This is a genomic window from Kiritimatiellia bacterium (assembly GCA_018001225.1).
In the GTDB taxonomy this organism is placed as follows: Bacteria; Verrucomicrobiota; Kiritimatiellia; order CAIQIC01; family JAGNIJ01; genus JAGNIJ01.
In genome coordinates this window covers 1-45026 of record JAGNIJ010000039.1, presented here as the reverse complement: position 1 = coordinate 45026, position 45026 = coordinate 1, and the positions used below count along the sequence as shown (strand labels likewise).

Below are 45026 nucleotides of genomic sequence, written 5' to 3'. Positions count from 1 at the left end.
GCGGGTCGCGGGAAGATCGTCGCCGTGTCGCGTCACCAGTCGCGGGAATGCCTCGCCGCGTCTCCGCGTCGAGTTCCCCGGCCCGTGGGGGATTTGGGCCGAAATGCCACGGACAAAAAAATGGTCGGGGCGACTGGATTTGAACCAGCGACTTCTTGGTCCCGAACCAAGCGCTCTAGCCAGACTGAGCCACGCCCCGACCGACGGCGCGCATCCTACGCCGATCCGGGGAAAGCACAAGAGGAAAAAACAAATTTACATTTCCTGGTCCAGCGTCAGGGCGTTGCGGACCATCTGGTTTTCCTCTTTCTGCTCGGTCCGCAGCAGGCTGCCGAACAGATCCCGGACCTCCTGGGAGACGGACTGCGCGGCCATCTCGGTGTACAGTTCCACCAAGCACCGGTCGAGTTTCAGCGCGAGCTGGACCACCTCCTCCACCGTGGCCGAGGGATCAATGGCCAGATGCTCGAAGCACGCGCAACTGGCCTTGTCGGACGGGTACTTGAACCAGGTGTCCAGGATACGCTGCGCGGCCTCCCGCTCGTAGCGGCGCAGGCACTCGGCCATGTTGGTCTCGTGCCGGCTCATGTAGGTGAGCAGCAGCTTGAGCTTCTCGCGCCCCGCCCGCTCGCCCATCCGCTCGTAGAAGCGGCTTAGCTCCGCGTGGAACTCGCGGGCCCGTTCGAGGATGTCACGCGTTCGTTGAGCCGGCATGGTCACTGCTCCTTTCTTCCCGCTTCAACAACCCCGCGAGGGCGCTGACGGCCAGGACCATCAGGGCCACGCCCGCGATCACGGCCCCCACCCAGCCCATCAGCGAGAGGACCGTCATGATCACCCCGGCGATGAGCACGCCGAGCAGGATCGAGAGCAGGGCGTGATGAAACTGCATGCCCATGAGAAAGGCCGCCATGGCGCCGGTCCAGGCCCCGGTGGCCGGCAGCGGAATGGCCACGAAGATGGTCAGGCCCAGGGTTTCATACTTCTCGATGCTGGCGCTCTTGCGGCGGGTGCGGGCAAAGAGCCATTCGAAAAAGGCGCGGCCCAGGCGGAACTTCATGCAGACGCGCGAGAGCGGCCCGAGCAGCAGCAGGATGAACGGCACCGGGATCATGTTGCCGACCACGGCCAGGAAGAAGACCCAGGCCCAGTGCATTTCGAGGAGATTGATGCCCACCGGCACGGCGCCGCGCAATTCCACGATCGGCAGGGTGGAGATGGCCAGCACGACCAGCTCCCGGGGCCATCCCTTTCGCTCCAGGTACTGGGCAATCCGGTCCCCGGTGTGCAGCGTCTCCCCCCCCGGCTCGCCGGACGTCGGAGGGTGCTGGACCAGGTCGGCGCGCACCACGGGCCAAGCCAGGAGCATCGCCCCCAGCGCGAGAATCGTCATCCATGCCGCTTTTTTCGTCATGCCTTGCCCTTTCTCAAGCGTCTCAACATCCGGAAGAACCGGATCGTGTCGGACAGCGGATTCACCTTGCTGCGCTCGTTCCCGTAGACCGTGGAGATGGGAACCGAGCCGATGCGCGCGCCTCGCCGCGCGATGAGGAGCAGGATCTCGGACTCCGCCGCGAATCGTTCCGAGCCGGCCTCCAGGGGCGGGATGGCGTCCAACCGGTACAGCCGGAAGCCGCACTGGGTATCGGGCACGCGCTGCCCCATCTGGCGGCTCAACCACCAGCTCATGAACCGGTTGGTCCAGCGGCGGATCAGCGGCATGGTCTTCGTGTCGGCCATGCGGGTGCCCACCAGGACGGGAATCCCGGTGGCGACGTACTCGTCCACGAACCGGCGGATTTCTTCCGGCCGGTGCTGCCCGTCGGCGTCGAGCGTCACCGCCGCCTCGTATTCGCGGCTTCGGGCGTACTCGAAACCCCGGTTCAGGGCCAGGCCCTTGCCCTGGTTCCGGTCCTGCCGGAGAACCACGGCGCCGGCCGCGCCGGCGAGTTCCGCCGTGCGGTCGTCCGAGCCGTCGTCCACGACGACGGCGTCCCAGCCCTCCGCCTTCACGCCGCGGACGACGGCCCCGATGTGCGCCTCCTCGCGGAAGGCCGGCATGATCACGGCTACTTTCGGCTGACGATGCGCCTCTGCGCTCACGGGGCGTTCTCCCAGAACGGCTCGAACATGAACCACTGGTACGGCCGCTCGGCGATCTCTTTTTCGAGGACGGCCCGGATGCGCGCCGCGACCGCCTCCATGGAAGGCTCGGCGGCGGGCAGGATCGGCGGATAGAAACGGAGGCGGAAGGTGTCGTCCACCTCGCGGATAAGGAAGCCGACGAGCACGGGGGCGCCGGTCTTCCAGGACAGCCAGGCCGGCCCCACGGGCATGCGGGCGGGCCGGCCGAAGAACTCGGCCTTGTCGCTGGTGCCGGTGAAATCCCGGTCCGCCAGCAGGGCGAGGAACTCCTTTTTCTTGAGGCAGCGGATCAGGTTGAACGCGGAGCTGCCCATGGGGATCACCTTGATGCCGCGGCGTTCGCGCTGGCCCTGGAAAAGCCGGTTGAGCTTCTCGAGGCGCTGCGGGAGGACGACGGCGCTCACGGGGCAGCCCAGCCCCGCGATCACCGCGCCGCCCAGCTCCCAGTTGCCGAAATGGGCGGTCACGAGCACGACCCCCCGCCCGGCGGCCGCGGCCTGGTCCAGGTAATCCTGGTGCTCGATGCTGACGCGCCGCCGGATGTCTTCCGGGCTCAACCGCGCGAAGCGGAAGAAGTCGACGAGGTACTTGCCGAAATACTGGAACGTCTTGCGGGCCAGGCCGTCCAGCGCCTGCGCGGCGGGCTGCACGCCGCGCGCGCGGAAGATCTGGGACAGGTTCTCCCTGACGGCCGCCCGGCCTTTCGCGTCGCGGCGGTAGAACAGGTCGGCGAAGCGCAGGCCGGCCCAGTACGCCAGTTTTTCCGGCAGGGCCCGGCTCAAGAACGCCGCGACGCGGTAGGGCCAATACCCGGTCATGCCGCGCCCCCCCCGCCCGCCGCGGCGATGTCCTTCAGGACCAGGCGCGCGACATCCAGCGCCGCGCCGGGCCGGCCCAGGTCCAGGGCGCGTTCGCGCATCATGTCGAGCAGTTCCCGGTTGGAGAGCAGCGAGGTCACCACGCTGGCGACGTCGCGGTCCTCGGGAAGGTGCACGGCCGCCCCGTGCCGGACCAGCACCTCCGTGTTTCCCTTTTCCTGCCCCGGCAACGGGCGCACGAGGACCATCGGCAGGCCGACGGCCATCGCCTCGGCGCTGGTCAGGCCGCCCGGTTTGCTGATGAGCAGGCTCGCGCGGTGCATGAGGGCCACCACATCCTTCACGTAGCCGCGGATGCGGATGGGATGCCGGAACTTGTTGCGGTTGCGGATCAGCCGCGCGCGCAGCCGGCGGTTGGCCCCGGTCACCACGTCGATGGTGAAGTCCTCCGTGCTGCGGTCCAGGTAGCGGATGGTCCTATACCGCGCGCCGAGCCCGCGGCTCCCGCCCATCACCAGCACGCGGCGCCCGTCCTCGCGCGAGACCCGCGTCTTGCGTTCGGTGACGAAGCCCGTGTGGATCGGGATGCCCAGCGGGAACAGTTTCTGCCGGTTCACTCCGTACAGCGCCAGGCGGCCCCCGGCGGCCTCGCCGGGCACCACGTACCGGACAGGCGGCCAGCGGACGACCCAGAACCGGTGCGGCACGTAGTCGGTCACGACGCCCCAGAGCGGCAGGTCCGGCCGGTGGCGCTGGGCATAGGCGCCCAGGACGCCCAGCGGATGCGCCTGCGTGCAGACGGCGACGTCCGGCCGGAACCGGGTCATCAGGTCGCACAGCGGCTTGCTGTTGCCGCGCTGGACCAGCGTGCGGATCCGGCGCGTGAGATACTCCAGCCACATGCGGTCGTAGAGGGCCTCCCACACTTCCGGCGTGCGGCGGATGGTCACCATGTACATTTTCTGGACGATCGCGCTCCAGCGGGGATGCGTGTATTCGAGCAGGTCCACGCACATCGTTTCGATGGCCGGGTCGAGCTTGTGCAGGGCCGTCTCGACATTCCGCGCCGCGGAATGATGGCCGCTGTTCCGCACCAGGTAGCAGATCAGGACGCGGGACATGCGGCCTCCTCCCGCGCCAGCGCGGCCAGCCCCTCCGCGGCCCGGTAGGACGACCGCACGAGCGGGCCGGAGTCCACCTGCGCGAAACCCATCGCCCGCGCCGCCGCCGCGTACCGGTCGAACTCCTCCGGCGTGACGAAGCGCGCCACCGGCGCGTGCCGCGCCGTCGGGGCCAGGTACTGCCCGAGCGTGAGCCAGCGGCAGCCCGCACCGCGCAGTTCGCGCAGGCTCTCCATGACCTCGGCCCCGGCCTCGCCCAGGCCCAGCATGAGCCCGGACTTCACCGCGACCGCGGGCGACCAGGCGGCGGCCCGCCGCAGCACCTCCAGCGAGCGGTCGCAGGAGGCCGAGGACCGGATCCCCGGGGTCAGGCGGCGTACGGTTTCGAGGTTGTGGGCGAACACGTCCGGCTGCGCCTCGAGCACCGCGGCCAGCGCGGCCTCCGAACCCTTGAAATCCGGGGTCAGCACTTCGACGGTCATGCCGGGGTCGGCGGAACGGATCGCGCGGATCGTGGCGGCGAAGATTCCCGCCCCGCCGTCGGGTAGATCGTCCCGGGTCACGCTGGTCACGACCACGTGCTTCAACCCCATGGCCGCGGCCGCGCGCGCGACGCGCTCCGGCTCGTCCGCGGCGGGCGGCGCGGGCCGGCCGGGCGTCACGGCGCAGAACGCGCAGCCGCGGGTGCACGTGTCGCCCAGGATCATGAAGGTGGCGGTCCCGTGGTTCCAGCACTCCGCCCGGTTCGGGCACCGCGCGCTGACGCAGACCGTGCGGAGCCCCTCCCGCGCCAGCAGGCGCTGGACGCGCGTATAGTCCGTATCCGTCCGCAAATCGGACCGGATCCATGCCGGGAGCCTTGGCATGGTCGGACTTTAAAGAAGCACCGGATCGAGTTCAACCCCGTTATGATCGGGCTCCGCGCCGCGCGCGGCTGGCGCGGTCGAGCCACTCGCGCTCGCGCGGGGTGAGGCTGTGCAGGCCCTGGCCGGCGATCTTGTCCAGGATGCGGTCCAATTCGCGCGGGTCCGGACCGTCGGCCGGCGGGGGCCGGAACCGCCGCGCCAGGCTCCGCCAGCCCGGGCTCATGCCCCGCGAGCCCCGGACCAGGCCGAGGGCATAGAAGTAGCCCGCGAGGCCGCCGGCCAGGTGCGCAGCGTAGGCCACGTTGCCGGCGCCGGGCGAAAGCAGGAACATTAACTCGACCAGGCCCAGGATCGCGGCCAGCACCCAGGCGCGCAGGGTCACGGGCAGGATGTAAAACACCAGCACGGTGATCGGCCGGTCGGGGAAGAGGGCCGCAAACGCGCCGAGGATGCCGAACACCGCGCCGGAGGCGCCGATGCAGTAGGCCAGCGGCGATTTCTCGATCAACAGCCAGCCCACTCCGCCGAGCAGCCCGCTCAAAAGATAGAGCAGCATGAACTTCCGGGAGCCCAGGGCGCGCTCGGTTTCCGGGCCCAGGAAAAAAAGGATGAGCATGTTCATGAGGAGGTGGAAGACGCCCCCGTGCAAAAACAGGTACGTGAACGGCGTCCAGATCCACCCGCTCCGCACGGACAGCAGGCTCAAGCCCAGGAACCGCGTGACGGCGCCGCCGCTGAAGTCGTCGCCGATCCACTGGAACAGCGACAGGGCAACGGTCCCGATGAGCAGGGCGCGCACGGCGGGCGTTATCCCCCAACTCCCGCCGGATCGCCAAGCAGTTTCCCGGTTCCAGTTCATGTGCTCATTTTACCCCGGGCCCGCGCCCGGCGCGAACCGAAAACGGGTTTTGCTTTTTGGCGGGAATTCGCTCTGAATGGGCGGCATGAAGGGCTGGTTCATCACCGGGACCGACACCGGGGTCGGCAAGACGGCGGTTCTCGCGGCGCTGCTCTGCGCCCTGCGCCGCGCCGGCCGCGACGCGGCGCCGATGAAGCCGGTACAGACGGGATGCCGCCGCACCCGCGGCGGCCTGGTGCCGCCGGACCTGGAGACCGCCCTGCGGGCCGCCGGGTTCCCTCCCGGCGCCGCGCGGGACCCGCGGATGTGCCCCTATCGCTTCGCGCCCGCCTGCTCGCCGCACCTGGCCGCGGCCCGGGCCGGAACGCGCATCCGCCTTTCCGTGATCCTGAAGGCGTTCCGCCAGTTGGCCCGCGAACACTCCGTCATACTGGTCGAAGGCGCCGGGGGCCTTCTCGTGCCGCTGAACGAACGCGAAACGATGCTGGACCTGATGAAGGCGCTGGCCCTGCCCGTGGTCGTGGCCGCGCGCCCGGGACTCGGCACGCTCAACCACACCCTGCTCACGCTCCGCGAACTGCGCCGGGAGGGATTGCGCGTCGGGGGCGTGATCCTGGTCTGCACGCGGCCCGGGCGATGGGGCGCGATCGAGCGGGACAACATGGAAACCCTCCGGCGGCGCGGCCGCGTGCCGGTATACCGGCTTTCCTACGGGCGCGGACCGCCTCCTTCCCCGCGCATGGTCCGGGAAGCGGAACACTGGTTGAAGGACTGGACCTGAAACACCTGCGGCCACGGCTGGGCTGAAGCCACGCTATCGGACGGGAATGAAACGGAGCGGGCGGATGGCGGCCTCCGCCTTGCGCGCCTCGTCGGACCGGCAGAATTCCTCGAACATCGCGACCAGGGTCGGCACCATTGTTTCCGGCACGTCCTGGCCCACGATGTAATGGCATCCCTGCCGGGCCAGCGTAACGCCATCGGAAGCGCGCGGCAAGCCGACGGACCAGAGGAAATCGAGCCGATGCCCCGAGGCCCGGACGAGCCATACTTTCACCGGCTTGTCCTTGATCATGTCGGCGACGCGGTCGCGGAATTCCTGTGCTGTCATGGCGGATAGTCTACCCCGGCCGGCGGCTTTGTTTACAGCGCAAACTTCACGGCGTCTTCAGGCGTGCAACACGGCGTAGACCACGCGTCCCGCGTCGTTGACGGTGAAGGGCTTGACCACCGCCCCGGCAAAACCGTGGGCGCGGTAATTGGACATGCAGGAATCGCTGGAATAGCCGCTGGCCACGATCGCCCGCACCGCGGGATCGAGGGCCTTCAGTTTCTCGAGCGCCTCCCGCCCGCCCATCTCGCCGGGCACGGTCAGGTCGAGAATCACGGCGGCATACGGCCGGCCGGCGTCCATGGCCTTCTTGTATTCCTGGACCGCCTGCGTGCCGTTGCGCACCGCCGCCGGTTCGTACCCGAGATACTCCAGGACCCGCACGGCCACGTTCCGCACGGTATCCTCGTCATCCATGACCAGGATGCGGCCGGTCCCGCGCGGGGCGGGCCGGTCCTCTTCCGGCGTGGGCGGCAGCGTGGTGCGGGAGGCGGGCAGGAGGATATGCACGACCGTGCCGACTCCCAGCTCGGATTCCAGCAGAAGGTGGCCGCCGTGCTTGCGGACGATCGCGTACGAGGTCGTGAGCCCCAGGCCGCTGCTGTGCGGCTTGGTCGTGAAGAAGGGGTCGAAGATCTTCTGCAGGTACTCCCGCGGGACGCCGGCGCCGGTGTCCTTCACGGTGATGCGCACGTACCGCCCGGGCTCCACGGGGTGCGGCCCGCCCTGTTCGAGGTCCGCGTTTTCCGCCCGCACCGCGACCACCCCGCCGCCCGGCATCGCCTGCTTGCTGTTGAGGACGACGTTGTTGAGCACCTGCGCGATCTGGCCCGGGTCCACTTCCGCGGGCCACAAGTCCACGGACAGGTGCAGATCCGCGCGGACGTTCGAGCCGCGCAGGCAGAATTCCACCGTGTCCTTCACCAATCCCGACACGGAGGTCATCTGCCGGACGGGCGCGCCGCCGCGCGCGAAGGTGAGCAACTGCTGGCTCAAGTCCTTGGCCCGGAGGCAGGCCTTCTCCGCCTCCTGGAGCAGCGCGGGGTGGTCGCCGCCCGACTGGAGCGCCATGCGGGCCAGGGAGATGTTCCCGAGGATGCCCGTGAGGATGTTGTTGAAATCGTGGGCAATCCCGCCGGCCAGCAGCCCGAGGGACTCCAGCTTCTGCGCGCGCAGGCGCTCCTCCTCCATCCGGCGCAACTCCGTGATTTCCCGGAACGCCACGACCACGCCGATCGTCTTGCTGTGCCGGTCCCGGATCGGCGCGGCGCTGTCCGCGATGACGTGCTCGCCGCCGCCCCGCGTGACCAGGATCGTGTTGTTCGCCAGGCCCGCCGTGATCCCGGACTTCAGCACCCGCTGCGCCGGGTTGTCCGCCCGCATCCGGGTCTTCTCGTTGACGATGTGGAAGACCTCTTCCAGGGGACGCCCGGCGGCCTCGGCCTGCGCCCAGCCGGTCATCTCCTCGGCGACCCGGTTGATCAGCACGATGCGGCCCTGTTCGTCCGTGGCGATCACCCCGTCGCCGATGCTGCGGAGCGTCACGGCCAGCCGCTCCTTCTCCTCCTCGAGGGAACTCGCGGCCTTCTTCCGCTCCGTGATGTCGCGGACGAACACCACGACCTGCGCCTCGCGGCCGATGTGCACGACCCGCGAGCTGACCTCGACGGGAAACAGGTCGCCGTTCCTCCGGCGGTTGACCGCCTCCACGAAGAAGCCCCCGGTCGTCAGCTCCTCGGTGATCAGCGACGGCAGCGTGCGCGCCACCTCCTCGGGCACCAGGTCGGTCACCTTGAGCCGGAGCATCTCCTCGCGGGCGTACCCGAACAGCGAGAGCGCCGCCGAGTTGCAGTCGAGGATATGCCCGTCCAGGGTTTCCAGGAAAATGGCATCGGTGGCCGCTTCGAAGAGGGCGTGGTACTTATCGTCACCCTCCCCGCGCCGATCCCGGGCGCCGGGCGCTGCGTCCGGCTCATGCTGGATATTCGCCATAGTATCCCCCTCTCGTTACCCGGGCCAAAGGCGCCGCTCTTCTATACATACTATACCATTTCCGGATGCCATAGGACAGACAAATCCGGCCACCATACTCCTGGTTGTGGCGCTTTTCGGCGCCCGAATCACAACGGGTTCGCAGCCTTCGCTGTACAGCAGGCGCTATGAGCCTGCTGATCTGCCCGGAATGAGAATGGCTGTACATCCGGCGCGCGAACCGCGCGAATCCCCCTATCGCGGGACGGACAGCCCGTCGCGGATATACGCCTGCACGCCGTCCTCGAGCGCGGTGAACGGCTTGTCGTAGCCTGCCTTGCGAAGTTTCAGGACGTCCGCCTGCGTGTGGTACTGGTACTTGTCCCGCAGGGCGGGCGGCATGTCGATGTAGGTGATCCTCGGCTCCACGCCCATCGCCGCGAACACGGCCTTCGCCAGGTCGTTCCACGTCCGCGCCTGCCCCGTCCCGCAATTGAACAGCCCGGACACGCCCGGGTGGTCGAGGAAGAACAGGGTGACGTCCACGGCGTCCCGGACAAAGATGAAATCGCGCTCCTGCTCGCCGTCCCGGTACTTCGGCTTGTAGGACTTGAACAGCCGGATCTCGCCGGTCTCCCGGATCTGGTGGTAGGCCTTGTGGACCACGGAGCGCATGTCGCCCTTGTGATCCTCGCGCGGCCCGAACACGTTGAAGTACTTCAGGCCCACGATGCGGTCGAGCAGCGCGTGGCGCAGCGCCCACAGGTCGAACATGTGCTTCGAGTAGCCGTACATGTTCAGCGGCTTCAGGGTCAGGGTGTGGCGGTCGTCGTCGGAATAGCCGCTCTCCCCGTCGCCGTACGTCGCCGCGCTGGAGGCGTAGATGAAGCGCGAGCCGTTGTGCAGGCACCACTCGCAAAGCTCGCGGGTGTACCGGTAGTTGTTGTCGGCCAAATAACTCGCGTCCTTCTCGGTGGTCGCGCTGCACGCGCCCAGGTGAAAGACGGCGTCCACCGAGCCCAGCAGGTCGTGCCGGATGGCCGCGCGGAAATCGTCGCGCCCCATGTAATCCTCGTACCGCAGCCCGACCAGGTTCTTCCACTTCTCGTCGGTCCCCAGCTCGTCGACGACCAGGACGTGGTCCTCGCCCCGCTCGTTGAGCGCCGCCACGAGGTTGCTGCCGATGAATCCCGCGCCGCCGGTGACGATGAACTTGGTGCTCATGGCTTCGCCTCGCCTCCGTATGCCGCCGCGATCCTCGCGATCATCCCGCTGGTGGACCGGCCCTCGACCATCGGGGCCAGGACCACGCGGCCGCCGGCCTTTTCCACGATGTCGCGCCCGCTGACGTAGTGCGCCCAGTCAGCGCCCTTGACCAGCACGTCGGGGACCAGGGCCGCGACCAGGTCCGCGGGCTCGTCCTCGTTGAAGACCACGACGTAGTCCACGCATTCCAACGCCGCCAGCACGCGGGCGCGGTCGGCCTGGCCGTTGACCGGCCGCTTGTCGCCCTTGTAGCGGCGGACCGACGCGTCGGAATTCAGCCCGACCACCAGCGCGTCGCCCTGCCCCCGCGCGAACTCGAGGTAGGTTACGTGGCCCGCGTGTAACAGGTCGAAAGCGCCGTTCGTGAACACCAGCTTCTTGCCGGCCGCGCGCAGCCGGGCGCGCTCGCAGGCCATCGCTTCTCTTGCCAGGATCTTGGATTCCGCGGGGCGCATGCGAGGGTTCAGGGTTCAGGGTTCAGGCGCATATTTTCCGCCACGAGTTTTCCGAATTCGCTGCATTTCACCTCGCGCGCGCCGTCCATGAGCCGCGCGAAATCGTAGGTGACCGTCTTCTGCCGGATCGCCCGCTCCATGCCGCGGACGATCAGGTCCGCGGCCTCGGTCCAGCCGAGGTAGCGGAACATCATCTCGCCGGACAGGATCAGCGAGCCGGGGTTGACCTTGTCCTGGTTCGCGTACTTCGGCGCGGTGCCGTGGGTCGCCTCGAAGACCGCCGCGCCGGTGTCGTAGTTGATGTTCGCGCCGGGCGCGATCCCGATGCCGCCGACGCAGGCGGCCAGCGCGTCGGAGATGTAGTCGCCGTTCAGGTTCAGCGTCGCGATCACGGAGTACTCGGCCGGCCGGGTCAGGATCTGCTGGAGGAACGCGTCCGCGATGACATCCTTCACGACGAGGTCCGCGCCGGTGCGCTGGTTCTTCAGCCGGTGCCACGGCCCGCCGTCCAGGGGCTCGGCCCCGAACTCCTCGCGGGCGACCTGGTAGCCCCAGTCGCGGAAGGCGCCCTCGGTGAACTTCATGATGTTGCCCTTATGGACGAGGGTGACCGACGGGCGGCCGGTCTCGATCGCGTAGCGGATCGCGGCGCGAACGAGCCGCGCCGTGCCCTCGCGCGACACGGGCTTGATGCCGATCCCGGACGAGCCCGGGAACCGGATTTTCTTCACGCCCATCTCGCGCTGCAGGAAGTCCACGACCTTCTTCACCTCCGGCGTGCCGGCGGCCCACTCGATGCCCGCGTAGATGTCCTCGGAGTTCTCGCGGAAGATGACCATGTCCGTGCGCTCGGGGTGCTTCACCGGCGAGGGGACGCCCTCGAACCAGCGCACGGGCCGCAGGCACACGTAGAGGTCCAGTTCCTGCCGCAGGGCGACGTTGAGGCTGCGGATGCCGCCGCCGACCGGCGTGGTCAGCGGGCCCTTGATCGAGACCTTGAACTCGCGGCAGGCCTCGAGCGTCTCGGGCGGGAGCCAGACCGGCTTCCCGTAGACCGCGTTGGCCTTCTCGCCCGCGTAGACCTCCATCCACTCCACGCGCCGCGCCCCGCCGTAGGCCTTTTCCACCGCCGCGTTCCACGCCGTCAGGGCGGCCCGCGTGATGTCCGGCCCGGTCCCGTCGCCCTCGATGAACGGAAGGATCGGGCGGTCGGGCACCGTCAGCCGCCCCTGCGCGTCCGTGCCCAGCGGCTCGCCGGCCGCGGGGATGCGTATCTTGTCGTAGCCCATGGAATTCCTCGAAATGGTTTATTCGGACGGGCGGAGGCTAGCACGGGCGGGCCCGGGGCTTCCAGCCTTTTTCCGCGGCGCGCCCGGGCGGGTTCCGCTTGACATTATTTAAAATATCGAATAGTTTGATAGACGAACAATGAACGCACCCGTCCCGTCCCCGCGCTCGCTGGACCGGTTCCTGGACCGCCTGTGCGAGCTGATGCCGCGCTTCATGCAGGCGGCGCTCCTCGAGGAACGCACGCTGCTGTCCTCCGGCCTGGTCACCCTCCCCCAGCTCTGGGCGCTGGCGCACCTGGACCGCGGCGGCGCCTGCCCCGCCTCCAACCTGGCGCGGGCGCTGCGGCTGACGCCCCCGACGGTGACCGCCCTCGTCGACCGGCTCGCCGCCCTGCGGCTTGTCTGCCGCCACGCCGATCCCCGGGATCGGCGCGTGGTGCGTGTGGAACTCACGCCGCTGGGCCGGCGGCGGATGGCGGAATTTCACGCCGAGAAGCGCAAGTCGGCGCGGCGGCATTTCGGCGCCCTGTCCGTCCGGGACCGGGACACGTACCTCGCCGTGCTGGCCAAGCTGGTCCGGCAGGCGGAGGCCGACGGAATCATTCCTGCATGGCCGATAAGCAAGAAAAGATAAGCGATCAGGCTTGCGAAGCCTTTCGACCACGGATACACCATGATGCCCATGAAGATGAAACGGCACGTCCCGCGGATCGCGGCGCTGCTCGTGGCGGGCGCGGCTGCGGCGGCCGGCGATCCCGCCCCCCGCTACACGCTGGAGGAATGCCTGGCCCTCGGCCTGCGGCAGTCCACGGACATCCTCAAGGCCCGGGAGGACGTGCGGATCGCCGAGACCCGCATCACGCAGGTGCGCTCCGCCGTCCTGCCGCACCTCTCCGCCGGGGCCGGGTACACGCGGCTGGACGAGGTGTCCGCCTTCGATTTCGACGGCGAACGGGTCGAGATGGGGCGGCTGGATAACTACTCGGCCGACGCGGAGGTCAGCCAGCTGCTCTACTCCGGCGGCTCGGTGCGGGCGGGGCTGAAGGCGGCGCGGGTCTACCGGGACATGGCGCGGCTCCGCCTCGAGCAGGTCGCCCACGACCTGGCGCGCGACATCCGGACCGGGTTCACCGACATCCTGCTGGCCCAGGCCGCCGTGAAGGTGCAGGAGGAATCCGTCGCCCAGATCGAGGACCTGGTCCGTCAGGCGGAGGCGCGGGTGAAGAAGGGCACCGCGCCGGAGTTCGACCTGTTGAGCGCGCGCGTGCGGCTCGCCAACGAGACGCCCGCGCTGATCCGGGCGCGCAAGGACCTGGAGCTCGCCAAGGCCTCGTTCCGCAACCTGATCCAGCTGGGCGACGGCCCGTTCGAGGTGGCCGGCGAGCTCGAGCACCGGCCCGAGAAGAAGGCCCTCGCCGACTGGCAGGCGGCGGGCCGGCGGGACCGCCCCGAGCTCCTCTACCAGCAGCGGGCCATCGACCTCGCGCGGCTCGGTATCCGGGCCGAGCAGGGCACGCTGCAGCCGCAGGTGCGCGCCCACGCCGCCTACCAGGGGCTGAACCCGGAGAGCGGCACGGCGGAGGACGCCTGGGACTGGGGCTGGAACGCCGGCGTGACGCTGGACTGGGACATCTTCGACGGCGGCCTGCGCCGGGCCGTGATCCTCGAAAAGAACCTGGAGCTGGCCAAGTCCCGGGCCGACCTGGACAGTTTGCAGCGCGACGTCGAACTGGAGATCCAGCAGCAATACCTCGAGCTGGCCACGGCGGACGAAACCGTCGCCGCGAGCCGCGAGACCGTCGCGCTGGCCGAGAAGAGCCTTTCCATCGCCCTGGCGCGGTACGAGACCGGGCTGTCCACCTACCTGGAATACGCCGCGGCCCAGCTTTCCGTGAGCACGGCGCGCCTGACCTGGCTGACGGCGCTGCGCGATCACATGAACGCCCTCGCCCGCCTGGAATGCGCCAGCGGCCTGGGCCCCGACCCCGCAAAGGATGACGCCCGATGAACACCCCCCCTGCTCCCCGCTCCCGCAAAGGCGCCTGGCTCGCCTGGGGGGGCCTGCTGGCCGTCGTCGCCCTGATCGTGCTGTTCGGGGCGCTCGGCAAGAAGCCGGAGGAGAAGCCGGCGCCGCCGGAGAAGGCCTATGCCGTGCGCGTGGAGCCCGTGCAGCCCCGGACGGTGTCCGACGAAATCCGGCTTCCGGGCGTAGTCGAGCCGCTCAAGGAAGCGGTCCTGGGCGCCGAGCGCGCGGGCCGTGTCCTCGCGCTGGAGGCGGAGAAGGGCGCGGCCGTGGCGGAAGGCCAGGTCCTGCTCCGGCTGGACGGCCGGGTGTGGGACGCCCAGGTGCGCCGGGCGGAAGTGGAAAGCCGCGACGCCGAGCGCGACCTGAAGCGCTACCGCGAACTGGAGAAGACCGGGGCGGTCTCCCCCAGCGACTACGAGGCCATCGAGCGGCGGCGCGACATGGCGAACATCACCCGCGACGAGGCGAAGATCTTCCTCTCCCAGTGCGAGGTGCGCGCGCCGTTCCCGGGCGTCCTGAACGACCGCCTGGTCGAGGTCGGCGACTACGCCGGCGAGGGCCAGGCCGTGCTGCGGCTGATCCAGACGGACCGGGTCAAGATCGGGTTCGACGTGCCCGAACGGGACATCCCCGCCGTGAAAAAGGGCGACGCCCTGGCCTTCACGCTGTCGGCCCTGCCGGGCCGCGCCTTCACCGGCGCGATCACCTACGTGTCCGGCCAGGCCGCCCGGGAAAGCAATTCCTTCCGCGTGGAGTTGGAGACCGCGAATCCCGGCGGCGAGTTCAAGCCGGGCATGATCGCGGAGGTCACGCTGGTCCGCCGCATAAGGCCCGACGCCATCGTGGTCCCGCTGGCCGCCATCGTGCCGCGCAAAGGCGAGCATATCGTGTTCATCGTGGAGGGCGACCGCGCGGTGCGCCGGCGCGTGCAGATCGACGCGATGGTCGGGCACGACGCGGTGCTCTCCGCCGGCCTGTCGGCGGGCGATGCCCTCGTGATCGAGGGCCACCGCGGCCTCCAGGACGGGCGCCTGGTCGCGATCGTCGGGGCGGACGCCCCGGCGACGCCCCCCGCGGCACCCGACTTGTCCGCCGGAGGCTCGGCCAAGGCGGAACCCTAATCCCGTTTTCCCATGATCCTCTCCAACTACGCCATCAAGTTCCGCACGGCGGTCTTCGTGTTTGCCGTTGTGCTGGTCATCGCCGGCTCGGTGAGCTACCTGCGGCTGCCCCGCGAGGGCACGCCGGACATCACCATCCCGTACGTCTTCATCAGCGCGTACTACGAGGGCACGGCCCCGGAGGAGATGGAGAAGCTGGTCACCATCCCGCTGGAGAAGCAGCTCAACGACGTGGAGAACATCAAGGAGATGCGCTCCACCTCGGGCGAGAACTACTGCAGCATTTCCATCGAGTTCCTCGCCGGCGGGAACATCGACCTGGCCAAGCAGCGGGTCAAGGACAAGGTGGACCTCGCGAAGCCCGACCTGCCCGACGACCTCGACGAGCCGGTCGTGGACGCCTTCAACTTCAGCTCGGACTTCCCGGTCTACATCTTCACCCTGTCGGGCCCGGACGACCTGGACCGCCTGAAGAACCTGGCCGAGGACCTGCAGGACCAGATCGAGCAGCTCTCCGGGATCAAGCAGGCCGTCTTGAGCGGCACGCGCGAGCGCGAGATCCGGGTCGAGATCGACCTGCCCCGGATGATCGCCTACCGCATCCCGCTCGGGCTGGTCATGCAGCGCATCGCCCAGGAGAACCTGACCGTCTCGGCCGGCAACATCGAGATGGCCGGCGACAAGTTCCAGGTGCGCATCCCGGGCGAGTTCAAGCTGGTGCCGGAGATCCGCCGCATCCTGCTGACCGAGCGGGACGGGCGGCCCGTGTACCTCACCGACATCGCGGCGGTGTCCGACACGTTCAAGGACATCGCCTCCATCTCTCGTCTCAACGGGAAACCTTGCGTCACCTTGAGCCTCAAGAAGCGCAGCGGCGAGAACGCGGTCGCCCTGCTCAAGCAGGTCAAGCGAATCATCGGGCAGACCCAACTGCCGCCCGACGTCGTCCTGACCGAGGTCATGGACATGTCGGAGTATATCGACTCGATGATCAAGGAGCTGGAGAACAACGTCGCCTCCGGTTTCATCCTCGTGGTCCTGGTGCTCCTGGTCTTCATGGGCGTACGCAACGCCCTGTTCGTGGGCCTGGCGATCCCCTTCTCCATGCTCATGGCGTTCGTGCTCATGGCCGCCCAGGGCACGACGCTGAACATGATCGTGCTCTTCAGCCTCGTGCTGGCCGTCGGCATGCTCGTGGACAACGCGATCGTCATCGTGGAGAACACCTACCGCCACCGGACGCTGGGCGAGTCGCGCATCGACGCCGCCCGCCACGGGGCGTCCGAGGTCGCCTGGCCGGTCATCACCTCGACCCTGACCACGCTGGTCGCCTTCTGGCCGCTCCTCGCCTGGCCCGACGTCATGGGCCAGTTCATGGGCTTCCTGCCGAAGACCCTGATCGTGATCCTCTCCGCCTCGCTCTTCGTGGCCATGGTCATCAATCCCGCGATCTGCTCGGCCTTCATCAGCGCGCGTCCGCGGGACCGGCACGAGAAGCCCCACTGGTTCATCCGGGGCTATGAGCGGCTGCTCCGCGCCGCCCTGCGCCACCGCGTCCCGGTCATGCTGCTGGGTTTCGCCTTTCTGATCCTGTCCGTGCAGGTCTACGCCTGGCGCGATTTGGGCGTCGAATTGTTCCCCGAGGTCGAGCCCCGCAACTGCACGGTGAGCCTGAAGTTCCCGCAGGGCACCAGCATCGAGCGGACCGACGCCGTCCTGCGGGACGCCGAGCGGAAGCTGGTGAAGTACCAGGACATCAAGTTCTTCCTGACCACCGTGGGAAGCAGCGGCGGCATGATCGGCGGCGGCGCGGCGGAGGAATCCCACCGCGGCACCATCCACGTGGAATTCCTGAAGGCCGGGGAGCGGCAAACCAATTCGCTGGCGCTGCTGGACGCGATCCGGAGCGACATCGGGATCGTCGCCGGGGCCGAGCTCACGGTCGAGCGCGAGGAGGAGGGCCCGCCGACCGGCGCTCCGGTGTCCATCGAGCTCTCGGGCGACGATTTCGACACGCTGGAATCCTACGCGGGCGAGATCGTCCGCGCGATCGAGTCGGTCCCGGGCCTGGTGGACCTGCAAAGCGACCTGGAGAAGGCGCTGCCCGAGATCCAGTTCCACGTGGACCGCGCCCGGGCCGCCCTGCTCGGGCTCGACACCGGGACCATCGGCCACTTTCTGCGCATGGCCATCTACGGGCTCGAGAGCAGCCGGTTCCGGGCAGACGAGGACGAGTACGACATCACCCTGCGCCTGCCCGAGGGCCAGCGGAACACCATGAACCTGCTCGACCAGGTCTTCATCCCCGCCGAAAACGGGCAGAACGTGCCCCTCTCCTCGCTGGGTCAACTCGAGTACACCGGCGGGCGCGGCGCCATCCAGCGCAAGAACCAGAAACGCGTGGTCACTATCACGGGCAACAACGCCGGGCGCGGCGTGGACAAGATCCTGCCCGACGTCCAGGCCCGCGTCGCCGGCCTGAACCTGCCCCGCGGCTACCGCGTGGATTACACCGGCGATACGGAGGAGATGCGCGAGTCCGGCGCCTTCCTGATGCGCGCCTTCGGCGTCGCCTCCGGACTCATCCTGGTCATCCTCGTGATCCAGTTCAATTCCGTCCTCCTCCCGCTGATCATCTTCTTCTCGGTGATCCTCTCCATGATCGGCGTCATGTGGGGCCTGCTGATCTGCGGCATGAAGTTCGGCGTGATCATGACCGGCGTCGGCGTCATCAGCCTCGCCGGCATCGTGGTCAACAACGCCATCGTGCTCATCGACTGCATCGAGCAGCGCCGGGCCGAGGGCGCGAGCATGACCGAGTCCATCGTCGCGGCCGGCCGCATGCGTCTGCGGCCGGTCCTCCTGACCGCCTCCACGACGGTGCTGGGCCTGATCCCGATGGCCGTCGGCTGGAGCCTCGAGTTTCACTCGTGGCCGCCGAAGTTTACGGCCGGCGCGGAATCCAGCGCGTGGTGGGCCCCCATGGCCGTCGCCGTGATCTTCGGCCTGTCCCTGGCCACCGTGCTCACGCTGGTTCTCGTGCCCGCGATGGTCAGCATCGCGGATTCCATCTCGGGGGCCTTCCGGAAGCGGTTCGCCCCGGTCGACGACCTGAATCCCAAGCCGCCGCCCGCCTGAAATGAAGAAGCAGATCGAGTGGAGCGCCCGCCTGCCCGACGGGGTCAAGCGCCTCGTGCGGGTATCGGTGGCCCGGCAGCACATCCAGTGGCAATTCAAGCGCTCCGACGAGGAGCGCTGGGACTACGACAGCCCGCCCCTGCCCGAAGACTGGGATTACCTGGAGGACTTCCTGCGCCGCCGCGCCACGCGCGGACGAGGCGGCGAAATGGTGCTGTTCGTGCACAAGCTCCGGCTCAAGAGCGGCGTGTAACATGCAGGAGTTCCACGCCACCTGTATCCCCGGCACCGAGGAGGTGCTGTGCGACGAATTGCGCGAGCTGGGCTTCGCCAGCGTGCGGCTCAATCGCGGCGGCATCCCCTTCCGCGGGGACTGGCGCGACGGCTGGCGGGCCTGCCTCCAGAGCCGGATTGCCCAGCGGATCCTCGTCCTGCTCCGCCGCTTCCCCGCCCCCGACGAGGCCGCGCTGTACGCCGGCGCGCGCGACATGGAGTGGTCGCCTTTTCTTTCGCCGCGGACCACCCTCGCCGTGTCCGCGGTCTGCCGGGGCAGCGCGCTGCAAAACGCCAATTTCGCCGCGTTGAAGGTCAAGGACGCGATCTGCGACCGGCTCCGGGATGAAACCGGCGCCCGCCCGGCGATCTCCAGGGACGATCCCGACGTGCGCGTGCAGCTCTACCTGGCCAACGACAAGGCCGCCCTGTACGCCGACCTGGCCGGCGAATCCCTGCACCGCCGCGGCTACCGCCTGGCGGCCGGCGAGGCGCCGCTCCGCGAGACCCTCGCGGCGGCGATCCTGCGATTGGCCGGGTGGGATCGGGCGACGCCCCTGCTGGACCCGATGTGCGGATCCGGGACCATCGCGATCGAAGCGGCCCAGTGGGCGGCCAACATGGCGCCGGGCCTGGGCCGCGAGCGCTTCGGCTTCGAGCGCTGGGCCGGCTTCGGCAAAGAACAAGCCGCCGCCCTGCGCGAACTGCGCGGCCAACTCCGCGAAGCGATCCGTCCTTCCCGCCCGCGCATCATCGCCGGCGACATCGACGCCGCGGTCCTGGATGTCGCGAAAGCCAACGCCCGCCGCGCCGGCGTACGCTTGTCGTTCCGGCACAGCTCCATCCAGGACCTGCAACCCGGCGGGGAAAAAGGCCTGATCGTGACCAACCCGCCCTACGGCGTGCGGCTTGCCGCCGCTCCGGACCTGGTCCGCGGTGTCGCCTCCGCGCTCACCCGGATGCACGGCTGGCGGGCCTGCCTGCTGGCCGGATCCGCGGAATACGAGCGCGCGATGCCCCTCCGGCCGGCCAGTAAAACCACCCTGCCCAACGGCGACATCGATTGCGACTTCCTTGTCTATGACATCCCGTGAGCGGCCCGCTTCCGGTTCATTTCCGAAAAACAGGGACGAGATCCTTCTTGGCGAACCTCAAGCAACATGGTTCTCTTTCCAGCCAATAGCGATCTACAGGAGCAATCCATGCAACGACGCGCGACCGCTTGTGCGATATCGATGCTCGCCCTGGCCTTTCTTGCGGGAGGATGTGAAGACGAGGTGCCCGAGGCCATGTCTATCTGCCGCACCGAATGGATCCTCAAGAGCCTGGGGCCGGTCGGCGCCGAGACTCCGGTTGTCGCGGACAGCCGCGTCGAGTTGCGATTCGCCTGCGACGACACGTTTGCCGGGAATTCCGGCTGCAATTCGTACAGCGGGCAGTTCTCGGCCACGGACGCGGGCGGCATCACGATCGGGCAGACCGCCATGACGGAAATGGCCTGCCTGGACGCGGCGCTCATGGACCAGGAAGCCCGGTACATCGGGGCCCTGACCCGGGTCACGCGATTCGAGCGGGAAGAGGACACCCTGCGGCTGTATTACGACGGAGGGACAGAGAACCTGCACTTCGAGAAATGCACGGACTGTGACTGACCGCCCGTCCCGCGGCCAAATGAAAAGCGGCTCCCGGGGATTCCCGGGAGCCGCCTTGTTTTTAGTCAGCCGCTCCAGCCCTAGCGAAGGACGTAGTAACGGTAGTTGTATCCGACGTTATTGTCCCAGGACCACTGCCCGGACGCGTTCCTGACGTACACCGCCGTCTCAATGACGAACGGTGTGAACGGCATCCCCATGTAGCGGCCGTTTGGCCCGCTGGCAGACAGCCAGACGTTCCAAGCTTCGTCCAGCCCCCCGTAGGGGTTCTGAACGTTGCTCTGCCACTTGGCATCGGTCCAGTAGACGTTTTTCCAGCCATTATCGGTGTAAACCGCTCCGGCCGTGTGGCCAGAGGCCACGGGCCAGACACCGATATCACCGCGAATCTGGGTCGCCAGCCAGGTCCCGTATTTGACATAGTCATAACGGGCGCCGAAGCCTTTGAACCAGACCTGCTCTGCATCTGCCTTGTTGCTTCCCGCAAACAAGCCAATAGACGCAATCAGCGTTAATGTCGCCAGTTTCTTCATTTTGTCTCCTTTCCATTGACTTTTCAGTAGAACGCCTCACGTGTTTACTGTCTCATAACCAGCAAACTAGTAAAACGTTTTACTTGCACCACGATATAATAGCATGATCAGCATGTCAAGGCGTTTGAATATGATATCATATTCCATATTATATTTATATGCAATGTATTGTAACTTGCTAACAATTTTCTTACATTTTTTCTGTGTCAACAAGGCAAAGATACCGAATTCAATGCAGTTTTTATTATGTATTACCTTATATTATAATATATTATGATTATTGACCTCAAATACGATTATAAACAACATTTTGTCTAGTATTTTTATCGTACGTTGTTATTTTATTATCATTAATGTTTTATGACTACATCAATCATGGCAATGTGATTTGACCTGATCCCCTGAAACTGGGCCATTTTCAAAGAGAGTCCTCTGGTCTACAACAAGGAAAGGACGGAGGACTGGAAATGCGCGGAAAACGGTTCGCGGAGGAGCAGATTATCGGGGTGCTGAAGGAGGCAGAGGCGGGGTTTCCCTTGCCGGATCTCCTGCGTAAGCACGGGATATCCCAGGGCACGTTCTACCGGTGGAAGGCCAAGTACGGAGGCATGGATGTCAGTGATGCTCGCCGGCTGAAGAGTCTGGAAGAGGAGAACCGGCGCCTGAAGCGGTTGGTGGCCGACCAGGCGCTGGACATCCTGATGCTGAAGGATGTGGCCTCAAAAAAATGGTGAGCTCCATGGCGTGGCGGGACGCGGCCGATCACCTGGTTGGGGATTTCGAGGTGAGCGTGCGGCGGGCCTGTGGAGCGTTGGACTTGCCCCGCAGCGTGTTTTACTATCGAGAGCAAAAGCGGAGGGACGAACCTCTGCGGGAGGCGATCTGCGCCTTGGCGAGGAAGCGCCGACGGTGGGGTTATCGAAGGATCGCGGTCAAGCTGCGCCGGGAGGGATGGCGAGATAACCACAAGCGGATCGCCCGGATCTACCGGGAGGCCCAGTTGCAGGTCTATCGGCGCAAACGCAAGCGAATCAGCCGGGGAGAGCGAGAACCGCTGGTGGAACCTACGAAGCCAAACCAGGTATGGGCCATGGACTTCTTGAGCGACCGGGCCGGGCAACAGAAGCTCAAGCTGCTGGCCGTTATCGACTGCTATACGAGGGAGTGCTTGAAGATAGAGGCGGACACATCGATCGGCGGGGTCCGGGTGGTGCGGGTGCTGGAAGAGCTGAAAGTCGAGAGGGGGTTGCCGCAACAGATCATGATGGACAACGGGCCGGAGTTCACAGGCGCGGCGATGGATGCCTGGGCGTATACTCGGGATGTGAAACTGCACTTTATCCAGCCGGGGAAGCCCAACCAGAACGGATATATCGAGAGCTTCAACGGCAAGTTCCGGGACGAATGCCTGAACGAGCATTGGTTCCTCAACGTGGACGACTGCCGGAGGATCATCGAGGCGTGGCGGGAGGATTACAACACGGAGCGGCCGCACAGCTCGATAGGGAACCAGACCCCGGCAGAGCGTTATGCCGCGGCGGAGTTACCCACAGCCGCCGCTGCGGTGGAGTGGGCCTCCGCGGCGACTATGGATAACTCCTTGAACGTGGAGGCAGTCGTGCTTAAAAGTGGGACAACAACCGGCCAAGACTCTCATTGAAAGTGGTCCGGAATCGGGGGTCAGGTCAGATTCATAACCATATCGAATGACTTCATTTGAGACTGTCGTGTAATTGTCCGTACTTTGACAAGCTCCAGCGCCTTCCGGCAAGCCAGCAGGGGGGCGGGCTCTGCGCCAAGGCACTGCAACCCGACCCCCTACCCTGTTTTCTGCAGTTCCCGATTCATGCGACTTGCCAACGCGACGGCTTTCCGCTCGAATCCCCCCTGCCGGAACCCATATGAACCGCTCGGACCAACCGCGTATATCCAGGCAGGCTTTGGACACTTTGTGGGCCTTGCTGCGACCGGAGGCCTGGCGTCTGGCGCTTTCGGCGATTTGCTTCGTGATCAAGCATTCGCCGGTCTGGATTCTGCCGATCGTCATGGCGGACGTCATCGATGTCGTCGCCCTGCCGGAAAAGCACGATCTGCGTCGGCTCTGGATGGATGGGGCTATCATGCTGGCCCTGCTGGTCCAGAACATCCCCTTCGAACTGATCCACGTAACCCAGTTGAGCCGGGTGATCCGCCGCGTGGAAAAAGAACTGCGCGGCGCCCTGACCCAACGCTTGCAGCAGCTCTCCATCGCGTTCCACGACCGCACGCATACCGGGGCCATGCAGGCCAAGATGCTCCGCGATGTCGAAGCCGTGGAAGGATTGTGCCGGTACTGCTTCGTGATGCTGTTGAACGGCCTCACCAGCATCGCTTTTGCCATCGGCGTAACCTTCTGGAACCGCGCCCCCGCCATGGCGCTGTTCTACTTTGTGACGATCCCGGTCGCCGCCGTCGTCATGCGCTTTTTCCGCAGCCGCCTTCGCGACCTGAACAAGGGTTTTCGCACCCGGATCGAGGCGATGTCCGCCCGTGTCGCGGAGATGATTTCCATGATCCCGATTACCCGGGCGCACGGCGCGGAGGAATATGAGATCGCCGCGATCGAAACGCACCTGGCGGGAGTGCGGGAAAGCGGGCTGCGCCTGGACACCCTCAACGCCCTGTTCGGCTCCGTGGCCTGGGTCTCCTTCCAGGTGCCCGTGCTCTTGAGCCTGATGGTCGCCGGGCACCTGGCGTTTCGGGGCCGGATCACGCCGGGCGAGGTCACGATGTATTCGTCGTATTTCATGATGATCCTAGGCTCGGTGAACATGCTCCTGAACAGCTATCCCATGATCGCGCGCGGCCTGGAGTCGGTCCGTTCTATCGGGGAGGTGCTGGAATCGCAGGACATCGAGCGCAACGAGGGCAAGAAGCCGGTCGAGAACGTGCAGGGCGCTTTCACCTTCGAACACGTCTGTTTTGCCTACCCCTCCGGTGCGTTTCACGCGCTGGATGATTTCTCGTTGGAGGTCAAGCCCGGGGAAACGTTGGCCGTGGTGGGCGAATCCGGCGCGGGAAAGAGCACGCTGATGGGTCTGCTCATCGGGTTCCATCGCCCGACCTCCGGCCGGATCCTTCTGGACGGGCAGCCCATGGAAGAACTGGACCTGCGCACCTACCGCCGGTTCCTGGCCGTGGTGCCCCAGCAGACGGTCCTGTTCTCCGGCTCGATCCGCGACAACATCACCTACGGACTCCGCGAGCCTCGCGAGGAGGAGGTGCAGCGGGTGATCGAGGCCGCCAACCTGCGCGGGCTCGTCTCCCGCCTCGCCGAGGGCCTGGACACCCGGGTCGGCGAGCGCGGCGCCCGGCTCTCGGGCGGCGAGCGCCAGCGGGTGTCCATCGCGCGGGCGATGATCCGCAACCCGCGCGTCATCGTGCTCGACGAGGCCACCTCTTCCCTGGACGCAGCCTCCGAGAGCCTGGTTCAGGAAGCGCTCCAACGCCTGATCCTCGACCGGACGACCTTCATCGTCGCGCACCGGCTTTCGACGATCCGCCATGCCCACCGGATCGCCGTGCTGAAACAGGGCCGGCTGGTCGAACTCGGCACGCCGGACGAACTGATGGCGCGGGACGGCGAATTTGCCCGCCTCCGCCGGTTCCAGTCGTGACCGGCAGCCGTTCGCGCCTTGACGCTTTTTGGCAAGAGTCGCAGCGGGGTCGTAGCCCCCGCTGTACTTTCAACGGACGCCCGCGGTACAGCAGGCGCTACGAGCCTGTTGTTCAGCCCCAACATGATCGGCGGTTCCCTTTGACTTTGCCGCCGGCTCGTGCAGTATGACTTCTCCTTTAGCGAGGCCGCGCACGGCATGGCTTTTTTAAAACGAGTTTATCCCGAGCAGATCACCGGCGGGCGCATCCTGCCGGCCATCCTGGGCCTTTCCATGCCCATGCTGGTGGGCGCCCTGCTCCAGAACGTGCAGAGCCTGATCGACCTCTTCTGGGTCGGCCGGCTCGGTCCCGTGGCCGTCGCCTCGGTGGCGATGGCCGGCACGATCCTGATGCTGCTCTACCCCATGCTGATGGGCCTCTCGACGGGCACGCTGGCCCTCGTGGCGCGCGCGGTCGGCGCGGGACGGCCGGACGAGGCCAGTTCCGCGGCAGGCCAGTCGCTCTTCCTGTCACTGATCCTCGGGGGCCTGTCGGGTATCGTCGGGTGGTTTGTCGCTGAACCGCTGCTGCACGTGATGGGCGCGGACGCCGACGTGGCCGCCCACGGCGCGATGTATCTGCGCATCTGCCTCGTCGGCAGCTTCACGGTGTACCTGCTCTTCATCGGCAATGCGGCCCTGCAGGGCGCGGGCGACGCGCACACGCCGATGTACGTGATGGCGGCCTCCAACGTGCTGAACATCGCGCTCGATCCGCTCCTCATTTTCGGGCCGGGCCCCTTCCCCCGCCTCGGCGTGGCCGGGGCGGCGTGGGCCACGGTGCTGGCGCAGTCCTTCGCGGCGGCCCTCGCGCTCTGGGTGCTGCTCGGCGGCAGCGCGCGGCTGCACGCCCGCTGGCGCTACTGGAAGCCCGACTTCCCGCTCGCGTGGCGCATCCTGAAAATCGGCATCCCGGGCTCGGGCCAGATGCTCTCCCGGAGCCTGATGAACGTCATCCTGATGTGGGTCGTGGCCACCTGCGGCACGACGGCCGTGGCCGCGTACGGTATCGGCATGCGTTTTCACTTCATCATCCTGATGCCGGCCTTCGCGCTGGGCGGGGCGGCGGCAACGATGATGGGACAGAACCTCGGGGCGGGGAAACCCGAGCGGGCCCGGCGTTCGGTCTGGGTCGCCGCGGGGCTGGACGGGCTGTTCATGCTGCTCGCGGGGGCGGCCCTCATGCTGTTCGCAAGGTCGCTGATCGGCGCGTTCAACGGCCAGGAGGAAGTCATCGCCACCGGCGCGCGCTACCTGCGCGTGGTGTCCCCGTTTTACGTCTTCGCAGGGTTCGGCATCGTGCTCGGCCGCGGTTTGAACGGGGCGGGCGACACGCTCGGGCCCATGGTCATCACGGTTCTCGCCCTGTGGGGCCTGCAGGTGCCGCTGGCTCTGTTCCTCTCGCGCGTGCTGACCCCGGCGACGGAGGGCATCTGGTGGGCCATCGCCGCGGCCTTCGTCGCCCAGGGCATCATGGTGGTCGCATGGTTCGAGTCCCGGCGCTGGCAATGGAAAAGAATCTAGTCGGCTTCGGAAATGAACACCGTAGGACGGCGGGGCGGCGGCAAGGTCGGGCCGCCCTGGTCCGGGCGCGCGCGGGGCCTTCTCTCCTGTTGCGGCGCGGGACGGCTTGCCCTATGCTTTCCCCGTGCCGCACATAAGGCGGTGCGGGACACAACCGGCGGAGGAGAGCATGAGAGCAGCGGTCGCGGCGGGGGTGACGGTTTTTCTGGCGGCAGCGGTCCTGGCGCAGGAGGCCCCGAAAAAGCGGGTGCTGCTCGCGTGGGAGAAGACCAACTTCAAGGAAGCGCTCGTGGAGGAGATGGAGCAGTTGCTGGCGCAGCAGGGCTGCGAGGTGACCAAGGTCCTGCATTCCCAGGGCGGGCTGGCAGCGAAGGCCGCGGACTTCGACGCGGTGTTCATCACCAACTCCGGCGTGAATTCCAAGGTCCGCCCCTGGATCACGGAATGGCTGGAGGCGAACAAGGCCCAGGCCGGCCGGATTCTCCTGCACACCACGCAGACGAGCAACTGGAAGGTGATCGCCGACGTCGACGCGGTCACGTCGGCCTCGAGCAAAAGCGGGGTCAAGGCCCTGGCCGCCGATTACGTGGCGCGGATAGGCACGATCCTGTCTTCGGCCGACGCGAAGTAGCGGGCGGATGGAGTGCGGGCCGATGGCCGGCGAGCGATGGCAGCGGATTCTATGGCTCGGCGCGGCGGTGCTCTGCCCCGCAGCGCCGCTCCAGGCCTACTTCGCCGGCAACTGGTATTCGATCCTGCACAGCTACTCGCTGGGCATGTTCTGCGGGATCGTGAGCTACGTCTACTTCGCCAACACCCTGATCCTGTCCGCGCGGATTCGCGGCATCGACCGGCTGTTCGGACACGACCGCGTGATGGTCTTTCACGGCCGGATGGCCGGCGCGGCCCTGGCCTTCGGCTTCGCGCACGCCGTCTTCAAGTACCTCTTCTCCGCGCCCGGCACGGTCCAGACGACCCTCGGGATACTCGCCCTGGGGCTTTTTTCCGCCGTGAGCCTGGTCACGGTCCTTTTCATGGTCGGCAATCCGCTGCACCGGATCGCGCCCGTGGCCGCCCTGCGAGAGTTCGGCGCGCGGCGGCTCGGTTTCGACTACTCGCGCCTGAAGCTCTTCCACAACTTGACCGCGCCGGCGCTCGCCCTGGCGACGGCGCACGTGCTGATGGCCTCGCCGACGGCGGAGACAAGGGCCCGGCTCGGGCTGATGGGCGCCTGGGGGGCGGTGGCGCTGCTCGTGCATTTCTATCACAAGGTCTTGAGGGTGGCCTTCCGCTATCGCCGCGCATTCCGTGTCACCGCCGTACGCCGGCTCAACGACTCCGCCGTGGAAATCCGCGCCGCCAGGCCTGACGGCAGCAAGCTCGAACACCGCGCCGGCCAATTTGCGTTCTTCCGCATTCTCTCGCCCGCATGCGGCATGGAGGAACACCCGTTCACGATCTCCTCGCCCCCCGGTTCCGAGACGCTCCACATCACCGTCAAGGCGCTCGGCGACTACTCGGCCGCCCTGCCGGCGGCGTCCGCGGGCGCCAGGCTGCTCTGCGACGGCCCGTACGGGCGATTCACGCCGGCCCGCGGCGCCGGCCCGTATCTCTTCGTGGCCGGCGGCATCGGCATCACGCCGTTCCTGTCCATCCTCAAGGAGTGGGATGCCGCCGGCCTCGCCGATCCGGTAACGCTGATCTGGAGTCTGCGCGCCAGGGAAGAACGGATCGACGAGGGATTCTTCGAGGCGGCAGCAAGCCGCCATGCGGCGTTCCGATTCGTCCCGGTACTGACGCGCGAGCCGGCGGGGGCCGGCCGGCGCGTGGACCGGGCCCTGCTGAACGCGTGCATCGAACCGGCCGAGGTCGCCCGCACGGCGGCCTACGTCTGCGGCCCCGGCTCCTTCCGCCGGGCCGTGATCGGGCATCTGCGCGAGCTGGGCCTGCCGCGCCGCGCGATCCACGACGAGACGTTTTCGTTCTAGCCAGGATAGCCCGCCCGCCGCAACGATTATCGAGCCATGGGCGTGACGCCTATCCCCAGACCCCGGGATCGGGGCGGCGTCCCGAATCTCTACCGGCCGTGGCGGGCGTCGAGCCCGCGGCATGAAAGGCTAGCCTTTGCCGAATACCCTGCGTTTAACCGGTGTAGTGTCGATCGGAGGACGGACTATAGAGGATGTAGGCGAAGTACATATCCGCGCCACGGGACCTGAAAAAGCGAGGAGTCGGGGCGAGGAGATTTGAACTCCTGACCTTTTGCACCCCAATTAGAAAGTCGCAACTATTTGCGTTGCAGATGATTGCATATTTCTCTTACAACGATTGCAGACGGTTGCATTTATGGAAACAGGATGAATTTTGCAATCGTCGGCAATCGAGGTCATTTTCTGTCAAGCAAATCACATAACCCTCACATATTTTCCAGAAAACGGTGAGTTCAAAAATGCCGCTTTCATCTGCCATATCTGCAAAAGGGCGCGAGTTCAAATCTGGTTTGCTGTCGGTTCAACTTATCCGCTTGAACTCGAAGAACTCGATCGGCGCGACGAGGCTCTGGATCCCCGCCGGCGCGGAAGGCGGCATGAGCTCGGTGGGCATGAGACGCGCGTACTTCTGCCAGGCTTCCTCCCAGTTGCCGAAGCCCCACTTGGCGTGATGCGTCATGTTCGCGTACATCGCCTTGGTCGGCTTGGTGGCCTCGTGCATGACCGCGACCTTGAGCTCGCGAGCCTGAAGCCGGCGCAGGGCCGCGGCCCCGGCAAACTTCGGCGTGGCGGCGCTGGTCCCTGACCACAAGCGCCAGCGGCCCGTGGCGTCCGGCGAGTAAACGCGATCGCCCCACATCACGCAGAGCACCCCGGCCCCATCGCCCGACCACGCCGCCGGCTTGCCGGACCGGTGCGCCGCACCGATAACACAGCAGTTCTCCAGGAGGCGTTGCGGGTAAACGATGTCATCGTCCTTGTCGTTATCGTCGTCGTTGCCTGCAGCGCCCACGTCCAGGAACCCGATCTCGGCCTGGAGCGCGGCGTAGCGCTGGGCCCAGTCGGCCCATTCGACCTGCGCGTAGAACTCGCCGAGTGTATCGTCCAGATCCCACTGCCCCCAGGACCGCGAGACCATATCGGGGCGCTCTTCCCGGATTACATCGAGGATGCGCTCCTCGGAGCTGGGGATGAACCGGGCGTTCTGGTCGAAGATGCGGCAGAAGACCAACTCGACCTTTTCGGCCAACTCGCCGGCCAGGATAGCCGCCTGCGCGGGCAACGCCAGGAGCCAGCCGCAGAGCGAGCCGTGCTCGTGGCAGATCGAATCCCGCCACGTCTCGGGCGTGGCCGTGCCGCGAATCTCGATGTTGGGCAGGAGGTCCCGGTACGGGGCATGGATGCGCTCGCCCTGGCTGTCTATGCACAGGAGCTTCACGGGGCGCCCCCGACGTATTCCTCGCCGTCGTGGTCCGGGGTGGTGTCCCAATCGTACCCCTCGGGCGCTTTGCAGCCGGCCAGCAGGACCACCGCCAGGATGACCGCAAGGATCTTCACCGCGCTCTCCGGGCACGCTGGGCCGTTTCCTCGACCGGGGCCGGCGCGGGCGCGCTGCTCTGGTTGTTGTTCACGGAGGAGTTCTCCATGAAGTACACGGGCGAGTTGTCGCCGGTCTGGATCGTGTAGGCCGTGGTACTGTGGGTGGAGCTACTCCCGCCGCTGTCCTCCAGGGCGTCGTAGACCAGGTAGCCCGCGCCAAGGTCGAGGACCGCCGCAAAGCCGTGGATGAACGGATGATCGCCGATCTCGTCCAGGGCGAATAGGTCCACCCCGACCATGACCGTCTTCCCCTCGACCTCGACGCGAACCGAGTCCTGGCGCTGCAGGAGCTGGTTCGTCAGGACGGTGGCACAGCCGGAGCTCAACAGGAGCCCCGTGGCAAACAGGAACGGCAGCAGTTTCTTCATGGTCGGTTCCTCCTAATCGTTTTTCGGGTCACGGATGCAGGGTCGCTCGGCCAGGTTCTTCGAAAGGTTGTTGAGGGAGTCCGCGACCTTATCCAGGCTCGCCCGGTAGTCGGCCCCCTGCCGGTACATCAGGTACACGCAGAAGCAGCAGACGGCCCCCAGGACCACGGTCACCGGCCACTTGCTCACGGCCTCGATGGCCTCGGGCGATGCAGGCGCGGCGCTGGCCAGGGCGGCCAGGCTCCCGACAGATATGGGTACAAGCTTGGAAAGACAGGTCATCATTTCACCTCCGCGCCTTGTTTCTTCGGGCGCCCGGGACTGGGGACCGTGATGTAAGGATCGGGCCGCTGACCATGATCCTCCTCCGGTTGGGTAGATACGGCGGCTTCCCACGCCGCGATCTCCGCATCGCGCAGCGCTTTCCGGGAGGCCTCGGCCTCTTCCCAAGAGGGACCCGTCTTTACCTCGCTATACGCCGCCAGGTACGCCGCGTGGCGCGTATCGGCCGCTTTCAGCATGGCGGCCTGCAGATCGGTCCAACTCGCCGCCGACTTCCATGCTTCGATCTCGGCGAGCTGGTACGCCAGTTCGGCGGCTCGCTCTTCGTCGATGTTACGGGTGCGGGTGATTCCGGTTACGACATCGTAATCCTCGAGAACGCGCTCTCCGTAGGCGTTGTGCTCGCAGAGCTTGGTGGCGATGCCATTGGTGTACATGATGTAGAAGGAGCTGTTGGTGGCCAGGTTGTACAGGAAGGTCTTGTGCCCGGAGATAGCTGGATGGTCCTGCCGGCCACCATCCACGACAAAAGCGCCGTCCTTCACACCGACCACGAACTGATTGCTGGACGAGGATTCAACTGGGAGGCCGTTCGCCCACACGAAGCTGTTTTTGTGCCGCGCGAAGGCATAGGCGCCCCCAGCCATGGAGTACGCGCCGGTAACGGTGTTCCCGAAGCCCCCGAGTACCCCGGCATAGGCCGCCTCGACGATGCGATTCGAATACCCGGCGGGGATCCAGGCCCCCTCGGAAGCTTTCACGTAGTTCGTTTCGCCGGCGCCGATAAAGATGTGGCTGGCCGTATTCTCAATGGTATTGCCCTTCCCGGCCACGACGGCGCTGTAGGTGACATAGTTGCCGCCGCCCGCGTTGATGGTATTGCGCGACCCGGCACCGATGAAGTTCCCGTTGCCGCCGTTGTAGTGGTAGTTGTTGTCGCCCGCCCCGATGAAGCAGTTGCTGACCCGGTAGTACGTCCTGTTGACGTTTCCGGCCCCGATGAAGTTGTTGGCGCAATTGGCGTCGTTGTCGCTGCCGTAGATGTAGTTCTCGTTGCCGCCGGATATGACGGAATAGGAGCACGGCCCCGCATACAGGCGATACCCCGGACCGATAAACGTACCCATGCCGGATGCAACACGGTTGGAGGCATTGCGGCCCGCCACGCAGAGGTCGACGGAGAACCGCCCGCGGGCGGCCCCGTAGGCTACGGACCCGTCCGGGTAACAAGCAGAGAACGACCAGTTACTTCCAAGGAAAAGGCCGCCGGCATTACTGTCGGAAGAATTCGTGCTGAAGAGCCAGGCACCTGCCTGATGGACGTTCCCTGTGCGCTCTGCGAAGTAGGTCATGCCACCGGGCGAGGCGGCAACCCAGGAGCCGTTAAGGCGAACATATCTCGAAGAATCCAAGGGAGCCTCATCCACCTTGGCATTCCAACTGGTGATCCAAGGGCTCTCGATAGTGCGGGCCGGATGTCCAAGCCACGTCAGGATATTAGTGGTGACAGTATTGGAGACAGCGCTCCATAACGGATCAGCTTCGGATAGAGCTGAAACTGGAAACGCTTGGACCCACTCGCCAGTCCCGAACGTGGCGCGATAGTGAACGGCAGTGGCCCCATCGAGATAGAGCGACCCACGGATCAGGGCCGAGTTATCCACCAGGTTGAAAGTGTCCGGCCCGATGCTGATGCGGTTCGTGGGATAGCCGGTCATGTAGCCGGTGGGGCTCGGGAACTCGGCCGAGGGCGACATACAGGTGTTGCAGCCGTAGATCAGCGTTTCGGGCACGTCAGCGCGGGCCCGGTAGCCGATGGCGATGTTCGAGGACGAGCCCAGGGCGTGATAGCCGATGGCCACACCGGAGTCGGAGCCATTGGCGCCCGACCCCAGGGCCGCACCGTAGAACCCCGCGCCAGCCGCCCTTCCAACGGCCGTACCGTGCAGGCTGACGCTGGCGTCTGCACCTACAGCCGTGCCGTTCGTGTCCGCCCGGGACGTATAGCCGATCGCCGTGCCGGAGGGCCCCGCGTCTGCGTACCAGCCCAGCGCGGCCCCCTGCCCCTGTGCAGACGCACGGAAACCCGCCGCAAGGCCATAGACCGAACGGGCATCCGCGCCGATTGCGACCGAATAATTATCGGCAGCAGCCTGGTAGCCCAGGGCTACGCCGTAGGTGTGTCCGGTGGCATTGTAGCCCATGGCGAGGCCGTGATCGTGGCCGTCGGCCTGATAGCCGAAGGCAGCGCCGTAGAGGCTGCCCACACTGTAGAACCCGAGGACCGAACCGAAGGTCGAGCCGTCGGCGTGGGAGCCGATGGCGAACCCGCCCGCGTCCGAGTTGGCCCACGTGCCGATGGCCACGGCATCGCCGGAGCCCACGGCGTTGTTGCCGATGGTGACGAGCTCACCGGCCCGGAAAGCGGTCCAGAACGGGTCCACCTCGGTCAACTGGGTGCCGGGGTTCGGAGGCTTCACCCAGGCCGCCGGGGCGGCGGTAACGCCCAGGAACAGGGCCAGCACGGCGGCCAACGCCGGCAGCGTCCGGGCCGCAGGCGGCTCGGGTTCCGGGTTATAGAGCGGCGACGGCTGGTCCTCGGCGGAACCGCCCGACACGAGATAGCGGCCGTAAACGAGCGTGCGCAGGGTGATCTCGGCGCGGATCATGGCTTGGTTGGCCTCCGGGGCGATGGACACGCCCATTTCCATGGAGAGCGTGAAGTAGATCAGGGTCTCGGCCTGCCGCAGTAGCGACAGCGGTATCTTGGTCTCGTCCTCGTCGAGTTGGTTCACGGGGTTGGAGGCGATCAAGGCCCGGATCTCGGCCGCGGTATTGGCGATGATCGAGGCGAGGCGGTCCGCCTTGGTCGGGTTCTCCACAAGCCAGTCATCGTAGAGCGGCCGGAGCTCCGACGGGAAGTCCGCCAGAATCAGTTCCTCGGTTAGCGCAATCCATTCCATATTCAGAACAAGGGGCCGGGAACGTGTTACCGCCCCGGCCCCCTTCTCCAGTTACCGACCCCGATCAGGAGGCCGAGATGTTCAGCCGCACCGCCGCGGCCGTGTTCGTCACCTTCACGTCCTCGGACCAATCGAACTTGGCCACTTCCACGCGGCCGTCGTCCCGGACGTACGAGCTCGGGACCATGTAGTTGTTCATGAGCCGGAACGTCTTCATGAAGCTCGGGTCGAGGCGCGACGGCTGGGGCATCCGGGTGAACACCAGGACCGTCGAGTCCAGCAGGAAGCTGTAGTCGGCGGCTTTGCCCTCGGGCTGGGTGTCGTAGACCATGTACGAGGTCCGCACCTCGGGACTCCCGATGAACAGCTGGTTGGCCGACTGCTCGGACGGGACCGCGAGGCCCACGCCGGACTTGCCGCCGGAACCTACGACGAAGCGGTTACGGACCGCCGCGGCGTTCTTGAAGATCTTCCAGGCGGTGGCGCCAAACAGCACGCCCACGTTCATGACCGAGCCGAACGCGCAGGCCTTGATGACCTGCAGGATCGAGGTGTCCACGTCGGAGACGGGGTCCGAAGCGGCATCCCACGTCTTGGCCGTACCGGCGCCCACCGCCTCGAGGGCGGCGTCAATGACGCGCTTCTCGTGCGACAGGGCCGCGACCTGGGCGATGGCGACCGCGCCCTCGCGCAGCATGTTCATGATCCCGTCGGCCTCGAGCTGCTCCAGGTTGTCCACGGGATAGTCCAGCGCGTGGGGCTCACAGTTGTAGGTGTCGTCGGACACCTCGAACTTGAGCTCCGTGGCCCGGCCGCCCAGTGCGCGCAGCGTGTCGGGGATGCGGAAGCGGTTCTTCTCGGTGTACTTCTTGTACCGGCCGACGCTCTTGGAGACCGGGACGGTCGGGGCCAGGAAGTCGGCGACGGGCATGACGGAGTCCTGGGCGACGCCCTGGGCGAATTCCTTCAGGACCGGGTCGCTGCTGATGGATGCGAGTCTGCTCATGGTGGTGTTCCTTTCGTGGCTTAAGGGGCCTGGGTGAGGGTCTGGCCAACGCCCTTGTAGATGATCAAGGTGTTGGTCACGGCGTTGGCCGTGGACTGCGGTACGGAGTACCAGACCTGCGTTACAGTGGTGCCGCCGGTGATACCGCCCGTGAGGGTGGCGGCCCCGTCCACCGTGGCCGCGCCGAGAACCTTCAGGACGGCCGTGGTCGCGGTGCCGCCCACGACCTGGTTGCCGGTGATCGTGGCATTACCGGAAACGGTGGCATTGCTCGTGATCGTGACGTTGCCGGGAAAGCTCACGGCCACGCTGTAGATGTTGGACATCACCTGCGTGCGGACGCCTTCGCGGAAGGACGCTTCCGGGTCCGTGGCGAACGCGAAGTACGCGGCGGCGACCAGGAGGCCGAGGGCTGCGGTCAGTTTCAGGATGCGGTTCATGATGGATTCCTTTCGGGGTTAGATCACCGTGACGAAACCGAGGCTCGCGGCCCGCATGAGGACCAGCTGGCCGTCCACGCCCGAAGACTCGGCGATGCCCAGCACGCGATAGGTGCCCGCGGCCGCGGGCAGAGCCCGGACCTTGCCCTTCTTGGCGGCGGTACCCGCCCCGTCGGCCAGGACCAGCTTGTCGCCGGGGTTGCAGGTGCCGTCCAGAACGACGCGGTAGTTCTGGCCGGCCTGGATCGGGTCCACAGACACGTTCTCCGTGTCCGCCGCGCCCTCCAGCAGGAGGTACACCGCCGGGTCGTCGTTGGCGGCGGGCAGCTTCACTTCCGGCACGCCGGTGTCATGGGTCAGCATGACCAGGCGGTCTTCCATGTCGGTCAGGTCTTCGCCCGCAAGGACGACAAATCGGCCGGTCTTCACATTGGTCTGGCTCATTGCTCGATCTCCCTTTCGGCCCTGGAGAACGCCAGGGCATACGGAATCTTCTCGGTGCTGCGGATCTGGTGGGCGCGATTGCGGATCGCCACCGCGCGGCTGATGCTGGTGGCCGGGCTTTCCTCGGCCAGCTCGGAGACGGTCCGGGCGACCACGAGCCGGTTACGGAACAGGGGCTTCGGGTCCGCCTTGGGTTCGGCCGCAGGCGCCGGCTTGGCCTCGTCCCGGACCTTGCGCAGGCCCACGAGGATACCCAGCGTCTCGTCGCGGTTATGCAGGAGCGAGGACTTCCAGAACTCGCGGCTCTCGTTCGGGATCAGGTCCTCGAAGTCGGCCAGATAGCGGTTGGCCACGTCGTCTTCCAGCGCCACCGCGTCGCCCAGGAGCGCGTCGTACTTCTGCTGGAGCTGCGCGATCAGCTGGACCAGCGCCGTGATGATGTCCGTCTCGGTGGCCGTCTCGGGGAGCTTCAGCATCTGCTTCAACTGCGCCAGGTCCACCTTCTCGGGGGCCGGCGTCTCGGTCGGTTGCTCTGCCATGTTCGTGTCCTTTCTTGGGCAAAAGAAAAAGGCGGCAACTGGTGAGTTGGCACCAACTTGCCGCCTTTCTCTGGGATGCCTCGCGGTTAATTAGGCCGCGCGGTTGCCCTAAAGCTCTGTGGTTAGATTCGGTCTCTCATTGTGGATATGCTTACTATATCGCCATTGGAATGTCAAGGCTTATTATTTGCTGGGGTCGGCGAATAGCCGAGATAAAATGTGAAAGCGGTTGGGAACATGTATGGACGAGCTGTCGCATAACACATTCATAATCGTTGCGTCATGTCGCCAGTGCGGGCAGCATAAAGATCACAAGAAATGTGCTCGACAAGGTTGAGATAAGACAGGAGACGCAATGGACAAGACACTTGCCGACTTACTACTTGCGCAAGTCATGAACGAGCCTGGCGTTGTTGACGACCTGTGGCAATGCAAGAACGGCACCCCCACGGATCGGCATGGTGTTGAAGCGTGTCTGCGCATCGACAAACAACTGGGGGGACAAGGGGTCCCCGCCAGCGAGATCGCTGTGGAATTGAGTCACAATGCGGGACTGTACATCGACTTCCTATTGGACCCAGCCAGGTATCCAGAACAGTTTCGCAAAAAGGCGGAGGCCATGTTTCCACCGCTAGGCCACATGCCACGATGGAGTACCCCTCCAGGATTCAAGAACGACGCAGGTATGCAGAAGTGGCCAAACAGAATGACGTCGAACAGCAGAGACACGAGGTTGCGACTAGGCGGCGCGTCTGCAGCATTGATCATAGTTGAGGAACCGTCAGAAACACGCCTTCGCTTTCCCTGGCAACAAGCACTTTTCGCCCACCGGCATTTGACCATTTGGGATCCTCCGGAAATGCGACCACGGTTTCCTCGTATATCATCGCACTACATCAGAATAGCGACAACTCAAGCGTACGAAGTCTGCTACAGCGATCATAGACTTCAATACGCCAAAGTACCCCTGCTTATTGAACCCGGACTTGAGTGTATGATAGAATTTCAGTCACTTTCCCTCGAAATAGAGAAGCCATATTTCGAGGCGTTTCTTCAGAGCATAACATAAATGATGAATTCTACCTCAACAACCGGCTGTACCATGCGACGCTTTGCGCCACTGGTTCGCTTGAATCTTCGGTCGACAGGATATAATTCTTGAGCTAGGAAACAAAATGACCGGCATAGCTCGCTACCTCAGCACGCTTTGGTATTCGCGTCGCTTAAGAAGCCGAGACTGTCGTATCCGCGAAGCAGCAGTACGGGGTCTAGCAACAACGGGTAGCACACGGCTAATCGATCTCCTACTGCCGACACTTGATGACGACGATGGGGTCGTAGTCAACTCTGCCATCAATGCGTTGGGCAACTCCGGTGACACGCGAGCAGCCGAAGCCTTAATCCACTTCCTTAAGAGGCCCGAACGTGACCGGTGCTGCAATCATACAGGGGCGATTGACGCCTTGGGTAAACTCGGAGACAAGCGAGCGATCGACGTGCTTAGAGGCATTCTAGGTTCAGAAGATGCAAGTAAGCGGCGCGCCGCAGCATCATCTCTGGCAGAATTAGGCGAACTACAATGGAAAACCTGGATACGAGGGGAGGACTTGGACTTCAGAAGACTCGGGCTAAGCAACCATCCACAGGCAGTCGACTTATTGGTGTCAACACTGCAAAACAGCCATTGGGCTAACGACCGGGCCCAAGCAGTCTTTGGCCTCCTGAAGTGCGGAGGAGCGCAGGCCTACAGTCACTTAATTGCAGCTTTGCAGGACCCAGACCTCGTGGTTCGGATGGCTGCCGCCGATGCTCTAGGCGAACTTGGCGACAATCGCGCTACCGAGCATTTGATTGACGTTCTGGACGGAGATATACGGCTTAACGCCGCAGGCGCGCTCGCGAAACTTGGCGAACCGCAGTGGGCCTCATGGATCCGTGGAGAATCCGACGACATCGACCGGCTATCCGCAAGCGGAGATAGTCGTGCACGGGCCATCCTTTTCAAGATGCTTACGTGGTCGTCCCCTTTTCGACCGGGATGGGGTGGATCATGTCGCCCGTTGACGGAAATAGACAGGAACCGCATCATTGGCATCTTTCAGAAACATGAGACTGAATGGCTCCCACTTCTTCTTGACGCATTCCATCAATCGAATTGTAATGAACCTGTCCTTGTTGAAGTTCTAAGGTCGTTCACAACACAGTCAGCTATCGAGCAGATAATTGCCTCTCTGAGCGTGCTTTCGCAGAATGCGGGTACAGATTACTCTCACGGATCTCGTGTATCCCACAAAGTTATTGAGTATGTTAGATCAAGAGCGCGCCTAGACCGCTTCAAGGATTCCAGCCCGACATTATTGCAATCCTTGCAGGATGAGGATTTCTCTATCAGAGCGCGGGCTGCACGCTTACTAAGTCAAAAGGGCGATCCAAGGTGCGCGGAACTCCTTTTGAACATCATTGCAAGACCTACACTGGAGAAGATCGCCAACGACAGCAGATACGTTAACCGGCACTTCGAACCTGATAGCGATATGGTCACCATTGTCGTTGAGGTTCTGTGTTCAGACTGTAGCCCTGAAACCAGGCAATGCTTGGAAAGAATTGTCAGGCATAACCATTATCGGTGGCATATTGAAAGCGTCGATGAAAAGGTGACATACGCTCTTGCGAAGATTGGCATGCCCGAGAGTGTTCACGCAATATGCGAACGACTGCGAGACGCCGGCCTTATGCGCCTTCACATCTCCGACGTGAAGCATGCGGGTTGGGTGATGGATATAACTGAGGCGCGAGTCAAAGCAATCGTGAGGCACTTGTCAGCGCTACTTGAGTGTATTCGTCAGAAGGGCATGCTAAGCCAGCATCACTATGATGAGATCTCCTCACTGGGCCAGCGGATTGAGATTTCTTGGGAGGGGGGAATCCTTCATGACCGAGGGCATGACAATGATTATGAGACAGTCATCGGCGGGCGCTCAATAGAGCTGACGTCTCTGTATGTCGCTATGGGTCTTGACGCGAAATGAATAGATACATGCCTTCACAACGCGCGCCAGACACGACAACAAGAAGAGGGACGAATCCCGCCTGACTGACTGCGGGAAGCTAAGGGCCACATCAAACGGCAGGCTTTTTGGCTAAGGCTGATATATCCCGATAGGTATGAAGACTTTTCCCCGCCAGTTCTTCGGCCCCTGCTTGTAGGCCTGATGCCCCCCTGGTTGGCTTTCAAAAACACCAACCCTGCGATGCTAACCATCAAGGACGCGCCATCCACTTGCAGAGCTTGCGTTACAAGACCGCATCTGATTTTATGTACTTATGAATATTTGGCTTCTTCCATGTCTAGGACGCAGGACAATCGTACGGCCCTCACCTCTCTGCCGATTGGCCTTGTTATGCACGCTTCTCATGGCCTGCTCACACCAGGCTGAAAGCCTGATCTACCACGTGGCAACCAATGGCGCGGATACACCCCCCTACTTAAGTTGGACATCGGCCGCACGTACACTTCAAGCCGCCGTCAACCTGACGACGAACGGCGACACGGTCATCGTCGGCGAAGGGACTTATTCGGGCTTCGGTGCCACATACTACGGCCCCAACGTGGTCGTCATCACCAACGGGATTACCCTGATCAGTTCGAATAATGCTGAGTCCACGTGGATTGACGGAGGCGGTTCAAACCGCTGCGTGCTCATCGCTAACACGGGAGCTGTCGTAGAAGGGTTTACCATCCTGCGGGGATACGTCACGGCCAGCAATCCCGTGGATACCGCTTTTATTGACTACGTTAACTATGCCGCTTGTGGGGGTGGGGTTTTTATCCAGAATGGCGGGACGTTAAGGGCCTGCACAGTCCGTGACAACCTGGCTCACGGAATCCTGTACGCTGTGGATGTATTCCCCCGGCCTCCGGGAGCGCGCGGAGGCGGTATCTATGCGAAGACCGCCACCAACAACGGATATGTCATGATTGACCGTTGCGCGGTTGAGAGCAACGCGGCCATCACATCTTCCAGAACCAACGGATACTACGGGGGCAGTCCATATGGCGGCGGTGTGTTTCTGCAGGGAGCCAACGGGACGAATGCTTCAGGAGTTCTGCGTAATTCCAGAGTGGCCGGCAACCTGGTGACGTGCAGCAACATCATCAACAGCGCCGAAGGCGCTGGGGCAATGTTGACTCGAACCGCCCTTGTTCAAGGATGCACATTCACTGGCAATTACTCCGTGAATGGAAACGGAGGAGGATTGAGCCTAGACCGATCAAGGGCGATTGGCTGCATCGTACGCAATAATCGGGCCGACTTGAGCGGCGGCGGAGTAACTTTATATACCCGCGCGACATTGCTTAATTCAGTAGTTGCGGAAAATAGCGGCGGCGGTTGCATATCAAGCGGCTACTCCAACCATTTCATCAGCTGCGTCATCGTGCTGAATACCAACATTGGCGTGAGCGGGATTGGCGTGGCCAACGGGCTGACTATTCGAGATCCCGATCGGGCGGTGAATAACATCGTGCGGTATAATTACGACAAGATGGGCCAGGAAGATAACTGGGAATACAGCGATGGATTCTCTCCTTATACGCCATTCACGATTGATTATTCCTGCTTGTTCCCCCTGCCGACAAGCGGAGTCGGCAATATCACTCTGGATCCGGTATTTGCGGACGAAATCTTCCGGCCCGCGCCCGCCTCCCCCTGCGTAGATGCAGGCCCTTCCAGCACTGTGGATATCGGCGCAAGTGACTTCAACGGTGTAGCCCGTATATTGAATGGGCGCGCCGATATCGGTGCATTTGAAGCATGGGAATGGGGTTCAGCATCCATACGCGCAGCGGCATCCAACGCCATTACTTGGAACGTCGTTTCCGGGGCGGTCTGCCGCATGGAACGCTCAACAGACCTGATGGCTCAAAACTGGACTCCTATCGGCTCAACTGCGACCGGAGGACCCGCGCCACTTATTTTCGGCGATATGGACGGGTTCACTTCCGCGCATTACCGAATTCGCGCTCTCACACCATAGCCAGTTACCTCCCATCGAGATGCGCGTTAGACTGATCACGCCGCTATTGATGCAGTTCAACGTGCCGACGCAGTGATGCGGCACTGCATATGATTACGAATGTTCTACCTGACAGGGCTTGACTACCTTCCCTCGCCAGTTCTTCGGCTCCTGCTTGTAGGCCTGATAGACCCCCTGCCCCGCCAGGAACGCGTTCCATGAAACCGGGATGCTCGACGGCAGCTTGCCACCCACGGTATTGCCGTGGGCCATGAGAGCGGAACCGCCCTTGCCTTTGGCTATTCATTCGCTATCCTGATCCTCCGAAGGTGGACTTGAACCCCATCAGTTCATCCACATGCTGGGCGTACACCACGGCCTGCTGTGTACGTCGCTGACGCGCCGCTCCAGAAGCCGTACGTCGCCAGAGGAATGACTAATGACGCACAAATATTCTTGTGACGATGCGGCAACAGATATGGAGGCTGTACGGAAGTGCTGCGGCTATGGAGACCCTTCCGCAGCAGTCGCCTTCGCCGAAATCGTTGACCGGCTCGTAGCCGATTTAGCGCCGTCCGAGTTCGCGAGGCAGCCGCAAGTCGTTGCCTTTGTCTTCACGGGTCTATTTTCCCTCAGAGACTGGGTCTTTAACTCACACTACAGACCTAGCACCGATAAAGCCCGCAAAGTGTTCAGGAGTTTCGATGGAGAACTGCGCCTTCGTCTGAGTCAATGCAATGCGGGTGGTAGCTATTCCGAGCCAGACAACGTGGATCCATTCGCGCTTTGGGATTTCTACCACAATGAATTCTTGCCCGTGGTTGCAGCATTGCGATCCACTGGAGACGCAAAGACCAGTCTCGACTTCTTGTCGAGAGAATGAGGAAGGAACGGCGAATCGGGTCGCCGCGACTGACTGGGGGTTGCTCATCCAGCCATCGGCGCCACGCCAGCTGGCCTACTCGGTCAAGGTTGATCTACGCGAAGCGGCTTGAATATCTTCCCCCGCCAGTTCTTCGGCCCCTGCTTGTACGCCTGATAGACACCCTGCCCCGCTAGGAACGCATTCCATGAAACAGGGATGCTCGACGGCAGTTTACCGCCCACGGTGTTGCCGTAGGCCATGAGGCCGACACCGGCCGCGTGCTGCGGGTTATAGAGCGTCTTCAGTTCCGATGGATCACGGTACCTGATCGCCTTCGAAACAGTTGAGGCAGCGAACTTGCCGAACCCGGCAATGGCCGGCGTGAAGCTGTGAATGGACTTGCCGGCCATGTTGAATGGCTTCTGCTTCGCCCGCTCGACCTGGAGCCGGTCCGCTTCCTTGGCCGTGATGTGACCGGCCTTTCGCGCGGCCTCTATGGTATCGTACTGGTATTCTTGGTAGGCGCGCTCCGCCAGGTCCTTGGTGTACTTGCCACCGACGTAGAAGCGCGTCTGCTTCTCGACCGGATTCCCGAGCGTGCCCGTGGCGAACATGACCGCGCGCTTGAGCGGAGTGTCGGTGATGTCGGCGTCGGGGTTCAGGATGAACGGCTGGCCTTGGGCAAAGGCTCGCTCCATATCGGCGCGATAGTTGTCTTTGATACCCTGCTCGGCCGTGTGAACCGCCGTGGCCCCTGCAGTCACGTAAGCGGCGCGGGCGAGCGAACCGATCGCAGCCTGCTTGAGCCTCGTGGCCTTGGCGTCGACCTTGCCGGCCATTTTGACCAGGTGCGCGGCGGACCGCCGCGACCCCGCGATCCCTGCTTCCGCCGCGAAGAACTTCCCGGCGCCTTCCTGGTACATTCGTTCGGCCGACGGCCAGAACGCGCGGGCGCCTTTGTGCGAAGTCCCCAGAACCTCGTGGGCCTTCCACTTCATCCAGTCGTGTTGCGACTGGGCCAGCCGCGCGATCTTCTCCGCCTGCGCCCGCAACTCCGCCGCGCGGCCGGTAAGCCCCTGCGCGAGCTGGTACTTCTTCAAGGCGCGCGGCATCTCGGCGAACTGCTTGATCTCCGCGCCGGTGAACCCGGCCACGGCGTTGTACGCCTTGGCGACCCAGCCAAGCGGCGTCTTGATGACCCCCGGCGTGTGGCCGGCCACCGCGGCCTGGGCGGCCTTGATCTTGCTGCCGGCCGCCCCCAACACTTCGCCGAGGCGGGACATGCCGGGGAGGCTGCCGATCCCGATCCTCGCGATCTTGAGCCCCGAGAGCGCCGCGACCGTATTCGCGGCGTCCTGAACCAGGGCGAGCAAGTGATCCGTTCGCGGGTTCATGGTCGGGTTCTGGTCCCGATAATAACCAACGGCCTGGCCGGTGCCGAGCGCCCCGCCAAAGACAGCCAGCGATCGAAGGAACGCCTTCAGCTTCGGCGTCTTGCGCCCTATGGCGCGGGCGGCCCCGGCCGCTTTCGATCCAGTTCCGATGATGACACCGCCGGGGAATGCCGAGGCGAGGGCATAGACCTCGTCGCTGGACATGCCGGGGAAGAAGCCATCGTACAAGTAGGCGGCCGTATCGGTCAGGATCTCCGGGATCGAGCGGTCCAACTGCGCCGCGGCCTGCTCCGGGGTTTGCCCTTTGTAGGTCGAGGCGTGCATCGTGACGCGCGAGTCATAGGACCGGCCCTTCCCGCCCGATCCACCACCGCTGCCCCCACCCCCGCCGCCACGCAGGCGGGCGAACATGGCCCTACGCTGCTCGTCGGTCTGATAGCCGCCGCGCCAGTTGGAAAGCAGGACAGCCATTACTCCCCCGAGATTCGATCTTGGTGGCGCTGCCAGGCGCGTTGCATTTCCTGCTTGGCCTGCCAATCAGGCATGGCGCCGCGCTTACTGCGGGCCGCGATGTCATCCGCTTCGGATTGCCAGCGGAGGAACGAGTTCACTTCCGCGTCCGAGACCTCCGGGTTGTGGTGAGTCGGGCCCGGATCGGTACCCCGCAGCGGCGCGTCCTGGTACTGGGCCGTGCTGCGCGGTACGATCTGGATAGGATCGCCATCCACACCAGGGATGGGCCGGTTATAGGCGTTGGCCTTGTCCTGCCGGGCCTGGAGGCGCTGCTGCCAACTGGCGTCCCGGCCGACTACGCCAATGGACGTGGCCTCCTTGACCATCGAGGGGATGTCCACCGTGGCCGGGTCCACACCGAGCTTCTGCAAGCCGCGGATCACGGCGCCCTCGTCGCCGTTGGCGGCATCGCGCCACAGCGTCTTGAGCGTGGTGACCTTCTGCTTCTCCTGGCGAGCCTGGGCCTCGGGCGAGTTGGCCTTGGCTGCTTGAGCCGCCGCGCGGGCCTCTGCCTTGTCCTCGGCGATCTGCGCACGGATGGCCTCGCGGTCCTGGCGGGCCAGTTCCCGGCTATCGGCGTTCCACTCGAGACGCCCCGCCTCTTCCAAGGCTTCCCGACTGCGGATTCGCTCCAGTTCGATGGCCGCGTCGATCTTGTTGATCCGTTCCTGGGCCTCGCGGACGATATCCTCATACTGGTACTGGTCCTTCGCGTTCTGCTCGGCCACTTTGTCGAAGAACGCCTGGAGCGCCGCCTTCTGCTTCTTGGGGTCCTTGTACTTGGCCTTGATCTGCTTCTCGATGGAGCGGAATTGAGCCCGGACCGCCTGGTTCTGGGCCTCGGCCGCCTGGACCTGGGCCTTGATGTCGAACAGGTGCATTCCGCTTCGCAGGAGTTCACGTTCAAGGGCCCGCGTGTCGATGAGCTCGAAGCTGCGCGGCTCGGGCGGCGGCGGAATACTGGCCTCCAAGTTTTTCTTTTGCTGCTCAAGGGAGGCGATTCGAGCCTCGTAGTCGCGCGAGCTGTCGTAGTTCAGCGGCCGATAGGACGAAGAGGAGCCGCCGCCCCCTCCGCCTCCACCGCCGCCGCGAAGGCGAGCGAACATAGCTCGGCGCTGCTCGTCGGTCATGAACTGGACCGGCGTCCCGGCATTGGCCAGGTGAACCGCCCGGTTTCCTAGCCCGATCAGCCGCATGTAGGATTCCGCCTGGGCCGTGGACAGCGGCGACGAATGGGGCTTGCCGCCGTATTGGTACCAGCGGAAGTACTCGGCAGAGGGCTCCGCGAATTCGTAGATGGACGGCCGCGCGGCCGTGCCCGTCGTGTTCAACTGAACGGCCCGGCCGGCCGCAGCCGCAGCGGACTGGGCCAGCTTCACGGAATAGGCCATGCCCTGGATCGCACCGAGCAACTGCAGGGCCTCCGAGCCCGACATGCCAGGGAAAAGGCCGTCGTAGAGATACTCGGCGGCGTCCCCGAGGATGGACGGGATGGAGCGGTCCAGCCTGGCGGCGGCCTCTTCCGGGGTCTCGCCCTTGTAGGTCGAGGGGTGCATCGTGACCCGGGACTCATAGGACCGGCCTGACTCGGCGCCCTCACGAATCTTGGCAAACATCGCCTTGCGGTCCTCATCGGTCATAGATCGGGCAGGCTTCGGGGAGGGCGCGCGCTTAGGGTTTGGCGGTGAGGTTGGGGCAAAGTGCTCGTCTCCTTCTCCGAAGCCATACCAGCCACTGTCACGC

General features: G+C 64.9%; 38 protein-coding genes, 1 tRNA gene and 1 pseudogene. 16 read left to right on the top strand and 24 right to left on the bottom strand.

Annotation, left to right across the window (positions count from 1 at the left end):
• Positions 1 to 121: 121 nt before the first annotated feature.
• The 8 genes from KA248_12435 to KA248_12400 form a co-directional block, all read right to left on the bottom strand.
• A tRNA-Pro gene (locus KA248_12435) sits at positions 122 to 199 on the bottom strand.
• Positions 200 to 255: 56 nt separating this feature from the next.
• Entirely contained in the window at positions 256 to 714 is a 459-nt protein-coding gene (locus KA248_12430) for a hypothetical protein (GenBank protein ID MBP7830713.1), read from the bottom strand.
• The gene (locus tag KA248_12425; GenBank protein MBP7830712.1) at positions 692 to 1369 is read right to left on the bottom strand and encodes a small multi-drug export protein; all 678 of its coding nucleotides are present in this window, start codon (positions 1367 to 1369) and stop codon (positions 692 to 694) included. The genes KA248_12430 and KA248_12425 overlap by 23 nt, the downstream gene beginning before the upstream one ends.
• A gap of 41 nt (positions 1370 to 1410) precedes the next feature.
• Positions 1411 to 2103 (bottom strand): glycosyltransferase family 2 protein, encoded by a 693-nt coding sequence (locus KA248_12420; GenBank protein MBP7830711.1) that lies wholly within the window; start codon positions 2101 to 2103, stop codon positions 1411 to 1413.
• Positions 2100 to 2963 carry a lysophospholipid acyltransferase family protein gene (locus KA248_12415; protein ID MBP7830710.1) on the bottom strand — a complete coding sequence of 288 codons (864 nt, stop codon included), beginning with the start codon at positions 2961 to 2963 and terminating at the stop codon, positions 2100 to 2102. Before KA248_12415 ends, KA248_12420 begins: the two co-directional genes overlap by 4 nt.
• Positions 2960 to 4084 (bottom strand): glycosyltransferase, encoded by a 1125-nt coding sequence (locus KA248_12410; protein MBP7830709.1) that lies wholly within the window; start codon positions 4082 to 4084, stop codon positions 2960 to 2962. The genes KA248_12415 and KA248_12410 overlap by 4 nt, the downstream gene beginning before the upstream one ends.
• On the bottom strand, positions 4069 to 4950 hold the full coding sequence (gene lipA / locus KA248_12405; GenBank protein MBP7830708.1) for a lipoyl synthase: 882 nt from the start codon (positions 4948 to 4950) through the stop codon (positions 4069 to 4071). The genes KA248_12410 and lipA overlap by 16 nt, the downstream gene beginning before the upstream one ends.
• Positions 4951 to 4990: 40 nt before the next feature.
• Positions 4991 to 5749, bottom strand: coding sequence for a rhomboid family intramembrane serine protease (locus KA248_12400; GenBank protein MBP7830707.1), 759 nt, complete (start codon positions 5747 to 5749; stop codon positions 4991 to 4993).
• A 136-nt stretch (positions 5750 to 5885) separates the two neighbouring features.
• Between KA248_12400 and bioD the strand changes: the two genes are divergently transcribed.
• Positions 5886 to 6590: a dethiobiotin synthase gene (gene bioD, locus KA248_12395; protein ID MBP7830706.1), complete on the top strand. Its 705-nt coding sequence runs from the start codon at positions 5886 to 5888 to the stop codon at positions 6588 to 6590.
• A gap of 33 nt (positions 6591 to 6623) precedes the next feature.
• Here bioD and KA248_12390 read toward each other — a convergent pair whose 3' ends face one another.
• The 5 genes from KA248_12390 to icd all read right to left on the bottom strand — a co-directional run bounded on the left by KA248_12390 (position 6624) and on the right by icd (position 11901).
• Positions 6624 to 6920, bottom strand: coding sequence for a hypothetical protein (locus tag KA248_12390; GenBank protein ID MBP7830705.1), 297 nt, complete (start codon positions 6918 to 6920; stop codon positions 6624 to 6626).
• 57 nt (positions 6921 to 6977) lie between these two features.
• Positions 6978 to 8912 (bottom strand): PAS domain S-box protein, encoded by a 1935-nt coding sequence (locus tag KA248_12385; protein ID MBP7830704.1) that lies wholly within the window; start codon positions 8910 to 8912, stop codon positions 6978 to 6980.
• Positions 8913 to 9146: 234 nt separating this feature from the next.
• Complete coding sequence (gene rfaD / locus KA248_12380; protein ID MBP7830703.1) at positions 9147 to 10115, bottom strand: ADP-glyceromanno-heptose 6-epimerase; 969 nt, start codon at positions 10113 to 10115, stop codon at positions 9147 to 9149.
• A complete protein-coding gene (gene rfaE2 / locus KA248_12375; protein MBP7830702.1) occupies positions 10112 to 10612 on the bottom strand; it encodes a D-glycero-beta-D-manno-heptose 1-phosphate adenylyltransferase in 501 nt (166 codons plus the stop codon). Before rfaE2 ends, rfaD begins: the two co-directional genes overlap by 4 nt.
• Positions 10613 to 10620: 8 nt before the next feature.
• Entirely contained in the window at positions 10621 to 11901 is a 1281-nt protein-coding gene (gene icd / locus KA248_12370) for an NADP-dependent isocitrate dehydrogenase (protein MBP7830701.1), read from the bottom strand.
• A gap of 139 nt (positions 11902 to 12040) precedes the next feature.
• Between icd and KA248_12365 the strand changes: the two genes are divergently transcribed.
• The 7 genes from KA248_12365 (at position 12041) to KA248_12335 (ending at position 20111) form a co-directional block, all read left to right on the top strand.
• Entirely contained in the window at positions 12041 to 12535 is a 495-nt protein-coding gene (locus KA248_12365; GenBank protein ID MBP7830700.1) for a winged helix-turn-helix transcriptional regulator, read from the top strand.
• 48 nt (positions 12536 to 12583) lie between these two features.
• The gene (locus tag KA248_12360; GenBank protein MBP7830699.1) at positions 12584 to 13909 is read left to right on the top strand and encodes a TolC family protein; all 1326 of its coding nucleotides are present in this window, start codon (positions 12584 to 12586) and stop codon (positions 13907 to 13909) included.
• The gene (locus tag KA248_12355; protein MBP7830698.1) at positions 13906 to 15048 is read left to right on the top strand and encodes an efflux RND transporter periplasmic adaptor subunit; all 1143 of its coding nucleotides are present in this window, start codon (positions 13906 to 13908) and stop codon (positions 15046 to 15048) included. The genes KA248_12360 and KA248_12355 overlap by 4 nt, the downstream gene beginning before the upstream one ends.
• A 12-nt stretch (positions 15049 to 15060) precedes the next feature.
• A complete protein-coding gene (locus tag KA248_12350; GenBank protein ID MBP7830697.1) occupies positions 15061 to 18186 on the top strand; it encodes an efflux RND transporter permease subunit in 3126 nt (1041 codons plus the stop codon).
• Position 18187: 1 nt separating this feature from the next.
• Complete coding sequence (locus tag KA248_12345) at positions 18188 to 18439, top strand: hypothetical protein (protein MBP7830696.1); 252 nt, start codon at positions 18188 to 18190, stop codon at positions 18437 to 18439.
• 1 nt (position 18440) lies between these two features.
• Positions 18441 to 19553: an RNA methyltransferase gene (locus KA248_12340; GenBank protein ID MBP7830695.1), complete on the top strand. Its 1113-nt coding sequence runs from the start codon at positions 18441 to 18443 to the stop codon at positions 19551 to 19553.
• 108 nt (positions 19554 to 19661) lie between these two features.
• Positions 19662 to 20111, top strand: a complete 450-nt coding sequence (locus KA248_12335) for an META domain-containing protein (protein ID MBP7830694.1) — start codon at positions 19662 to 19664, stop codon at positions 20109 to 20111.
• A gap of 80 nt (positions 20112 to 20191) precedes the next feature.
• On the opposite strand, the gene KA248_12330 is transcribed toward KA248_12335, so the two are convergent.
• Complete coding sequence (locus tag KA248_12330) at positions 20192 to 20644, bottom strand: hypothetical protein (protein ID MBP7830693.1); 453 nt, start codon at positions 20642 to 20644, stop codon at positions 20192 to 20194.
• Positions 20645 to 21111: 467 nt separating this feature from the next.
• On the opposite strand from KA248_12330, the pseudogene KA248_12325 reads away from it, so the two are divergent.
• From KA248_12325 to KA248_12305, 5 genes and pseudogenes are all read left to right on the top strand, one after another.
• Positions 21112 to 22169: pseudogene (locus KA248_12325) on the top strand (IS3 family transposase).
• A gap of 481 nt (positions 22170 to 22650) precedes the next feature.
• Entirely contained in the window at positions 22651 to 24300 is a 1650-nt protein-coding gene (locus KA248_12320; protein ID MBP7830692.1) for an ABC transporter ATP-binding protein, read from the top strand.
• 198 nt (positions 24301 to 24498) lie between these two features.
• Positions 24499 to 25863, top strand: a complete 1365-nt coding sequence (locus tag KA248_12315) for an MATE family efflux transporter (GenBank protein ID MBP7830691.1) — start codon at positions 24499 to 24501, stop codon at positions 25861 to 25863.
• Positions 25864 to 26032: 169 nt separating this feature from the next.
• The gene (locus tag KA248_12310) at positions 26033 to 26494 is read left to right on the top strand and encodes a hypothetical protein (GenBank protein ID MBP7830690.1); all 462 of its coding nucleotides are present in this window, start codon (positions 26033 to 26035) and stop codon (positions 26492 to 26494) included.
• A gap of 22 nt (positions 26495 to 26516) precedes the next feature.
• A complete protein-coding gene (locus KA248_12305) occupies positions 26517 to 27851 on the top strand; it encodes a hypothetical protein (GenBank protein ID MBP7830689.1) in 1335 nt (444 codons plus the stop codon).
• Positions 27852 to 28374: 523 nt separating this feature from the next.
• Here the strand turns inward: KA248_12305 and KA248_12300 are convergent.
• The 8 genes from KA248_12300 to KA248_12265 form a co-directional block, all read right to left on the bottom strand.
• A complete protein-coding gene (locus KA248_12300; protein ID MBP7830688.1) occupies positions 28375 to 29292 on the bottom strand; it encodes a S8 family serine peptidase in 918 nt (305 codons plus the stop codon).
• Positions 29293 to 29407: 115 nt separating this feature from the next.
• Entirely contained in the window at positions 29408 to 29821 is a 414-nt protein-coding gene (locus KA248_12295) for a hypothetical protein (protein MBP7830687.1), read from the bottom strand.
• Between the two features lie 12 nt (positions 29822 to 29833).
• Complete coding sequence (locus KA248_12290; protein ID MBP7830686.1) at positions 29834 to 30106, bottom strand: hypothetical protein; 273 nt, start codon at positions 30104 to 30106, stop codon at positions 29834 to 29836.
• Positions 30103 to 33066 carry a hypothetical protein gene (locus KA248_12285; GenBank protein ID MBP7830685.1) on the bottom strand — a complete coding sequence of 988 codons (2964 nt, stop codon included), beginning with the start codon at positions 33064 to 33066 and terminating at the stop codon, positions 30103 to 30105. The genes KA248_12290 and KA248_12285 overlap by 4 nt, the downstream gene beginning before the upstream one ends.
• A 64-nt stretch (positions 33067 to 33130) precedes the next feature.
• Positions 33131 to 34072 carry a hypothetical protein gene (locus tag KA248_12280; protein MBP7830684.1) on the bottom strand — a complete coding sequence of 314 codons (942 nt, stop codon included), beginning with the start codon at positions 34070 to 34072 and terminating at the stop codon, positions 33131 to 33133.
• A gap of 20 nt (positions 34073 to 34092) precedes the next feature.
• Positions 34093 to 34512: a hypothetical protein gene (locus KA248_12275; protein ID MBP7830683.1), complete on the bottom strand. Its 420-nt coding sequence runs from the start codon at positions 34510 to 34512 to the stop codon at positions 34093 to 34095.
• Between the two features lie 18 nt (positions 34513 to 34530).
• Positions 34531 to 34956 carry a hypothetical protein gene (locus tag KA248_12270; GenBank protein ID MBP7830682.1) on the bottom strand — a complete coding sequence of 142 codons (426 nt, stop codon included), beginning with the start codon at positions 34954 to 34956 and terminating at the stop codon, positions 34531 to 34533.
• The gene (locus KA248_12265; GenBank protein MBP7830681.1) at positions 34953 to 35495 is read right to left on the bottom strand and encodes a hypothetical protein; all 543 of its coding nucleotides are present in this window, start codon (positions 35493 to 35495) and stop codon (positions 34953 to 34955) included. Before KA248_12265 ends, KA248_12270 begins: the two co-directional genes overlap by 4 nt.
• A 1175-nt stretch (positions 35496 to 36670) precedes the next feature.
• On the opposite strand from KA248_12265, the gene KA248_12260 reads away from it, so the two are divergent.
• The 3 genes from KA248_12260 to KA248_12250 all read left to right on the top strand — a co-directional run bounded on the left by KA248_12260 (position 36671) and on the right by KA248_12250 (position 41394).
• Positions 36671 to 38524, top strand: a complete 1854-nt coding sequence (locus KA248_12260; GenBank protein ID MBP7830680.1) for a HEAT repeat domain-containing protein — start codon at positions 36671 to 36673, stop codon at positions 38522 to 38524.
• Between the two features lie 385 nt (positions 38525 to 38909).
• Positions 38910 to 40532, top strand: coding sequence for a hypothetical protein (locus KA248_12255; GenBank protein MBP7830679.1), 1623 nt, complete (start codon positions 38910 to 38912; stop codon positions 40530 to 40532).
• A 418-nt stretch (positions 40533 to 40950) separates the two neighbouring features.
• Positions 40951 to 41394 carry a hypothetical protein gene (locus KA248_12250; protein MBP7830678.1) on the top strand — a complete coding sequence of 148 codons (444 nt, stop codon included), beginning with the start codon at positions 40951 to 40953 and terminating at the stop codon, positions 41392 to 41394.
• Positions 41395 to 41477: 83 nt separating this feature from the next.
• Here KA248_12250 and KA248_12245 read toward each other — a convergent pair whose 3' ends face one another.
• Complete coding sequence (locus KA248_12245; protein MBP7830677.1) at positions 41478 to 43241, bottom strand: hypothetical protein; 1764 nt, start codon at positions 43239 to 43241, stop codon at positions 41478 to 41480.
• The gene (locus tag KA248_12240) at positions 43241 to 44923 is read right to left on the bottom strand and encodes a hypothetical protein (protein MBP7830676.1); all 1683 of its coding nucleotides are present in this window, start codon (positions 44921 to 44923) and stop codon (positions 43241 to 43243) included. The genes KA248_12245 and KA248_12240 overlap by 1 nt, the downstream gene beginning before the upstream one ends.
• Between the last annotated feature and the right edge of the window lie 103 nt (positions 44924 to 45026).

Coding starts and splice junctions, on each gene's coding strand:
- KA248_12415 (MBP7830710.1), bottom strand. CDS start 2,963: ATGACCGGGTATTGGCCCTACCGCGTCGCGGCGTTCTTGAGCCGGGCC.
- rfaE2 (MBP7830702.1), bottom strand. CDS start 10,612: ATGCGCCCCGCGGAATCCAAGATCCTGGCAAGAGAAGCGATGGCCTGC.
- KA248_12390 (MBP7830705.1), bottom strand. CDS start 6,920: ATGACAGCACAGGAATTCCGCGACCGCGTCGCCGACATGATCAAGGAC.
- KA248_12310 (MBP7830690.1), top strand. CDS start 26,033: ATGAGAGCAGCGGTCGCGGCGGGGGTGACGGTTTTTCTGGCGGCAGCG.
- KA248_12355 (MBP7830698.1), top strand. CDS start 13,906: ATGAACACCCCCCCTGCTCCCCGCTCCCGCAAAGGCGCCTGGCTCGCC.
- KA248_12410 (MBP7830709.1), bottom strand. CDS start 4,084: ATGTCCCGCGTCCTGATCTGCTACCTGGTGCGGAACAGCGGCCATCAT.
- KA248_12285 (MBP7830685.1), bottom strand. CDS start 33,066: ATGGAATGGATTGCGCTAACCGAGGAACTGATTCTGGCGGACTTCCCG.
- KA248_12315 (MBP7830691.1), top strand. CDS start 24,499: ATGGCTTTTTTAAAACGAGTTTATCCCGAGCAGATCACCGGCGGGCGC.
- KA248_12360 (MBP7830699.1), top strand. CDS start 12,584: ATGAAGATGAAACGGCACGTCCCGCGGATCGCGGCGCTGCTCGTGGCG.
- KA248_12425 (MBP7830712.1), bottom strand. CDS start 1,369: ATGCTCCTGGCTTGGCCCGTGGTGCGCGCCGACCTGGTCCAGCACCCT.
- KA248_12365 (MBP7830700.1), top strand. CDS start 12,041: ATGAACGCACCCGTCCCGTCCCCGCGCTCGCTGGACCGGTTCCTGGAC.
- KA248_12280 (MBP7830684.1), bottom strand. CDS start 34,072: ATGAGCAGACTCGCATCCATCAGCAGCGACCCGGTCCTGAAGGAATTC.
- KA248_12275 (MBP7830683.1), bottom strand. CDS start 34,512: ATGAACCGCATCCTGAAACTGACCGCAGCCCTCGGCCTCCTGGTCGCC.
- KA248_12340 (MBP7830695.1), top strand. CDS start 18,441: ATGCAGGAGTTCCACGCCACCTGTATCCCCGGCACCGAGGAGGTGCTG.
- KA248_12430 (MBP7830713.1), bottom strand. CDS start 714: ATGCCGGCTCAACGAACGCGTGACATCCTCGAACGGGCCCGCGAGTTC.
- KA248_12270 (MBP7830682.1), bottom strand. CDS start 34,956: ATGAGCCAGACCAATGTGAAGACCGGCCGATTTGTCGTCCTTGCGGGC.
- KA248_12240 (MBP7830676.1), bottom strand. CDS start 44,923: ATGACCGATGAGGACCGCAAGGCGATGTTTGCCAAGATTCGTGAGGGC.
- rfaD (MBP7830703.1), bottom strand. CDS start 10,115: ATGAGCACCAAGTTCATCGTCACCGGCGGCGCGGGATTCATCGGCAGC.
- lipA (MBP7830708.1), bottom strand. CDS start 4,950: ATGCCAAGGCTCCCGGCATGGATCCGGTCCGATTTGCGGACGGATACG.
- KA248_12335 (MBP7830694.1), top strand. CDS start 19,662: ATGCAACGACGCGCGACCGCTTGTGCGATATCGATGCTCGCCCTGGCC.
- bioD (MBP7830706.1), top strand. CDS start 5,886: ATGGGCGGCATGAAGGGCTGGTTCATCACCGGGACCGACACCGGGGTC.
- KA248_12265 (MBP7830681.1), bottom strand. CDS start 35,495: ATGGCAGAGCAACCGACCGAGACGCCGGCCCCCGAGAAGGTGGACCTG.
- KA248_12245 (MBP7830677.1), bottom strand. CDS start 43,241: ATGGCTGTCCTGCTTTCCAACTGGCGCGGCGGCTATCAGACCGACGAG.
- KA248_12295 (MBP7830687.1), bottom strand. CDS start 29,821: ATGAAGAAACTGCTGCCGTTCCTGTTTGCCACGGGGCTCCTGTTGAGC.
- KA248_12255 (MBP7830679.1), top strand. CDS start 38,910: ATGGCCTGCTCACACCAGGCTGAAAGCCTGATCTACCACGTGGCAACC.
- KA248_12330 (MBP7830693.1), bottom strand. CDS start 20,644: ATGAAGAAACTGGCGACATTAACGCTGATTGCGTCTATTGGCTTGTTT.
- KA248_12305 (MBP7830689.1), top strand. CDS start 26,517: ATGGCCGGCGAGCGATGGCAGCGGATTCTATGGCTCGGCGCGGCGGTG.
- KA248_12250 (MBP7830678.1), top strand. CDS start 40,951: ATGACGCACAAATATTCTTGTGACGATGCGGCAACAGATATGGAGGCT.
- KA248_12290 (MBP7830686.1), bottom strand. CDS start 30,106: ATGATGACCTGTCTTTCCAAGCTTGTACCCATATCTGTCGGGAGCCTG.
- KA248_12345 (MBP7830696.1), top strand. CDS start 18,188: ATGAAGAAGCAGATCGAGTGGAGCGCCCGCCTGCCCGACGGGGTCAAG.
- KA248_12350 (MBP7830697.1), top strand. CDS start 15,061: ATGATCCTCTCCAACTACGCCATCAAGTTCCGCACGGCGGTCTTCGTG.
- icd (MBP7830701.1), bottom strand. CDS start 11,901: ATGGGCTACGACAAGATACGCATCCCCGCGGCCGGCGAGCCGCTGGGC.
- KA248_12385 (MBP7830704.1), bottom strand. CDS start 8,912: ATGGCGAATATCCAGCATGAGCCGGACGCAGCGCCCGGCGCCCGGGAT.
- KA248_12260 (MBP7830680.1), top strand. CDS start 36,671: ATGACCGGCATAGCTCGCTACCTCAGCACGCTTTGGTATTCGCGTCGC.